Here is a 57,334-nt window from a genome sequence, read left to right as displayed (position 1 = left end):
TCGTTCGACGTCCCGGCGCGGGGCATGACCGCGTTCGTCGGGCCGTCCGGCGCGGGCAAGACGACGGTGTTCTCGCTCGTCGAGCGGTTCTACGACCCCGAGTCCGGCACGATCGCCCTCGACGGCCGTGATCTCGCCGACTGGGAGCTGTCCCTGCTGCGGTCCTCGATCGGTTACGTCGAGCAGGACGCGCCCGTGCTGTCGGGCTCGCTGCGCGACAACCTGCTCCTCGGCAACCCGGAGGCGGACGACGACGCGGTACAGCGCGTGCTGAAGACGACCCGGCTCGACGGTCTTGTGGCCCGGCTGCCGCAGGGTCTCGACACCCTGGTCGGGCATCGCGGGACCAAGCTGTCCGGGGGTGAGCGGCAGCGGGTGGCGATAGCCCGCGCCCTGCTGCGGCATCCCAGGCTGCTGCTGCTCGACGAGGCGACCTCGCAGCTGGACGCGGTGAACGAGGCGGCGCTGCGGGACACCGTGGCCGATGTCGCCCGGTCCACCACCGTGCTGGTCGTCGCGCACCGGCTGTCGACGGTCACGATGGCCGACCGGATCGTGGTCATGGACGGGGGCCGGGTCCGTGCGGTGGGCACGCACCGTGAGCTGGTGGCGGGCGATCCGCTCTACGCCGAGCTGGCGGCGACGCAGTTCCTGGCGACGGCGGAGTAGGACAGCGGAAAGGGCCGCCGTCCGGACGGTCCGTCCGGACGGCGGCCCCATGAGGGAGCGGCGCGCGCCTCAGGCCTGAACGGCCGGCAGCACCCCGGTGACGGGGGCGACGAGGTCGGTGAGCTGGTGCAGCTCGTTCAGCTGATCGAGCTGGGTCAGCTTGTTCAGTTCGCCCAACTGCCGGGAGACCGGCGGGAGTTCGTCACGGTGCTCTGCGGGAATCTCGCCCCCGACGAGGGTGTCCAGCGTGGTCATCGGGTTGAACTGGCCGGCGTTCGGGGCGTCGGCCGCGTTCGCCATGGGGGCGGCGAGGCCGGCGATCCCGGCGGCGAGAGCGGCTGCGGCGGCGATGCGTCGAGTGGAGATCATGACCTCAGCAACGGCTGCGCCGCCCCGGCGGACACGGGTCCGCTGCCGCGCTCACCCGTCAGGACGACGCTCCGGCTGCGCTTGCCGAGCCCCGTGCGGCGGAGGAGGCTCGAAGGTGAGGGTCCGGCGGCCGGTTCCGTTCGGTCCGCGGCCCTCCGAGGAGGTCACCATGGGCACCGCGGCACGCTCCGCCTTCGACACCGAGACCCTGCGCAGAGGCATAGAGGGAGAGACCCCGACGGCACTGCTGTCGCTCTACGCGGACGACGCGGAACTGCGCGTCGTCGACCACAACACGCAGCCGAGCCATCCCCGCGTCCTGCACGGACGCGACGAGATCGCCGCGCTTCTCGACGACGTCTACAGCCGGGACATGACCCACAAACTGGAGATGTGCGTCGTCCAGGGCGACCGGGTCGCCTTCAGCGAGTCCTGCCTGTACGCGGACGGCGTACGCGTCCTCGCCGACTCGATGATGACGCTGCGCGACGGCAAGATCGCCGAACAGACGATCATCCAGGCATGGGACGAGTAGGAAGCAAGTCCGGGCGGGTCCAGGTCACCTCCCGGCTGACCTGGACCTTTTCACTACGGGCGGGGCTCGGCCGGTCGCGTCGGCCGCGGCCCGTGCCGTCCGGGCCGGCTTTCGCGGCCGGTCGGCTGGTGTCCGTCGCCGTCCTGCGGAGGGCGCTGAGAACGGCGGCGCGACCTCGTGCGGTGCCGGCCGCACCGCGTGCCGTACGTACCCGGCGCGGCCGGCGTCGGTGAGCGTGCCTGTCGCGGGACCACACTTGGACCCCGCCTCCGTGACGTACGCCCGGACGAAGCGCGGTCGTTGCCGCAAGGCAGGGATCGACTCACGGCACATGCAGCTGCCCGCGGCGACGACCACCACCGAACTCGTCGGAACGCTCCGGGAGTTGTCCGCCGACCCGACCGTGCACGGGATCCTGCTCCAGCATCCGATGGGTGAGCACATCGACGAGCGGGCCGCGTTCGAGGCGATCGCCCCCCTGCGGGAGGCGGACATCGTGGTCGCCGCGGCCGGCCGCCCCCGGCCGGTCCAGGGAGAGGACATCAAGCCGGGGGCGGTGGTGGACGCGGGCTACAACGCGGGGAACGTGGGGGATGTCGACTTCGGCTCGGCCCTGGCGCGGGCCTCGCTGATCACCCCGGTGCCGGGCGGTGTCGGTCCGATGACCATCGCGGTGCTGCTGGAGCAGACGGTCGAAGCGGCCTCCCGGCAGCTCGGGGCGGGCTGAGCGACGGGCACGCTAGTTCAGCGTCCAGCTCTGGTTGTCGGCTCCGCCGCACGACCAGAGGACGAGCAGTGAGCGGTTGCCCGTGGCCGCGCCGTTGACGTCGAGGCAGAGACCCGCGTTGACGTTGGTGATCGTGCCGTCGCTGTTGACGTTCCACTTCTGGTTGTTCTGGCCGTTGCAGTCCCAGATGACGACCTTGGTGCCGTTGGTGGTGCCGAGGTTGTAGGCGTCCAGGCACTTGTTGCCGTAGACGACCAGCTCCTTGCGGGAGGTGTAGGTCCACGACTGGTTCTGGCCGCCGTTGCAGTCCCAGATCTCCGCCTGGGTGCCGTTGGTGATGGTGCTGTTGTAGAGGTCCAGGCAGCGGCTCGACTGCTTGCCGACGACCAGGTTGCCGTTGGCCCCGGGCAGGGGCTTCACCGTGATGTCGGCGAGGGTGGGGGCGCCCGTGAAGGTGAGCGTGTTGGCGGAGCCCTTGGAGAGGGCGGCCAGGACGCTGATCGTGCCCTGCGCGGAGCCGGTCGGCGGGAAGGAGACCGTCGTCGTGGTCTGGCCGTTGACCTTGAGGGTCGCGGTGCGGGCGGCGGAGGACGTGTTGGTGTAGGCGACGTCCACGACCTTCAGACCGGTGGCGCCGGCGACCACGCCGGAGAAGCTCGACGTGCCGGTGTACGTGCTGCCGGACGCCTCGGTGCCGCCGGTGACGGTGAGCATGACGGAACCGCCCGCCGGGACGCTCGCGGTGTAGCCCGTGCCGTACGAGCCGACGTCGGAGCGGGACCACAGGTCACGGACCGTCGCGGAGGCGTTCGTCAGGCCCAGGTCGGACCAGCGGACGGTGATGTTCGCGGCGGCGGAGGTGCGGTTGAGCAGCACCACGGCCCGCTTGCCGGTGCCGGAGAGGACCTTGCCGTACACCTGGAGTCCGGTGCTGTCCTCGGCGACCTCGACGCCCTGGAGGCCGCGCGGGTCCTGGTCGACGGCGATGACCTCGGGGTTCTTGAGGATGTTGGCCGTCTCCGTCGACATCGTGGTGAGGTCGTTACCGGCGAGGAGCGGGGCACCGGAGATGGCCCACAGGTTCATATGGGTGCGGTTCTGGGCGGCGGTGAAGCCGTCCATGCCGACCATCAGCATGTCCGGGTCGTTGTAGTAGCCGGTGTGCTGGGCGGTGGGGTGCAGGCCCTGGTCGAAGTTGGACAGCAGGTTCGTCATCGAAGGCGAGTTGCCGTAGTAGATGATGTCGGTGCTGGTCCGGAACATGGGGGCGAGTCCCGGCGCCCAGTTCCAGGTGTTCTGGTAGCCCCAGTTGCAGATGGAGAGGGTGAGCGGGCGGCCGGTGGCGGCCGTCGCCTTCGCCACCGCGGAGCTGATCGCGGTGTACGTCGTCGCCGCGTCGAGGCCCTCGGCGTCGCCGCCGCACCAGTCGACCTTCACGAAGTCGAAGCCCCACTCCGAGAACCGGAGCATGTCCTGGTCGTAGTGGCCCTCGCTGCCGCTGCCCGGGGCGGCGGGGCGCCCGGTCGGGTAGTAGTAGCCGCAGCCGTCCTTGCCGGCGTCCGTGTAGATGCCGGCCTTGAGGCCCTTGCTGTGGATGTAGTCGGCGATGGCGCTCATGCCGCCGGGCCACTCGGACTCGTCGACGGTGATGTTGCCGCCGCTGTCACGGGTGCCCTGCCACCAGCCCTCGTCGATGTTGACGTACTGGTATCCGGCCGCCGGCAGGCCCGCCGCCACGAACGCGTCGACCTGCTTCTTGATGACGCTGTAGTCGATCTTCGCGGCGAAGGTGTTCCAGGACGCCCAGCCCATGGGCGCGGTGGGCACCGAGATCTGACGGCTCGTCGCGGCCTGCGCCGGGCCGGGCGCTGCGAACAGCAGGGCGGCGGTCACGGTCAGCGCCAGGGCGAGCAGGCGTACGGCGGCGGATCTGCACCGCCTGAGGAAGGTCGGGCGCGAGGGGGGAAGCATGCGGCGGCTCCGGTATTCAGAACATGAGGGGATTCGAGATATCGAACAAAGGTCGATGATCCGAACATGTCAGCGGGCCGAAAGTAGAGCCGCCGGCGAGTGAAGTCAACGGCTGCGACAGAAGTGATGTGACCGGTCCCATGAGTCAAGTGGCGCCTGCATACTGTCCGTTGTGCGAGTGGCGATCATGACAGCGGGCTCCCGGGGCGACGTCGCCCCCTTCACCGGTCTGGGGCACGCCCTGGTGCGCGCCGGGCACGAGGTCACCCTGGTCACCCACGAGCGGTTCGCGCCGTTGGTGTCCGGTTCGGGGGTGGCCTTCCATCCCCTCCCGGTCGATCCCCGGGCCGAGCTGGAGTCGGCGCGCGGGCGCGGACTGCACGACAGCGCGACCGGGGCGGGCAAGCTGGCGCGGGTGGTCCGGATGGCGCGGGCGCTGGTCGGACGGATGACCGAGGACGTCGTGGCGGCCGCCCGGACCAGCGAGGTGCTGCTGCTGTCCGCGTCCATGGCGCCCCTCGGCCACACCGTCGCCGAGGGGCTCGGCCTCCCGGCCCTCGATCTCCCCCTCCAACCGATCGCCCCCACCCGGGAGTTCGCGCCGCCGATGCTCGGGGGCGGGTCCTTCGGCGCGCTCGGCAACCGCCTCGCGGGACACGGTGTGGAGTGGGCCGTGGAACGTGTCTTCGCCCCCGCCCTCCCGGAACTCCGCTCCCGGCTGGGCCTGGCGCCCGCCCGAACCCGGCGCAGGCCCGCCCGGCCGATACTGCACGGCTTCAGCCCCCTGGTGGTCCCCCGCCCCAGGGACTGGCGCCCGGGGCTGGACGTCACCGGCTACTGGTGGCCGTACGACGGCGACAGCCGCCTCCCGCCCGCCCTGGCCGACTTCCTCGCGGCGGGGCCGCCACCGGTCTTCGTGGGGCTGGGGAGTGCCACGGTGCCCGATCCGGCGCGGCTGAGCGCCGAAGTCGTACGGGCCCTGCGGCTGGCCGGGCTGCGCGGGGTGATCCAGCGCGGCTGGGCCGGCCTCGCTGCCGACGGCGACGACATCCTCACCGTCGACGACGTGCCGCACTCCCTCCTCTTCCCCGAGACCGCGGCGGTGGTCCACCACTGCGGCGCCGGCACGACGGCGGCCGGGGTCAGGGCCGGGGTTCCCGCCGTCCCCGTACCGATCCAGTTCGACGAGGGCTTCTGGGCGGACCGCCTGGTCACCCTCGGCGTGGCCCCGGCCCCGGTCCCCCTCCGCCGCCTCACCGCCGAAACCCTGGCCGCAGCCCTGGTACGGGCCACCCGTGAGCCCGGGTACCGCGAACGGGCGCGCGACCTGGGGGCACGCGTACGCGAGGAGGACGGGGCGGGGCGGGTGGTGACGGCGGTGGAACACCTGAGCCGGCGCTGACCTCCCGCCCCCTCCCGACGGAACACCTGAGCCGGCGCTGACCTCCCGCCCCCTCCCGACGGAACACCTGAGCCGGGGCTGACCTCCCGCCCCCTCCCGACGGGACACCTGAGCCGGTCCGGTGCTCCGGCGCCCCCCCGGCGGCACGCCCGGAGCGGGGCCGGTCCCCCGGCGCCCCCGGTGCCACCCCCTGAGCAGGGCCGATCCCCCGGCGCCCCCGGTGCCACCCCCTGAGCGAGGCCGATCCGCCGGCGCCCCCGTGCCACACCCGGAGCCGGGCCAGTCCCCCGGTGCCACGCCCGGGGCGGGGCCGGTCCCCCGGCGCTTCTCCGCTGGCGCGAACGTGTCGTCGTTTCGGAGTTCGGCGAACCGGGCGGTCCCGGTCCCCGTGCACAAGTGCGGGCCCGTGTCAGGGCCGTACCGTCGAGGGGAGACCACGTTGCAAGCCACGTTCCCGTTCCGGACGCCGGCGTGTCTCGACAACGATCCGGAGGCCGACGCCCTGCTCGCCCGGGGTCCCGTCGTACGGGCCATGATGGGCCCCACCGCCGTCTGGCTCGCCCTGAGCCATCGGGCGGTGCGCCAGGTCCTGGCCGACAGCAGGTTCAGCCGCGAGGCGGCCATCCGCCCCGGCGGCCGGCCCCGCATGTCGCCCTCGGGCACGGCCCGCACTACTGCCTGGGCGCTCAGCTGGCCCGGCTGGAGCTGCGGGTGGCGATCGGGACCACCGTCCAGAGGCTCCCCGGACCTGCGTCTGGCCGTGGACCCGGACGAGCTGACCTATGACACCGGCCATGTCGTACGCGCCCCGGAGGCGCTCCCGGTCGAGTGGTGACGCCGCGCCCTACCCTTCGCCCGGCGCACCGGGGCTCCACTCGGCCGGGCGGAGGATTCCCAGGAGCTGGCGGACCAGTTCGTCGACGACCTCCTCCAGGGTGGCGGAGACCCAGCCGGCGGTCCAGTCGTGGAGGAGGCCGTTGACGCTGCCGATGAAGGCCGTCGCGGCGAGGCTGTAGTCGCGGGGAGCCGCCTCGCCGCGTTCCGCGGCGGCCGTCGCCTCGGCGCAGATGAGGTCGATCCAGCGGGCCCGGCGGGCCAGGCGCTGCTCCTCCAGGGTGGGGCTGACGCCGACGATCTCGACGAAGGTGATGCGGATACGGCGGGGATCGGAGGTGACGTTGGCGGCGTACGCGCGGAAGATCGCCGTGACCCGCTCGGTCAGGGGCAGGCCCTCGGCCGCGGCGACGGCGGCCAGGACCGCCTCCTCCGCCCAGTCGTTGACCTGGAGGTGCAGGGCCGCCAGAAGGTCCTCCAGGGTGCGGAACTCCTCGTAGAACTGGCGGGTCGAGAGGCCGGCCGACTCGCTGAGCGCCGCGACCGTCGTCGCCCGGTAACCGGGGGTGCCCCCGAACAGCCGCAGCGCCGCGTCCAGGAATCTCCGGCGCCGGTCCGCCTGTCTCTCGGCGGCCGTCTTGCCGCCGTACCGGCCGGTGGGCGCCCTGAGCCTGCCCGTCACTGGCCCTCCCTCGTCGCTCGTGGCTCCCCCGTCGCCAATTTTGTCCTGCACGGAGTCTTGTGGCGAAGCGCACCCCTTCCTTACTTTCCAGTAAGTCCATTCTGAACGTGTCCATGTTCAGTTTGGGGGACGAGCCGCTCACCCCTGCCCCACCCCCCGCATGCCGGATTTCACGCCGGATCCACTCAGAGGAGAGAGCACTCATGGCTGCCTTCAGACCCAGGCACCTCTGCTCCATGGCCGCCGCCGTCATCCTGACCGTCACCGCTCCCGCAGGCGTCGCCGGCGCCGCGTCCGACGCCTCGGCCGCCGCCGCGCTGCGCGAGGTGATGTTCGTCGGCAACAACTGGGAGGGCACCTCGGACGTCGTCAGGTCCACCGGTGACTTCGCGAAGATCGGCCGGATCAACGTGATCCCGGACAAGGACGCCCGGATGGCGGAGATCAACGCCGATCCGATCAAGTGGATCTACTTCCAGGCCATCCGCAACGGCGTCGGCGAGGGCCACGACCAGTTCGTGGACGACATGTACTCGACGCCGGACGGCGCCTCGGTGGTCGTGTCCCGGCCGAGCTTCGCGGACGTCGTCTCGATCAACCTGGCCACCGGGGCGATCAACTGGCGCTTCCCCGTGTCCGGTTACCGCTCCGACCACATGGCCGTCTCCCCCGACGGCACCCGGGTCGCGGTCTCGGCGTCCATCTCGAACACCGTGCACGTGCTGGACATCAACACGGGCCAGCAGCTGGGCTCGTTCAAGACCGGCGACAAGCCGCACGAGAACATCTTCACCAAGGACGGCAAGTACATCTACAACATGTCGATCGGCGACGTGAACACCTCGCAGGACGCCCCGTGGCAGGACTTCACGAAGGGCGACCGGCGCATCACCGTCGTCGACGCGACCACGTACAAGCAGGTCAGGATCATCGACATGCGGCAGCGGCTGGACGCGATCGGCCTCACCGACTACTCGGACGCCGTGCGCCCGGCGGTGTTCTCACCGGACGAGTCCAAGCTGTACTTCCAGGTGTCGTTCTTCAACGGCTTCTTCGAGTACGACCTCGCCTCCGACCGCATCACCCGCACCAAGACGCTGCCGAAGAACCCGGCGACCAGTGACGACCGCACCACGTTCGTCAACGACTCCCGCCACCACGGCATCTCGATGAAGCCCGACGGCAGCAAGCTGTGCGTCGCGGGCACGATGGACGACTACGCGACCGTCGTCGACCGTGCCACGCTCCAGGAGGGGCCGCTGGTCCCGGCGTCCAAGCCCTACTGGGCCACGGTCAGTGGCGACGGCAAGGACTGCGTGATCTCCGAGAGCGGCGCCGACCAGATCACGGCCATCGACTTCGCGACCGGCCAGAAGGTGGTGTCGGTCCCGGTGGGCGACCACCCGCAGCGGGTCCGGATCGGCCATGTGGCAGCCGACTGGACCGGCGCCGGGAGCTGACGGCGGCGGCAGCCGAAAGGGTGGGTGGCGGACTTCGCCACCCACCCTTTCGCGGGCCCGGTCTATCCCACCTTCGACGCCACCCACGCCGCCAGCTCGCTGCGGGCCGCCGCCAGCAGGGTCGCGGACGGGGAGGTCGCGCCATTGGTGACGAGGGCGTAGTGCAGCACTCCGGAGTCGCTCGTCGACAGCAGCAGCCGGCGGCTGCCCGTGCCGCCCGGTTCCAGGGCCGCGGCGATCTTCGTGGTGGACGAGTAGGCCGGCGGGCCGTACACCGTGCCCAGGTCGGAGACGACCGTGGTGGACGCGGTCGGGAAGGACGCGGGCAGGTGGAGTTCGGTCGGCGCCGTGCCGCCGTTGGACCGCCACACGAGCACGCTGTACTGGCCGGAGCCGACGAGGGACGCCACGTTCGGCAGGCTGCTCGGCACCGGGTTCCAGGTGAGGGTGGTGGATCCGTCGCGGGAGCGGTCCTCGTAGGTGAAGGCGACGGTGGAGCCGGAGGTCGCGCTGGGGTAGATCCGGTCGAGGAGCCGGGCGTCCTGACGGAGCGTCACCGTGCCGCTGTCGTCGAGGCGTACGGCGGAGAGGTCCTCGTCGTTCCAGGCGTCGGCGGTGGTGAGCAGCTTGTCGGGGTTGCCGTTCATCAGCTCGTGGTGACGGCCGTTGTAGATGTCCCACTGCCACTGCGAACCGGACAGCACCGGGCCGGAGGTGGCCGGGGTGGTCCACCAGCTGGCGCCCTTCACCCGGGAGTCGAGGGCCTGGTACATCGCCTTCAGGACGGTCGGTGCCTTGCCGGCGGTACTGCCGTTCAGGGGATGGCCGAACTCGCTGACGATCGCCGTCGTTCCGAGCGCCGAGGCGCGGTCGCGGACCGTGCCGAAGTCGGTCACGTACTGGCCGTTCTCCGCGTTGCCCCACATCAGGATGCCGGAGATGGCCTTCTGGTCGTAGAAGTGGGTGTTGAAGACGTAGCGGGAGCCGAGGGTGCCCGCGTCGAGGAGGCCGCCCTCCTCCTTGCTGACGTTGCCGTTCCAGAAGAGGTTCGGCTCGACGAAGGCGGGCTTGTCGGTCCAGCCTGCCGCGTCCATCCGGGCCCGGAACTTCACGTAGAAGGGCCACAGCACGTCGCGTTCCCAGGTGCGGCTGGCCTGGCCGGAGTCGTAGGTGCCGGCGTAGGGCTCGTTGTAGGGGTCGAAGCCCAGGACGCCGGTGAACTCCTCGGTGGTGAGGTTCGCCTTGATGTACGCCATGGTCTTCTGGGCGGTGGCCAGGAAGTAGTCCTGGAGGCCGTGGTTGTTGTGCCAGAAGTCGTACTGGGCGGCCTTCACCGCGCCGTTGTTGGTGATGTTCTGGCCCCAGAGGAAGCAGATGCCGCAGGACTCGGCGGGGTAGCCGCCGAGTGCCACCGCCCACGCGGGGGCGCCGTCACCGGTGTACCAGCTGCCCGAGTTGAACAGGTAGCGGGAGTAGAGGTCCTGGTGGAAGTCGGGGTACACGCGGATGCCGGCGTCGAGGAAGGCGCGCATCTGCGCGGTGGCGGCGGCCAGGTAGGTGGTGTCGACCTGGCCCTTCACCGGTTCGGCGTAGGCCCAGGAGAGCAGGAAGCGCACGGAGTTGCCGCCGCCGAGGGCGCGCAGGGCGGTGGCGGACTTCTTGGCGTCGGCCACGGAGGCGAAGGGCAGTCCCTTGTTCTCGTCGAGCTTGGTCTCACCGGAGACGTTGTAGCCACGCAGCACGACCTCGCGCCCATTGGCGTCCACGAAGCGGCCGTTGGAAACCGTGAGCGCGGTGCCGTCGAAGGAGAGGGAGTCGGGGAGGGTGGAGGCGGCGGTGGCGGCCGGGGTGCCCGCCATCGTCAGGAAGCCACAGAGTCCGCAGAGGACGACGAGAACAGCGAGCAGACGTGCCCGGATTTTCGGCATGTCCACTACAGTCGGGTCATTTCCAGACACCGTCAATACCTTCTGACTCACGAGTAAGTTCGCTATCTGTCGCCCCTGAACCGGCTGTGTGTCACGGTCGCCGTGCGCAGGCGGCGCAGCAGCAGGAGAGCCACCGCCGCGGTGACGAGTTCGCCGGCGGCGAGGCCGATCCAGACCCCGTCGGTTCCGGTGCGGCCCAGGACGACGACGAGGGGTGCCTTGACGACGATCAGCGTGCCGATGGTCAGGACGTAGGCGGGGGTGGGGCGCCCCAGCGCCTGGAAGTAGGCGGCGGTCAGGGGCGCGACGCCGGCGACGATCTGGCCGAGGGCGAGGATGCGCAGGGCGTGCTCGGCCCCGGCCGCGGTGTCCGGGTCGTTGAGGAACAGGCCGACGAGCGGCCCGGCAGGCAGGGCGAGGAGAGCCCCTGCGGCCAGGCCGTAGAGCAGGGAGGCGCGCAGGGCCAGGGTGCGGGCGCGGGCAACCCGGTCGGCGAGGCCGCGTCCGGAGTTGTAGCCGACGATCGGCTGGAGTCCCTGGCCGATACCGACATGGGGCATCGTGGCGAAGGTCTGCAGTCGGGCGCAGACGGCGTAGGCGGCCAGGGCGGTGACCGCGCCGGTGGCCGCGAGAGTGGTGTTGACCAGGATCGCGAGCAGGGTGGCGCCCAGACCGGCGAGGAAGGACGGCAGGCCCAGGCCCAGCAGCGCCCGCAGGGTGGCGGCATGGGGCACCAGCGCGGCGGCGCCGACGCGGTAGGGACGGTCGCGCCGGGCGAGGAAGAACCACAGGCTCATCGCGGTGGAGACCGCCTGGCCGCCGACGGTGCCCAGGGCGGCCCCCCGCACACCGAGGTCCAGGCCGAAGATCAGCAGCGGGTCGAGGACGATCTGCACGGCGACCGCGACCAGCCACAGCAGGGTGGAGAAGCCCATCCTGCCCTCGGCGCGCACCAGGCTGGAGAACCCGGTGGACACCACCGCCCCGCACAGCAGGATCAGCGCGTACTGCCGCGCGTCCTCGTGCAGCGCGCCGCGTGCGCCCAGCACGTTCAGCAACGGGTCCAGGAACGCGAGCCCTGCCACGGTCGTGGCGACGGCGGTGGCGTAGAAGAGGACGAAGGCGTTCCCGGCGGCCCGGGCTGCGGCTCGCGGATCGCCGGCCCCCAGAGCGCGGGAGACCAGCGAGGCACCGCCCGCGCCGACGGTGGTGGACACCGCCCCCAGCAGAAGCAGGAGCGGGGCGGCGAGGTTGACCGCGGCCATCGCCCGGTCGCCGGCCCCGTGGCCGACGAACCAGGCGTTGGACAGCGCGTAGACGCCGTAGACGCCGACCGAGGCGGTGGTCTGGGCGCAGGTGCGCCACAGCAGCCCGCCGACCGGGCGCGTGGCCATCCGTGCCGCCGCGTCCGCCACCCCCGAAGACGCGGGGAAGGCCTTCACCGGCCGGCGCGGCCCAGCAGGGCCATGACCTCGCCCAGCTGCTCGCGCGCCCAGTCGTACTGTTCGGTGCCGCTGTATCCGCGGTACACGGTCTCGATCACCAGGATCAGCACCAGGTGCAGGCAGTACAGGCGCCGCCGCACCACCTCGGTCTCCGTCAGCGGACCCTGCCCGTAGCCCCGCATGAAGGGGGTGGGGTCGCCGAACGCGGCCAGTTGTGTGCCGGCGAACCCGACCTCGATGAGCGGGTCGCCGAAGAAGGCCCGCTCGTGGTCGATGACACAGGCGATCTTCCCGTCGCGGACCATGACGTTGCCGTCCCACAGGTCCCACTCCACCAGCCGCGGCTCACGCACCTCGTCCAGGCTCCCGGCGTGCTCGGCCAGCACCTCGCGCACCGTGTCGTACGGCCGGCCCAGGTCGACCCCGCGGCGTTCCCCGTCGGCCAGGACGTCCTCGACGATGCCGGTGAAGACCCGGCGCCAGCTGGTGTCGCCGGGTCCGGCCAGCGGGCCGAACGCCGTACCCCGGATGGAGTTGATCTCCTGGTTGGCCGCGCCGACCTGCTCCTTGTAGGCGGCCAGCTCCGCCGCGGGCAGGCCGGGGCCGACGATGCCGAGGTTGTCGGCGTCGACGAACGGCATGAAGAACCAGTCCGCGTCGCACAGTTCACGGCTTCGGTCGGCGAAGTCGACCCGGGGGACGGGCACGGTGGTGTTCCCGCCGATCAGGTCCAGCGCCGCCAGTTCGACGCCCATCGCGCCCCGCTCGTAGGCCATCACCTCCACCCCGGACGGAGGCGCGATCTTCAGCACCGCCTCATAGCCGTCGCGCAGCCGTATGCGGTAGGCGATGTTGAACCAGCCGTGCCCCAGCTCGCTCGCCCATCCCTCGCCCCCGGGCACCCGGCCCGGGCCGTAGGCCCGCTCCACCATGGCCCGCAGGACGTCCCGCGACTGCCGGTTCTTCGTGATGCTCTCCACGCCCACTCCCCCGCCTTGGAACAGCACAACCCGGGCCGGTCCCCGGACCGACAGGTTTCTACCCGGTGGCCGGCCCCGCTGTCACGGGAAACAGACACTGACGGTCAGGCCGCCCTGCCGGCCGGGTTCGGCCGTCGCCCTGGTTCCGTGGGCCTCCGCGATGGAGCGGACGATGGAGAGGCCGAGCCCGTGGCCCGTGGTGCCGACGCGGTCCTGGGCGAGCCGGCGGAACGGCTCGAACAGGTCCGGGACCCGGTCGGCGGGCACGGTGGGCCCGGTGTTGGTCACGGTCAGGGTGCGGTCTTCGAGCCGTACCCGGACCCGGCCGCCGGGGTGGTTGTACTGGACCGCGTTGCGGATGAGGTTGGTCAGCAGGTGGCGCAACAGCACCGGATCACCGAAGACGGTCAGCGGCCGGTCCGCCGTCACCGCCACCTCGACCCGCTCCTCCTCGGCCTGCGGGGCGAGTTCGGCCGCCACCAGCCGCGCCGTCGCCGACAGGTCGACGGTCCCGGTCTCCTCCAGCCCTCGGTCGCTGCGGGCGAGCAGCAGCAGTGCGGTGATCAGCCGCTCGGCCTCGCGGTTGGTCTCGAGCAGGTCCTCGCGTACTTGGACGAGGCCGTCGGGGAGGGGGTCGGCGAGGCCGACCTCCAGGCCGGCGCGCTGGGCCGCGAGAGGGGTCCGGAGTTCGTGGGAGGCGTTGGCGACGAAGCGCCGTTGGCTCTCGAACGACTTCTCCAGCCGGTCGAGCATGGTGTCGAAGGTGTCGGCGAGGCGGTGGAGTTCGTCGTCGGGGCCGGTGAGCGCCAGCCTCTGGTGCAGGTTCTGCTCGCTGATCCGACGGGTGGCCTCCGTCATCGCGGCGACCGGTCTGAGCGCCCGCCCGGCCAGCCACCAGCCGAGCAGTCCGGCCAGCAGCGCCATGAACAGCAGTCCGACGGCCGACCAGCGGACCATCTGCCGCAGCGCGGTGTCCTGCACGGCCCGCACGGTCCGGTCGATCTGCCGGATCATGGCGATGTCGTCGGCGGCGGTGACCCGCGACGGACGAGTCCCGTGCGGGTCCGTCGGCCGCGCCTCCCCCGTGGCGGACTCGCCGCTGCTCTGCGCGACACCCCTGGTGATCTCGATGCCTTTGACCTGCTGGGCCGTTCCGTGGCGCGCGAGCAGCACCACGAAGGCCAGCAGCGCCGCGCCCGCCAGCAGGAAGAGCGCGGAGAAGGCCGCCGCCAGCCGGGCACGGAACGGCATGCCCCGCAGCAGCGTGCGCGGGTTCAGTCGCACAGCCGGTATCCCTGTCCCTTGTCGGCGGTGATGATGCCGGGGTCGCCCAGTTTGCGGCGCAGCCTGCTGACGACGGCCCGTACGGCACTGGTGCGCGGGTCGAGGTTCTCGTCCCAGACCGTGCGCACGAGTTCGTCGTGCGGCACCGCCGCCCCCCGCGCCTCCATCAGCAGGTGCAGGACCGCGAACTCCTTGGGGGTCAGCTCCAGCGGCCGGCCGTCGGCGGACGCCTCGCGCCGCGCCCGGTCCAGGGTGATGCCCTCGTGGCGCAGGGCGGCCGGGGGCGAGGTGGGCGTGCGACGGCTGAGCGCCCGTACCCGCGCGACCAGTTCGGCGAAGTCGAAGGGCTTGGCCAGGTAGTCGTCGGCGCCGAGTGCCGTGAGCCCGTAGACCTTGTCGGAGATCTCGGCCGCCGCGGTCAGCATCAGGATCCGCGGCGGGTCGGTGCGCTCGCGCAGCCGTCGGCACACCTCGTCGCCGGTCATGACCGGCAGGTCCCGGTCGAGGATCAGCACGTCGTAGTCGGTGAGCAGGCACATCCGCTCGGCCTCGTCACCGGAGCCGGCGACATCGACGGCCATCGCCTGCCGACGCAGGCCGGTGGCGATCGTACGGGCGAGAACGCGATGGTCCTCGGCGACCAGAACTCTCATGATCCCCATGAAACCCGGCGTGCCATTGCAGCGGCATAAGGATGGCGTGCTGATCCCCGTGCAACGCGCTTATCCCGGTGTAACGCGCTTATCCCGCTGCACGGGTCGCCCTGCTTCTGTCCTGGCCATGAACTTCGTCAAGCGCGCCGGGCAGAGCCTGCGGGCCAGGAAAGCCGGGACCGCCGTCCTGCTGGCGATCTTCGTCGTCATCTGCACGCTGCTGCTGGGCGGCTTCCTGCTGCAAGGGGCCACCGCCCGCCAGGAGGCGGACGCGCAGCGGACGATCGGCGTCGATGTGACGGTGAGCGGCAAGGGCCTCACCCCGGCGGTGGCGGACCGGCTCGGCTCGTCCCCGCAGGTGCACCGCTACACCCCGCGGCTCCGGCTCGACGCCGAGGGCCGCGGTGTGCAGCCTGTCCGCTCCGACGCCCCGGGAAGCGCCGGAGCAAGGACACAGCCGCCCCTGGCACTGACCGGCGTGCGGGACTCGGGCCTGCTGCTGCCGTTCTCGTACGGCTCGAACAGGATCACGGCGGGGCGCGGCATCACCCCCGAGGACGCCGTCCGCGCGGTCGTCCTGGTCGAGCGACGGCTGGCCGACAGGAACGGCCTCGCGGTCGGCGACACCCTCCGCGCGCGGTCCGCCGACGGAAGCCGCACCGTGCCGCTCACGGTCGTCGGGATCTACCGGGACTCGACGCCGGACCCGTCGAGGTGGACACCGCCGCACCTGCTGCCCGGCAACATGCTCTACGTCCCCGTCGGCGCCGTCCGGCGGCTGGACCCCGGCGCGGCGGACCTCACCGAGGCGGTCTTCAGGATCGGCTCCCCGGAACAGGCCGAGCGGCTGCACGCCGAGGCCCGACGGCTGCTCGGCGCCGGGTCGTTCGACTTCCGCGTCAACGACAAGGCGTACCGGGACCAGGTCCGCCCGATCCAGCGGGTCGCCACCTTCGCCGGGCTGATCGTCCGGCTCATCGCCCTGGCCGGTGCGCTGGTTCTCGGGCTCGTCGTGATGCTCCAGATCCGCAACCGTCGCGACGAGCTGGGGGTGCTTCTGTCGCTGGGCGAGAAGAAGTGGAAGCTCATCGGCCAGCACACCGTGGAAGTGGCCGCCGTCGCCCTGCCCGCCGTGGCCGTCGCCGCCCTGGCCGGTCACATCGCCGCCGGGCAGGCGGGCGACACGCTGCTCGCCCCCTCCGCGAGGCCCGGCTCCCCGGACGCACCGGCCGCCCCGCCCGAGATGCGTGTCGAGCCCTCCGACCTCGGCAAGGTCGCCGGCATCGGCCTCGGGATCTCCCTGGTCTCGACCGTCGTCCCCGGCCTCGGAATTCTCCGCCTCCACCCCCGCTCCATCCTCACCGCCGACGAATAAGCACCCAGCAGAGAGCCGATCCATATGAACTTCGTCAAACGCGCGGGGCTCAGCCTGTGGTCCCGCAAGGGCAGAACCCTGATCACCCTGTGCACCTTTCTCATCATCTCCGTGATGGTGCTGGCCGGCGTGCTGATCGACGACGCCACCGCGCAGGCCAGGAACGCGGCCGAGCGTTCCGTGGGCGCCGAGGTCGACCTGGAGATGGACCTGACCGGCCAGAACGCCGCCGGTGGTCTCGTGGCCCCGCAGATCAGCGCCACGGTGGTGGACGAGCTGGGCGCCTCGCCGCTGGTCCAGAAGTACACCTACTCGATGTTCGACCGGGGCGTCGTCAAGGGCGGCACCAAGCTGGTCACCGGGGGTGTGGACGCCTCTGCCACGGGCATGGGGCAGGACGGCACCCCGACCATCGGCGTCCTCGACTCCGCGCTGCTGCCCGACTTCCGCAGCGGCAACTTCAAGCTGCTGTCCGGAAGGCACCTCACCGCCGCCGACAAGGACAAGCACCTGCTGCTGATCGAGGAGCGGCTGGCCCGCAAGAACGGCCTCAGGACCGGCGACAGGGTCACCCTGGGCGCCAACGGGGGCAAGGCCACGGCGGACTTCACCGTGGCGGGCGTCTTCCGGGACCCGCGCCCCAGTTCCGAGCCCGAGCCGGAGCACCTCGTCGACCCGGCCAACATGCTGTACGCGTCCATCGGCGGCTTCGCCCGGCTCAACGGCGCCGCGGACGGGCCCCCGCAGGTCAGAAAGGCGACCTTCCTCCTCCAGGACGCCGACGACCTGGGGAGGTTCAAGAAGGAGGCCGATCGGATCGCGGGGTCGGCGCTCGACGGGTTCCGGCTCGACGCCAACGACAAGGCGATCCGGCAGATGACGGGCCCGCTGGACAGCATCGGTTCCACCGCCGCCGTCGCGATGTGGCTGATCGGCATCGCGGGCGCCGCCGTCCTCGTCCTCCTCGTCAACCTCGCGGTCAAGCAGCGCCGCAAGGAGTACGGCGTGCTGCTGGCCATGGGTGAGAGGAAGTGGAAACTCATCGCCCAGCAGGCGCTGGAGATCGTCGCGGTCGCGGCCCTCGCCGTCGGCCTCAGCTCCCTGTTCACGCAGAGCCTGACCCAGAGCGCGAGCCGGTCGCTGCTCGGCAGGGAGGCCGCCGAGGCCCGGCACAGGCTCGACTCCTGGCAGCCGCCGGCTCCCGGCAGCACCGGCATCGACCAGGGCATCGACCCGGACGAGAAGCCGGTGGAGAACGCCGACCCCATCGACGAGATCACCGTACGGCTCGCCCCGGCGGCCCTCGCCACCGTGGGCGGTGTCGGCCTCGGCCTAGGCCTGCTGGCCACCGCCGTCCCGGCCGCCTCCGTACTGCGGCTCAGCCCCCGGACCATCCTCACGAAGGGCAAGTGACAGCCACCATGACCAGCGCCACCGGCACCCCGCCCGTCCTCCGGCTCGAGGGCGTCAGCCACACCTACGCCGGCCAACGTCGCCGGACCACCGTGCTCAAGGACATCGACCACAGTTTCGAACGCGGCACCTTCTACACCGTCCTGGGGCCCTCGGGCAGCGGCAAGACCACCCTGCTCAGCCTCGCCAGCGGCCTCGACGCGCCCACCCGGGGCACCGTCAGCTTCGACGGCCAGGACCTGACGACGCTCGGCCTCGGCCGCTACCGCAACCGGCACGCCGCCACGATCTTCCAGCACTACAACCTGCTCACCTACATGACCGCCGTCCAGAACGTCACCACCGCCATGGAGATCACCGGTGTGAAACCGGGCCCCGGCGGGCGCAGGGCCCGCGCCCTGGAACTCCTGGAGCGGATCGGCCTGGACAAGGACACGGCCACCCGCAACGTCATGCGGCTCTCCGGCGGCCAGCAGCAGCGGGTCGCCATCGCCCGCGCCCTGGCCTGCGACGTCGACATCCTCTTCGCCGACGAACCCACCGGAAACCTCGACGAGGACACCGCCCGGGGCATCATCGACACCTTCCGCGAACTGGCCCACGAACAGGACAAGTGCGTCATCGTCGTCACCCACTCCCAGCGGCTCGCGGCGCGGTCCGACCGCGTCCTCACCCTGCGCAGGGGCAGACTGACGGCGGGGAAGGGACCACGGTGACGAACGGCGGACACGGCCGTCTCGGATTAACGTGCAGACGTGCGCGAGATTCTCCCGGTGCTGAGCGGGTGGTACGCCGCCGGTCTGCCGTTCGGCCTGGCCACCGTGGTCGCCGTCAGCCGCAGCGCGCCGCGCGGGCCGGGGGCGGCGATGGCCGTCGGGCCCGGCGACGAGGTCGTGGGCAGTGTGTCCGGGGGCTGCGTGGAGGGCGCGGTGTTCGAGCTGGCCCAGGAGGTCGTGGCAAGCGGGGAAGCCCGTCTGGAGACCTTCGGATACAGCGACGACGACGCGTTCGCAGTAGGGCTGACCTGCGGCGGGGAGATCACCGTGCTGGTGCGGGCCGTCACGCCGGACCTCGATCCCTCCTTCGGCGCGGTCGCCGGTTCGGTCGCCGCCGGGAAGCCGGTGACGGTGGCCACGGTGACCGACGGACCGGCCGGACGCGGGGCCACGCTCGCGGTCTGGCCGGACCGCGCCCTCGGCACACTGGGCACGGCAGGACTGGACGCGGCGGTGACGGCGGACGCGCGCGGTGAACTCGCCGTCGGCGCCACGGTCGTACGGCACTACGGGCCGCGTGGGCAGCGGCGCGAAGGCCGGAGAAACACGGTTTCGGTGTTCCTGCACTCGTTCACGCCGCCGCCCCGGCTGCTGGTGTTCGGGGCCATCGACTACGCGGCGGCCGTGGCCCGCCTCGGCGACTTCCTCGGCTACCGGGTCACCGTCTGCGACGCACGGGCCGTGTTCGCCACCGCCAAGCGGTTCCCGCCGGGCGTCGAGGTCGTCGTGGACTGGCCGCACCGCTATCTGCGCGGCACGGACACGGATGGCCGCACCGTGATCTGTGTGCTCACCCACGACCCCAAGTTCGACGTCCCGCTCCTCGAGGAGGCGCTGCGCCGGCCGGCGGCGTACGTCGGGGCGATGGGCAGCCGCCGTACCCACGACGAGCGACGGCGCCGGCTGGTCGAGGCCGGGCTGACGGACCACGAGCTGTCCCGGCTGCGCTCGCCGATCGGGCTCGATCTGGGGGCCCGTACCCCGGAGGAGGTGGCGGTGTCGGTGGCTGCGGAGATCGTCGCGGTGCGGTGGGGTGGGAGCGGGGTTCCGCTTACCGGGGTGGCTGGGGCGATTCACCTGCGGTGAGCTCGCGCCGCGAGTGCCGCTGTGTGCCGTCGGGCGTGTGCGGCTGCGTCGTGGCTTGTCGCGCCCACGCGGCGGAGCCGCAAATCGATACAGCCCCGCGCCCCTTGGGGAACTGCCCCCAGCGGCGCTCACAGCAGCCGGTGCAGAGTCACGTCTGTGAGGGTGGCGTCTGATGCCGTCGCCGTCATGTATGTGTGGTGGGGCTGGCGGCGGCGGTCGGTCGGGGAGCCGGGGTTGAGGAGGCGCAGGCCGCCCGGGGTCGTCGTGTCCCAGGGGATGTGGCTGTGGCCGAAGACGAGTACGTCGAGGCCGGGGAAGCGGGCGGTGCAGCGGGCCTCGCGGCCCTGGGCGGGGCCCGTCTCGTGGACGACGCCGAAGCGCAGCCCGCCCAGCTCGGCGTACGCGGTCTCGGGCAGCCGGGCGCGCAGGCCGGGGCCGTCGTTGTTGCCGTACACCGCGACCAGTCTGCGGCTGCGGTCCTCCAGCAGGTCGAGGGTGTCCGTGTCGACCCAGTCCCCGGCGTGGATCACGACGTCGGCGCGCGGGATCTCGTCGAGCAGCGCGGCGGGGAGGACCTTGGCGCGCTTGGGGAGGTGGGTGTCGGACATCAGCAGCAGACGCACCCGGCCAGGCTACGTACGCGCGGGCCGACCGGCGACACGATCCCTCGGACGGCGGAACCGGACACCACCGTACGTGACCTGTAATTCACGGCAAAGAAGCGTGATCGACGCCCGGCAGGACAGGTGCGCCGCGGGCACCGGCGTTAGCATCGGGCCACGCGCACCCGCCCGTCGGCAAAGATCCAAAAGGGGGCCAGGAACCCGATGCCGGTCAAGGTCAGCGTCATCGTTCCGGTGTACAACCCCGGTCCTTACATCGAGGACTGCGTGGCCTCGCTGCTGCGGCAGTCGTTGCCGCCCGACGAGTACGAAGTGATCTTCGTGGACGACGGTTCGACCGACGCCACGCCGGCCCGGCTCGACGCGCTGGCCGCCGAGGACGCCCGGGTCCGGGTGTTCCACCAGGAGAACTCCGGCTGGTCCGGCCGGCCCCGCAACGTCGGGATCGACGCCGCCCGGGGCGAGTACGTGATGTTCGTCGACAACGACGACCACCTCGGCGACGAGGCCCTGGAGCGGATGTACGACTACGGCGTGGCCAACGGCGCCGACGTGGTCGTGGGGAAGATGGTCGGGCGGGGCCGCGGGGTGCCCGTGGAGCTGTTCCGCGTCAACCGGCCGCACGCGAGCGTGGAGAACGCGCCGCTGATCGACAGCCTCACCCCGCACAAGATGGTCCGCCGGGCGTTCCTGGAGCGCACCGGGCTGCGCTTCCCCGAGGGGCGGCGCCGTCTGGAGGACCACGTCTTCGTCACCGAGGCGTATCTGCGCGCGGACAACGTCTCCGTGCTCGGCGACTACGTCTGCTACTACCACGTGCGGCGCGACGACTCCTCGAACGCGGGCTTCCAGCGCTTCGACCCGGTCGGCTACTTCAAGAACCTCCGCGAGGCCCTCGACGTCGTCGAGCGCTACACCGAACCCGGCCCGCTGCGCGACCGGCTGTTCCGGCGCTGGCTGCGGGTGGAGATGGTGGAGCGGTTGCGCGGGAAGCGGTTCCTGGGCCTGCCGGAGGACTACCGCAAGCAGCTCTTCGAGGAGATCCACGGGGTCGTCGTGGAGCGGTTCGGGCCCGGCGTGGCGGCGCCGTTGCAGCCCACCCAGCGGGTGGTCGCCGCACTGGTCGCCGACGGGCGCTACGACGATGTCGTCGCGTTCGCCGAGTGGGAGGCCGGGGTCGCCCTCACCGTCGACCCGGAGGACGTCCGCTGGGTCGACGGCGTGCTGCGGATCGCGTTCGCCGCCGAGCTCACCCACGACGGCGGGCCGATGACGTTCCCGTCCGCCGGGGGCTCCCCGCGGTGGCCTCCGGCGGATGTGCGGGAGGCGGTGCGGTGGCTGGGCGAGGACACGGTCGGCCGGTTCGGCCGGGCCAAGCCGGATCTGCTGCTGCGCGACCGGGCCAGCTCGGCGCAGTACTTCCACCCGGTGGAGGTGGTCCGGGAGACCGTCCCGGCCGGGGACGGCAGCCGGGTGCGGCTGGTGCTGCGCGGGACGGCGACGGTGGACCCGGCGGTGCGGGAGGTACTGCCGGCCGACGGGCTGTGGGACGTGTACGTCCGGGTCGGTCTGGGCGGCTGGACCAAGGAGCTGCGGCTGGGCCCGGCGCCGCGGGGCGAGCGGCCCGCACCGCCCGCCGGGGTCGTCGCGGGCCGCGTGGTACTGCCGTACTGGACGGACCGGCACGCGGCGCTCGCGCTGGACGTGGGGCGGGCGGGGAAGCGGCTGGGGTTCGGCCGGCTCACGCCCGGCGACTTCGAGGTCGCCGGGGACCGGGTCGCCGTGCGGCTGGCGCTGTATGTGCCGGGGGCGACGGAGGTGCTGCTGCGGCTTTCCGCGGCGGGGGGTGTGTACGACGTGCCCGGTGTCGTGTCCCCCGGCGGGGAGCTGGCTGTGGTGCTGCCCACCGCGTCGCTGGTCGGGCGGGTCTGGCGGGCCGCGTTGTGTCTTACGCCGGGGGTGCAGGATCGGTTCCACCCGCTGGCGGTCGCTCTGCGGGTGGGGGCGGAGGGGGTGCGGGTTGTACCTGCGCCTCGGCCGGGGCCGGTGCGCAGGCTTGCTCGTCGGGTGCGGCGGTTGCTGCACAGGCTTTTCGGCTGACCCGCCGTCGGGGCCGGTCGCGCAGTTCCCCGCGCGCCCAAAAAAGGCTGCTCACCCTGCCCGGTACTGGGAGAGTGCCGCTCGTAGGGGTTCCCAGGCTCGGGTGCGGGAGACGCCGAGGTTGCGAGCCCTGACCAGGGGGCGCCAGAAGCCCGCTTTCAGGAGGGTCTCGGGCGGGACCGCCTGCACGCGGTCCAGGACCGACTCCGGGACCTTCTGGGGGTCGGGGACGTCGTACTCGGCCAGGATCTCGTCGTAGCGGTCGTGCAGGACCCGGTTGTGCGGGTCGGCTCCGAAGACGACGAGTTGGCCGGTGGGGTGGGTGTCGACGAGGACCGGGACCAGGTCGGGGCGGTGGTGGGTGAGGATCTGGGTGAGTTTGTAGACGTCGCCGGTCCAGGCGGTGGTGTGGCGGTCGCGGGCCGCCTCGTCCACGCTGCGCGGCAGCATGTCGTCGAACACGATGACGCTCGCCCAGCCGGAATGGCGTTCGACGTTCATGAAGTCGCGCAGGGCGTACTCGAACAGGTGCATGCCGTCGATGAAGGACAGGTCGAGGGTGGTGCGGCGCCAGTGGCCGAGGGGGTGGCGGCCCCGGCGCAGATTGCGCCAGGGGCGCCGGCCGCCCGCGAGGTGGGCGAGGGGGTTGCGGCGGGCGAAGAAGTCGTCGCTGGTGGCCTGCACCAGGTGGACGTCGCAGCGGATCTCCGAGGTCACCTTGAAGGCGGGGTCGACGGCGACGCTGGGGACGCGGGACAGCCGCAGGCTGCGGCCGTCGTTGACGCCGATCTCCAGGTAGTTGCGGTTGGCGGTGACCTTGTGCAGTTCCCGCAGGAACTCGTGGCGTTTCACGGGCGGACTCCTTCTCGGATCTCCTCGCGGATCAACGGCAGCGCGGTGTGCAGGGAGGTGCGCCAGTCGGGCAGGGGGCCAAGGCCCGTCTGTTGCCAGCGGGCGTGGCCGAGGACGCTGTACGCCGGACGGGGCGCGGGGCGGGGGAACGCGTCGGCCGGCACCGGACGGACGCGGTCGGGGTCGGCTCCGGTCAGCCGGAAGATCTCGCGGGCCAGGCCGTACCAGGTCGTCTCGCCGGTGGAGGTCGCGTGAAAGACGCCGGTACCGCCGCGGCGGCCCAGGTCGGCGACGCGGGTGGCGACGTCCGCGCTCCAGGTGGGCTGGCCGCGCTGGTCGTCGACGACGTCGAGGCGATCGCGGCGGGCCTCCAGCTCCAGCATCGTACGGACGAAGCTGCGGCCGTGGACGCCGTAGAGCCAGGCGGTGCGCAGGACGGCGGAGGCGCCCGGGAGTTCGGCGAGGACCGCCCGCTCGCCGGCGAGTTTGGTGCGGCCGTAGGCGGTGCGGGGGGACGGTGGGTGGTCCTCGGGGTAGGGGGCGGTGGCGTCGCCCGGGAAGACGTAGTCGGTGGAGACGTGGATCAGGCGGGCGCCGTGTGCGGCGCAGGCGCGGGCGAGGAGGCGGGGGCCGTCGCCGTTGACGCGCAGGGCGCGGGGTTCGTCTCTCTCGGCGTCGTCGACGGCCGTGTACGCGGCGCAGTTGACCACCAGACCGGGGCGGTGCGCCGTGAACGCGCGCTCGACGGAGGCCGGGTGGGTGATGTCGAGGGCGGTGTGGTCGAGGGCGGTCACGTCCTCGCCGCGCCGGGTCAGTTCCCGCACGGTGTCGCGGCCGAGCATGCCGCCGGCGCCGGTGACGAGCCATCTCATCGGGTCCCCGCTCCTCGCTTCAGGGGCTCCCACCAGTCGCGGTGGTCCCGGTACCAGGCGACGGTGTCGGCGAGGCCGGTGGCGAAGTCGTGGCGGGGGCGGTAGCCGAGTTCGGTGCGGGCCTTGGTCCAGTCGACGCTGTAGCGCAGGTCGTGGCCCTTGCGGTCCGGCACGTGGTCGACCCGGTCCCAGCCGGCCCCGCAGGCGTCGAGAAGCAGGCCGGTCAGCTCGCGGTTGGTGAGTTCCGTGCCGCCGCCGATGTTGTAGACCTCGCCGGGGCGGCCGTGCGTACGGACGAGGTCGAGGGCCTGGCAGTGGTCCTCGACGTGCAGCCAGTCGCGGACGTTGTGTCCGTCGCCGTAGAGGGGGACCTGTTCGCCGTCGAGGAGGTTCGTGACGAAGAGGGGGATGACCTTCTCGGGGTACTGGTGGGGGCCGTAGTTGTTGGAGCAGCGGGTGACGCGGACGTCCAGGCCGTGGGTGCGGTGGTAGGCGAGGGCGATCAGGTCGGAGGAGGCCTTCGACGCCGAGTAGGGGGAGTTGGGGCTGAGCGGGTGGTCCTCGGGCCAGGAGCCGGTGGCGATGGAGCCGTAGACCTCGTCGGTGGAGACGTGCACGAACGGTCCGACGCCGTGGCGGAGTGCCGCGTCCAGCAGGGTCTGGGTGCCGAGCACGTTGGTGCGTACGAACGTGCCGGCGCCGTCGATCGAGCGGTCCACGTGGGACTCGGCGGCGAAGTGCACGACCTGGTCGGCGTCGGCCGTCAGCTTGTCGACGAGTCCGGCGTCGCAGATGTCGCCCTGCACGAACTCCAGGCGGGGGTGCGCGGAGGGCAGGTTGGTGAGGGTGCCGGCGTAGGTCAGCCTGTCCAGGACGGTGATGTCCGGGGCGTCCGGCGCGGCGAGGAGACCGCGGACGTAGGCCGAGCCGATGAAGCCGGCGGCACCGGTGACGAGGAGGTTCATGTGTGGATCTGTACCTTGCTGTGGTCGCCGAGGACGAGCCGGTGGGCGCTCGGAACGCCGGGCGCCGGGGTGACTTCGACATGTCGGCCTATCAGGGAGTTCTCGATGCGGCCCACTCCGGCGATGGAGGAGTCGCGCAGCACGATGGAGAACTCCAGCTCGCTGTCGGTGATCCGGCAGTTCTCCGCGACGGAGGTGAAGGGGCCGACGTAGGAGTCGCGGACCTCGGTGCCCGCGCCGATGACGACGGGGCCGACCAGCCGGGAGTTCACCACCTTGGCGCCCGCCTCGACGACCACCCGGCCGACGGTCTCGGAGGCGTCGTCGACCTCGCCGTCGATCCGGCGGTCCAGGACCTCCAGGACGGTCCGGTTGACCTCCAGCATGTCGACGACGTTCCCGGTGTCCTTCCAGTACCCCTTGATGATGGTGGAGCGGACGTCGGCGCCCTCGTCGAGCAGGTGCTGGATGGCGTGGGTGATCTCCAGCTCGCCGCGCCGGGAGGGCCCGATCGCGCGTACGGCCGGGTGGATGGCCGGGGTGAACAGGTACACGCCGACCAGGGCAAGGTCGCTCTTGGGCCGTGCGGGTTTCTCCTCCAGGCCGACGACCTGCCCGGCGGCGTCGAGTTCGGCGACGCCGAAGGCGCGGGGGTCGGCGACGCGGGTGAGCAGGATCTGGGCGTCGGGGCGGGTGCGCCGGAACTCGTCGACGAGGTCGGTGATGCCGCCGACGATGAAGTTGTCGCCGAGGTACATCACGAAGTCGTCGTCGCCGAGCCAGTCGCGGGCAACGATGACCGCGTGGGCGAGGCCGAGGGGCCGTTCCTGGGGGATGTAGGTGATGTCGAGGCCGAAGCGGGAGCCGTCGCCGACGGCCTCCCGGATCTCCTCGGCGGTGTCGCCGACGATCATCCCGACCTCGGTGACCCCGGCTGCCGCGATGGACTCCAGGCCGTAGAACAGGACCGCCTTGTTGGCCACGGGGACCAGCTGCTTGGCCGAGGTGTGCGTGATCGGCCGCAGCCGGGTGCCGGCGCCGCCGGACAGCACGAGGGCTTTCATGGGGATCACCTGCCGTTCTGTGCTGCCGTTCCGTGCTCACCCCCGACGATGTTTCATCCCGGGGCGGAGCGCATCCCGGGCGGCGTCCGCCCGCGCAGCGGGATCTCGCTCCACACCTGCTTGCCGCCGCTGACCGGCAGCGTGCCCCAGGTGTCGGAGACGGCCTCGACGAGGATGATGCCGCGCCCGCCGGTGGCCTCCCAGCCCAGGCCGGTGGGTTTGACGGGGGTGCGGGGCGAGGCGTCGGTGACGGCGATGCGCAGCCGCTCGCCGAGCAGGGTGAAGTCGAGGCGGACCGGGCCGTCGGTGTGGGTCAGGGCGTTGGTGACGAGTTCGGAGACGACCAGCAGCGCGGTGTCCATATCGCCCGCGCCGCCCGTGCCGGCCCTGGCGTCCTCGGACACACCCCAGGAGCGCAGGGTGCGGCGGGTGAAGCGGCGGGCGTGCCGGGCGGCCTCGGGCACCCGCCACACGGTCCAGCCCTCGCGCAGCGGTTTGACGGCCATGCCGTCGTAGCGCAGGAGGAGCAGGGCCACGTCGTCGTCGCGGTGGGCGCCCGCGAGGAGCGTGTCGGCGACCGTGCCGAGGCGGGCGGGGTCGGAGCCGGACAGCGCCTGGGCGAGCCGGTCAAGACCGGTGTCGAGGTCCAGTTCGGCGGACTCCACCAGTCCGTCGGTGGTGAGGGCGAGCACCGTGCCGGGCAGCAGCCGCAGGGGAGTCATCGGGAACTCCGCACGGGTGACCACGCCGAGCGGCGGGCCTCCGTCGGCGTCGAGGATCTCGGTTGCGCCGTCCGGGTGGCGCAGCACGGGCGGCGGGTGTCCGGCGCGGACGTACCAGGCGGTGCCGCTCTCCATGTCGAGGTCGACGTAGCAGCAGGTGACGAAGAGGTCGGTCTCCAGTTCCATGAGCAGCCGGTTGGAGTGCGAGACGACCACGTCGGGCGGGTGGCCCTCGGCGGCGTAGGCGCGCAGGGCGGTGCGCATCTGGCCCATGAGGGTGGCGGCGGCGGTGCTGTGGCCCTGGACGTCGCCGATGACGAGGGCCACGTGGTGGTCGGGCAGCGGGATCACGTCGTACCAGTCGCCGCCGACCTCCAGGCCGGCGGTGGCGGGCAGATAGCGGGCGACGGCGAGGCCGCCGGGGAGGATGGGCAGCCGGCGTGGGAGGAGCTGGCGCTGGAGCATGCCGACGAGTTCGTGCTCGGCGTCGAAGGCGTGGGCGCGCATCAGGGCCTGTCCCGCGAGGCCGGCGGAGGCGGTGAGCAGGGCGCGTTCGTCGGGGCCGAATTCGTGCGGGCCGTCCCAGCCGATGACGCAGGCGCCCGCCATGCGTCCGACGGCGGGCAGCGGCAGCACGGCGAGGCCGCCGGGGCCGATCTCGGCGAGGGCGGGTTCGAGGTCGCCCGCTCCGGCCGGCCAGATCCGGGCGCGGCCCTCGCGCAGCGCGGCGGCGAGGGTGGGCATGGCGCGCACGGGCGCGTCCGGCCACTCGGTGCGCCACTCCCGCCGCCACAGTTCGGGCCAGGACTCGGGTTCGGGCGGGTCGAGCACGGTGACCACGAGCCGGTCGTTCTCCAGCTCGGCGAGGGCGATCCGGTCGGCCCGCAGCGGCTTGCGGAGCGCGGCGACGACGGCCTGGCCGACGTCCCGGACGGTCCCGGCGGTGGCGAGCGCGGCTGCGAGGCGCTGCACCCGGGCCACGTCGGTGACGTCGGCGCGCAGGGTGGAGGCGTCGGCGACGGTGCCGACGAGCCGGGCCGGGCGGCCGTCCCCGCCGGGCAGCAGCCGGCCGCGCAGCCGGAGCCACTTCGGTGTGCCGTCGGGGCGCAGCACCCGGAACTCCAGCTCGCGTTCGCCGATCGTCATGTGGTCGGGCTCGACGGCGGACATCAGGGCGGGCAGGTCCTCGGGGACGGTGCGGGCGAGCAGGGTCTCCACCCGTCCGTCGAACTCGGTGCGGTCCGTCCCGAACAGTTCCAGGATCTCGTCGCCGACCTCGGCGCGGCCGGTGTCCATGGCCAGGGCGAAGGCGTCGGGGCGCGGTGCCTCGCCCGCCGCGGGCCCGGCGGGGGCAGGGCCGACGAGGGACTCGGCGACCAGGCCGAGGGAGGTACGGTCGTCGCCGTCGAAGCCTCCGGGGCGTTCGGTGACGGCGAGCAGACAGCCGCCCCCGTCGTCGGACAGGGGCAGCACCGCCACATGGGCGTCCCGCACGGACGCCCGCCGCGCGTCCGGGCAGTCGGCGAGCTCGGCCGGTCCCAGCCACACCGGCCGTCCGGCGCGGTGGGCGTCGGCGATCGGGGAACTCCCCCGCACGGGGTAGGTCTCGCGCAGTCCGTACAGCGTCCTCGGCACACCGGCCGACTCGGCGAGGCAGAGCAGGTCCGCGTCGCCGGGGAGGTACAGGGCGGCGAGGGACGCCCGGCCGAAGACGAGCGCCTGTTCGAGTACGCGGTGCGTCCGGTCGGGGGATGCGGGATCGGCCATGATCGTCTTGAGGGCGATCTCGGCACGCGGGGGTCCCGTCCCGCTCCCCGACGCGCCCTCACTCGCCACGTCCGCCATTAGAGCGCCTGTGGGGCGGGTGCGCAGCCCCCTCTGTACCATTCCCGGACCGTTGGCCGGCCGGGGGCCCGGCTCGCCGTGCGCGTCGGGCTGCCAGGGGGCAGATTTGGACCCTGGGAACCCGTGCGGCCGGTGGGCGAGGAGGTGGTCGCCGTGTCCGACGGGCAGGACTCCGCTCAGGCGTCGGCGGCGGCCGTCCGGACACCGGTCGGCCGGCCCCTGCTGTCGCTGGCGCTGACCTCGCTGATGGACGCCGTCGGCGCGCACTCCGGCGCGGTGTACCTGCGCCCGGGCGACGAGCCGGTGCTGGAGATGGCGGTGGTGGCGGGGCTGCCCCGGGCGTTCGCGGCGCCCTGGGAGCGGGTGGGCCTGAGCGCGCCGATCCCGGTCGCGGAGGCGGTGCGGGAGCGGCGCCTGGTGTGGGTGGGCGGCGAGCAGGACATGGCCCGCCGCTATCCGCGGATCGCCGTGGTCCTGCCGTACCCCTTCGCGCTGGCGGCGCTGCCGGTGGCGACCGCGTCCCGGGTGTACGGCGCGGTGTATGTGACCTGGCCCGGTTCGCATCCGCCGGAGCTGTCGGAGCGCGAGCGCGAGCTGCTGACCTCGGCCTGCGGGCAGCTGGCGGAGCGCCTGGAGCGGGCGGCGGCCCGCAACCGTACGCTGGGCGCCGAGCCCGATGTGCTGGACGCCGGGCCGCTGGGCGGGGTCGCGGACCCCCTCGGCCCGGTGGAGGCGGCGCGGATGGTGGCGCGGCTGCCGTACGGGCTGTGTTCGCTGGATCTGAGCGGGCGGGTGGGGTTCGCCAACGCGGCGGCGGCGGATCTGCTCGGGGTGCCGGTGAGCGGGCTCCTCGGCACCCAGCTGTGGGCGTCGGTGCCCTGGCTCAACGACCCGGTCTACGAGGAGCGCTACCGGGCGGCGCTGATCAGCCAGGACGTCGTCTCGTTCGTGTCGCTGCGTCCGCCTGCGGACTGGCTGTCGTTCCGGCTGTATCCGAGCACCACCGGGCTGAGCGTGCGGATCGTCAGGGCGCGGGGCGTGGCGGAGGCCGGGCCGTCCGACGCGCGCTCGGAGGACGCGCCGGCCCGTCTGGTGTCGATGTCGCAGGCGCTGAGCATGGCGGGGGCGCTGACCGAGACGGTGAGTGTGCGGGACGTGGTGGGGCTGATCACGGACGAGATCGCGCCGGCCGTGGGCAGCGGGGCGCTGGCGCTGCTCGCGGCGCGGGCGGGGCGGCTGCGGGTGCTTGGGCATCACGGGTATCCGGACCCGCGGGTCGTGGAGCGGCTCGACGGGGTGCCGTTGTCCGCGCCGACGCCCGGGGCGCATGCCGCCGCCCACGGGGTACCGGCGTTCTTCGAGTCCCGGCAGCAGCTGGAGCGTCTCTATCCGCCGCTGCGGGCCGAGCCGGACGGCTTCGCCGCGTGGGCCTTCCTGCCGCTGATCGCCTCAGGTCGGCCGGTGGGCACGTGTGTTCTCGCCTACGCCGAGCCTCGTCCGTTCTCCCCGCACGAACGCGCCGTGCTGACCAGCCTCGCCGGACTGATCGCGCAGGCCCTGGACCGTGCCCTGCTCTACGACGTCAAGCACCAGCTCGCCCACGGGCTCCAGGCGGCGCTGCTCCCCCACTCGCTGCCGTCGCTGCCCGGCGTCGAGGCGACCGCCCGCTATCTGCCGGCGACCCGGGGCATGGAGATCGGCGGCGACTTCTACGACCTGGTGCCGTCCCGGCCGTTGCCCGCGGCGGTGATCGGGGACGTCCAGGGCCACAACGTCACCGCGGCCGGGCTGATGGGGCAGATCCGGACGGCCGTACGCGCGTACACGACGGTCGGGCAGGAGCCCGCGGAGGTCATGCGCAGCACCAACCGGCTGCTCATCGACCTGGGTTCGGAGCTGTTCGCCAGCTGTCTGTACCTGCGCCTCGACCCGAGGCGTGGACGGGCGGTCATGGCCCGGGCCGGGCATCCCCCGCCGCTGCTGCGCCGGGCCGACGGCCGGGTGCGCGTCCTGGATCTGGCGGGTGGTCCGCTGCTGGGCATCGACGGTTCGGCGACCTATCCGACGACGGAGGTGGAACTCACTCCCGGCGGTGTTCTCGCCCTCTACACGGACGGGCTGGTCGAGACACCCGGTGTGGACATCGAGGACGCCATCGCCGAACTCGGACGGCGGCTCGGGGAGAGCGGGGACCGTCCGCTGGAGGAGCTGGCGGACGACCTGGTGGGGCGGTACGCGACGGCCGAGGACCGGATCGACGACGTGGCGCTGCTGTTGCTGCGGGCGCGCGGGGACAGCTGATCCGCGCGGGACACGACGCGGCGGTGGTCCGACCCCCGCCGGAGGGTCGGACCACCGCCGTGGCTGTGCGTCAGTGGGACTCGGTCACGCCCGAGCCGCCCTCCAGGCCGTCACCGGCGTCCTGACCGTTGCCGGCGTCCTGACCGTTGCCGGCCGCCTCGTCACCGGCACCGGCTTCCTCGCCCGCGCCCGCTTCCTCGCCGGCCTGGTCTCCGGCACCGGCCTCTTCGCCGCCGCCCTGGATGGCCTCGCCCGTGTTGTCGTCGATGCCGTCACCGTTCTCGTCCACGGCACCGGCACCGGCTTCCTCACCCCCGGCCTCTTCGCCCGCACCGGCCTCTTCGCCGCCGCCCTGGATGGCCTCGCCCGTGTTGTCGTCGATGCCGTCACCGTTCTCGTCCACGGCACCGGCGCCCGCTTCCTCGCCGCCGACCTCGTCGCCGGCACCGAGGCCGCCGTCACCGAGGGTCGCGCCGGTCGCCTCCAGGGCGGTGGTCACCGGCTGGAAGAAGGTCTCGCCGCCGGCGGTGCAGTCACCGCTGCCGCCCGAGGTCAGGCCTATCGCGAGACCGTCCTGGGTGAACAGGGAGCCGCCGCTGTCGCCGGGCTCGGCGCAGACGTCGGTCTGGATGAGACCGGTGACGGTGCCCTCGGGGTAGTTGACCGTGGCGTCCAGGGCGAGCACGGTGCCGTCGTTGAGACCGGTGGTGCTGCCCATCCGGAAGACCTGGGTGCCGACGGTCGCGTCGGCGGCGGCCGAGATCGCGACCTTCTGGTCGCCGACGTTCACCTCGCTCGCCGCCTGCGTGGCCGGGTCGTCGTACTTCACAAGTGCGAAGTCACCTTCGCCCGGGAAGGTCGCCTGGTCGACCGTGGCGATGGGCTGACCGTCCTCGGAGTCGGCCCACTGCTCGGCCGCGACACCGCAGTGACCGGCCGTCAGGAAGGCCGGGGTGCCGTCGCTCGCGGTGACGTTGAAGCCGAGGGAGCAGCGCGCTCCGCCGCCGAAGATGGCGTCGCCGCCGTCGACCTTCGTGGAGAAGGTGCCGGCCGACTTCTGGATGCTCGCCATGTTCGTGCCGAGGCCCTTGACCGTGGACTCCAGCTGGTTCCACTTGGTGCCCGTGACCGTGGAGTCGGCGGTGACCAAGATCTGGTTCGTGCGGGGGTTCACGCCCCACGCGGTGCCCGGGATGGTCGCCTTGGCCTTGAGGGTCGCGGCGGCGGCGTCCAGCTCCTCGGTGCTGTTCTCCACCTCGCGGACCTTGGCACCGGCCTTCTTGGCCTGCACGATGACGTTGTTCTCGTCACCGTCGATGTTGATGTCGTCACCTTCGACGTTGATGACGTTGACCACCAGCTGCTGAAGCTCGGAGTCGTAGTACGAGCCCGCGAAAGCGTCGCCGAGCAGCTTCTCCAGCTGTGCGGCGAGATCGGAGGCGTCGCCCGCCTTGAGGGTCTTCACCGAGGCGGCGTCATTGGAGCCGTCCTGGGAGGCGTTGGCGTTGGGGAGAAGGAATGCCGCCGCACCGAGCGCAGCCACACCGCCTACCGCGATGATGGCCTTGCGCTTCGTTACTCGCTTGTGACTCAAAAAACTCGACCTCCTGGGGGACGGGGTCTGCTGCCGGTGTTCGGCAGCTCCGTACAGCGGCGCCTGGTTGGCCTTGAGTACGCGGCCGCTCACCGGTGCGTTCAATCGCGTTTGCCAACTTCCTTTGCGAAACATGGAATCGGCCATGACCTACGGCTGACTCGCCGCCGTGGGGAGCAATCGCCCATATGGCGATGACGGCCACCGAAGCCGACAAGATCCTTTCCGGCGGCTTCGCACGCTGTGCGTCCACCGGGGACCCGTCCACCGAGGGCCTGGGTGAGGGCGCGTTCCCCCTGGTCACGCACGGCGGAAAGCTGTCGGGGCGGGAGTCGGCGGCAGCCGCGGGCCCCGCCATCCTGATCGCCGGGCCGGCCGCCTTCGCCCCCGGGGCGACCGTGCGGCGATCCGCCTCCGTCCGGCGCTCGACGGCCCCTTCGGATGTCCTGATCGAATCGGTGCCTGACCGGATCTCGCCCGCCGGACGGACACCCGAAGTGAGCAGCCAGTAACTCTCCGTCTCTCATGGAGAGCGGAATCCTCGCTTCAATGAATCTGCACATCGACTGCCCAAGCGGGTCACCAGGAGCGGGGATTCTGCACAACTGGGCGGCGCCGCCCATGCCATTGGGCCGGGAGTGTCGGGTTTTCGCCGGAACAGCCCAGGACGCTCATCCGAGCGGATCCGGCCCGAGGTGTGAAGGAGTGCGCGACAACTCGTGCCCACACCTGCACCGTTTAACGCTCCTGTGACGCAACTTCCCAGGTGAGGGCCTTGGTTGAGTGGCTCCGCACGCCGCCGACCTGCTTTGATCCATCGCACCGCAGGGCCGCCGGGCCTCCTGGCTCATGAGTGTCCGGCGCTCGTGGTCGCGGCCGTCATCTGTCCCCAGAGGGGGCCGCTCCCCCCTTGAGAGATATCCATATGAAGGGAAGTTCCACCATGAACTCCACCCCCCAGGTTGAGACCGTCGAGATCTCGGACGCCGACCTCGACACCGTGTCCGGCGGCCTGTCCGTGAACGCGCTCAGCACCGTCACCGGCCTGGTGGACGGCATCGCTCCGGTCTCCGGCCTGGTCAACACGGCCGTGGGCACCGTCGAGGGCGTCACCGGTCTGAGCACCGCCCCGGTCACCAACCTGGTCGCCGGTCTCTGATCGCACCGCTTGTGACCCCTTGAGTCCCGGAGCCGGCAACCGGCTCCGGGACTCATCGGCGTCCCCGTACCCCTTCAGGAAGTCACGTGCAGTTCCGCCAACAGGCCCTCACCAAGCTCCAGTCGCCGGAGGAGCTCGACCTGCCGGTGCGTTTCGCGCGCCCGCAGGGCTGGCTGGTGCTGTCCGTGACCGTGGCCGTCATGGCGGCCGCCTCCGTGTGGGCGGTGACCGGTTCGGTCGCCTCCACGGTGAGCGCACCCGCCGTCCTCACCCATGGCGAGGGCAGCTACATCCTGCAGAGCCCGGCCGCCGGCCAGGTCACCGCGGTCCTCGTGAAGGAGGGCGAGCGACTGCCCGCCGACGCTCCGGTGCTGAAGGTCCGTACGGCCGACGGGGACGCCGTGGTGCGGACGGTCGCCGCGGGCCGGATCACCGCGCTCGCCGCCACCATCGGGCAGATCATCTCCACCGGCGCGAACGTCGCCGCCGTCGAGAAGGTCGCGGACGCCGACGACCCGCTGTACGCGACGGTGTACGTCCCGGCGGAGAACGCCGCCTCCGTCCCGGCGGACGCGGCCGTCGACCTGACCGTGCAGACCGTGCCCTCGCAGGAGTACGGCGTGCTGCGCGGCCATGTGAAGTCGGTGGACCGTACGGCCCAGTCGGCGCAGCAGATCTCCGCGTTCCTCGGCGACAGCCAGCTGGGCGAGCAGTTCACCAAGGGCGGCCGTCCCGTGGCGGTCCTCGTGAGGCTGGACAAGTCGGCCGGCACGAAGAGCGGTTACCGGTGGTCGTCCACCGACGGGCCGCCGTACCGGCTCACCTCCATGACCATGGCCTCGGGTTCGATCCGGCTGGCCGACCAGCGCCCCGTCGATTGGCTGCTCCCGTGACGACCACCGAGCGCGCCCGCGGCCGCCGCCGGGCCGCGCCGCCCCGGCGCACGGTCCCCAAGAGCCGTACCGGGACGGTCCGTACGCCCACCGTGCTCCAGATGGAGGCCGTGGAGTGCGGCGCCGCCTCCCTCGCGATGGTCCTCGGCCACTACGGCCGGCATGTTCCGCTGGAGGAGCTGCGGATCGCCTGCGGCGTCTCCCGCGACGGCTCGCGCGCCAGCAACCTCCTCAAGGCGGCCCGCAGTTACGGCCTGACGGCCAAGGGCATGCAGATGGACCTGGCGGCCCTCGCCGAGGTGAAGGCACCGGCGATCCTCTTCTGGGAGTTCAACCACTACGTCGTCTACGACGGCATGGGCCGCCGCTTCGGCAGGCGCGGGGTGTTCGTCAACGACCCCGGCAAGGGCCGGCGTTTCGTGCCGATGGAGGACTTCGACGGCAGCTTCACCGGTGTCGTGCTGGTCCTCGAACCCGGCGAGGACTTCGAGCGGGGCGGGCGCAGGCCGGGGGTGCTGGGCGCGATGCCGGCCCGGCTGCGCGGCACCGCGGGCACCATGCCTGCGGCGGTGCTGGCGAGCCTGCTCCTGGTCCTGGTGGGCGCGGCGGTCCCGGCGCTGAGCCGGACCTACATCGACATGTTCCTGATCGGCGGTCAGACCTCGCTGCTCGAGGTGCTGTTCGCCTCCATGGGCACCTGTGTGCTGCTGACCGTCGCGCTGACCTGGCTGCAGCAGGCCAACCTCCACCACGGCCGCATCATCTCCTCGACCCTCTCCAGCGCCCGCTTCCTGCGCCATCTGCTGCGGCTGCCGGTGACGTTCTTCGCCCAGCGCAGCCCGGCCGACCTGGTGCAGCGTCTCCAGTCCAACGACGCCGTCGCCGAGACCCTGGCCCGTGATCTCGCGTCGGCGGGCGTGGACGCGGTGGTCGTCGTCCTGTACGCCGCCCTCCTCTACACCTACGACCCCCAGCTCACCTTCGTCGGTATCGGCGTGGCCCTGCTGAACATCGTCGCGATGCGGGTCGTCATACGGATGCGGGCGACACGTACGGCGAAGCTGCGCGCGGACAACGCGCGGCTGACCAACACGGCGTACAGCGGGCTGCAGTTGATCGAGACGATGAAGGCGACCGGCGGTGAGGACGGCTACTTCCGCAAGTGGGCGGGGCAGCACGCCACCACGCTGGAGGAGCAGCAGCGGCTCGGGGTGCCGAGCGCCTGGCTGGGTGTGGTCGCCCCGACGCTCGCCTCGCTCAACAGCGCGCTGATCCTGTGGATCGGCGGGATGCGGGCGATCGAGGGGCATGTCTCGGTGGGGCTGCTGGTCGCCTTCCAGTCCCTGGTCGCCCGTTTCACGGCCCCGCTGACCCGGCTGAACGGCGTGGCGGGCCGGATCCAGGACTTCGCGGCGGACGTGGCCCGGCTGAAGGACGTGGAGAACTTCCGCGCCGACCCGCTGTACGACCGCCGCGCCGGCGGCGATACCGACTCGACGCGTCGGCTGCACGGTCATGTCGAGCTGGAGAACATCGCCTTCGGCTACAGCCCGCTGGACAAGCCGCTGCTGAGCGGCTTCGACCTGACCGTCGGCCCGGGGCGGCAGGTTGCCCTGGTGGGCGGCTCCGGCAGCGGCAAGTCCACGGTGTCCAGGCTGATTTCGGGCCTGTACGCGCCCTGGGAGGGGGTGATCCGTATCGACGGCCGGCGGCTGGAGGACATCCCGCGCGGCGCGCTCGCCTCGTCCGTCTCCTTCGTCGACCAGGAGGTCTTCCTGTTCGAGGGGACCGTCCGCGACAACGTGGCGCTGTGGGATCCGTCCGTCCCGGACGACGCCGTGGTGGAGGCGCTGCGGGACGCGGCGCTGTACGACGTCGTCGTGCGGCGGCCGGGCGGCATCCACAGCAGGGTGGAGCAGGACGGCCGCAACTTCTCCGGCGGGCAGCGCCAACGCCTGGAGATCGCCCGGGCGTTGGTGCGTGGTCCCAGCATCCTGGTGCTCGACGAGGTGACCAGCGCGCTGGACGCGGAGACCGAGCTGGTGGTGATGGACAACCTGCGCCGGCGTGGCTGCGCCTGTGTGGTGATCGCCCACCGGCTCAGCACGGTCCGCGACAGCGACGAGATCGTCGTCCTGGAGCACGGCACGGTCGTCGAACGCGGACGGCACGAGGATCTCGTGGCGCGCGGCGGGGCGTACGCGGCGCTGGTCAGGGAGCGGTGACCCCGGTGCACGACGGTGATGTGGTCCTCGGCGCGCTGGGGGGGATGGGCACGCGCGTCGACTGCGCGGGCTCGGCCCGGCTGGACCTGGAAGGTCCGCAGGTGCTGTGGCTGGTCGCGTCCGGCGCCCTCGACCTGTTCGCGGTCGACGCCGAACAGCAGGGCCACTGGCACCACTTGGGCCGACTGGAGGCGGGCTCGCTGCTGCTCGGTCCGGTCGCGGGGCCGCAACACACGCTCGTCGCCCGCCCGTTGCGGGACTGCGTGGTGCACCGCGTCGGCCTGCGCGAGCTGTACCAGCCCGCGAGCACCCAGACCTGGTCCTACGACGAGTACGGCAACCCCCAGTACGTTCCGCCGACTTCGAGCCCTCTGGAGTACGCCCTCGCGCTCGGCGTCGGCCGCGGTCTTTCCGTGCTCTTCCAGGCACCGATGACCCCGGCCGAGCGTCCTGCGGAGGTGACCGACGACGATGTGTTCTGGATGCAGGTCCCGCCGGGGAGTGTCCAGTACGGCTCGCTGTACGGCGCGGAGGCGGCGGCCGACCTGCTGATGGACCCTGCGCTGTGGCAGTCGATGGTCGACCAGCAGTACCGGCTGCTGACCGCCCTCGACCGCTGGATCGAGCAGCTGGAGCGCACCCACGAGACACGGACGGCCGCCGGGATCAAGGCCGGTGAGACGGCCCGCGCCCAGGCCGACCGGACCCTGCTGGCGTCGATCGGCCGGAAGTCCGGGCAGCGCACGACGTCCGCCGACGCGGACGCCACCTTCGCGGCCTGCGGGCTGGTGGCGCGGGCGGCCGGGATCGCGCTGGTGGAGCCCACCCGGATGGGCGCGGGCAACGACCGTCTCGACCCGGTCGAGCAGGTCGCCCTCGCCTCCCGGGTGCGCACCCGCGCGGTGCGCCTCGACGGGCGCTGGTGGCGGGAGAACGTGGGCCCGCTGGTGGGGCACCGGGCGCTGTCCGGGGCGCCGGTCGCGCTGCTGTGGCGACGCGGCGGCTATGTCGCCGTACACCCGGCGACCGGGCGGGAGACCCCGGTCGAGAAGGCGAACGCGGAGGAGTTCGAGCCGCGGGCGGTGATGTTCTACCGTCCGCTGCCGGAAGGGAAGCTGGGTCCGCTGGGCCTGCTGCGCTTCAGCATGCGCGGCACCGGCGGAGACCTCACGAACCTGTTGCTGAGCGGGCTGGTCACGGTGGCGATCGGCGCGCTGGTGCCGATCGCCACGGGCAGGGTGCTCGGCGAGTACGTGCCGAAGGCCCAGCAGGGGCTGATCGTTCAGGTCTGTCTGGCGGTCATGGTGAGCAGTGTGGTCGCGGCGGCGTTCATGCTGCTGCAGAACCTCACCATCCTCCGGCTCGAGGGCCGGATCGAGTCGTCGCTCCAACCGGCCGTGTGGGACCGGCTGTTGCGGCTGCCGACCAGGTTCTTCGCCGAGCGCTCGACGGGCGAACTGGCGAGCGCGGCCATGGGCATCAGCGCGATCCGCCGGCTGCTGGCGGGCCTCGGTCCCTCGGTGGCCCAGTCCGTCACCGTCGGCGCGATGAACCTGGGGCTGCTGCTCTGGTACAGCGTCCCGATGGCGCTGGCCGCGATCGGCATGCTGGTGGTCATCGCGGCGGTGTTCCTGGGGCTCGGGCTGTGGCAGGTGCGCTGGCAGCGACGGCTGGTGACGCTCTCCAACAAGCTGAACAACCAGGCGTTCCAGACCCTGCGGGGGCTGCCCAAGCTGCGGGTGGCGGCGGCCGAGAACTACGCGTACGCGGCCTGGGCCGAGCAGTTCGCGCGCAGCCGGGAGCTCCAGCAGCGGCTCGGCCGGATCAAGAACCTCAACACGGTGCTGGGCGCGGTGTATCTGCCGCTGTGCTCCCTGGCGATGTTCATGCTCCTTGCGGGACCGGCGCGGGGCACGCTGTCGGCGGCGGACTTCCTCACCTTCAACACGTCGATGACGATGCTGCTGACCTCGGTCACCTCGCTGACCGGCGCGTTCGTGTCGGCGGTGGCCGCGCTGCCGCTGTTCGAGGAGATCCGTCCGGTGCTGGAGGCGGCCCCTGAGGTGCGCGGCGCGAGCACCCGCCCGGGCCCGCTGTCCGGCGCGCTGGAGGCCCGCCGGCTGTCGTTCCGCTACTCCGACGACGGTCCCCTCGTCCTGGACGACGTCTCCTTCGCGGTGCGGCCCGGCGAGTTCGTGGCGGTCGTCGGCCCCAGCGGCTGCGGCAAGTCCACCCTGCTGCGGCTCCTCATCGGCTTCGACCCGCCGCTCTCCGGCAGTGTGCTCTACGACGGCCAGGACCTGGCCGCCCTCGACCAGTCCGCCGTACGCCGGCAGTGCGGGGTGGTGCTCCAGCACGCCCAGCCGTTCAACGGGTCGATCCTCGACGTCATCTGCGGCACCGAGTCCTACACGCCGGAGGAGGCGATGGCGGCGGCCGAGCTGGCGGGGCTGGCGGAGGACATCCGGCGGATGCCGATGGGGCTGCACACCATCGTCGCCGGCAGCGGGTCGGTCTCCGGCGGTCAGCGGCAGCGGCTGATGATCGCCCAGGCGCTGATCCGCCGGCCGCGGGTCCTCTTCTTCGACGAGGCGACCAGCGCCCTGGACAACGAGACACAGCGGACGGTCATCGACAGCACCCGCAAGCTGAACGCCACCCGGATCGTCATCGCCCACCGGCTGTCCACGGTGCTGGACGCCGACCGCGTGATCGTCATGGAGAACGGCAGGATCGCCCAGCAGGGCCCGCCCGCGCAGCTCCTCGCGGACACGGGCGGGCGGCTGCACGAACTGGTGCGGCGGCAGCTGACGTAACACTCACTGCCATCGGTCCGGCGGGCACATCTGGGTCGCCGCCACCCGCAGGGCCGCCGCGAAGCGGGGCGGGTCGCGCAGGAACTCCATGTGGATGCCGGGGAACTCCGCCCAGGGCGCCCCGATCCGGCGGGCGATCTCGATCGAGGGGCGGGCGTAGTACGTGCCCCGGTCCTCGGCACCGGCCGCCAGGAGGAGGGGGAAGGGGGCGGCCCGCAGCGCGTCCCAGTCGGGGCGGAAGGCGGCGAAGGCCTGCCATTCGTCGGCGAAGAGGTGGTCCTGGTTGCCCAGGAACCGCCGCCAGACGTCGGTGGGCCAGCGGTAGGTGCCCTCGCCGCGGGTCGTCTCCGCGAACCGGCGGCCCGCCGCGGACGCGCCGCCGCTCGCGTACAGCGCCGCGAGTTCGGGGAAGAAGCCGCGCGCCGGGTCGCCGTCCGGGAGGACGTTCACGGCGGGCGGCTCATGGGCGACGAGACCCACCAGCGTCTCGGGATGGAGTACGGCCAGCGTGAGCCCGATGATCGCGCCGCCGCTGTTGCCGAAGACCAGCGCCCGCCCGCCGGCCAGTCCGTCGACGAGAGCGCGGGCGTCCGCCGCCTGCCGGGCCAGCCGGGCCGGCCCGGCGTCCCGGCCGTCGCTGCGGGAGTTGCCCCGCCGGTCGTAGGTGATCACGGTGAAGGCGTCGGCGAGGTCGTCGGCCACGGCCGTGTAGTAGCCGGCGTCTCCCCCGGCCCCGCTGATCATCAGCAGCGCGGGACCGCTGCCGCGCACCTCGAAATACAGCCCCGTCCCGGCGACGTCGAACAAGCCGCTGCGCATGTCTGAGCTCCCTCACTAACGAAACTTTGCCGTTTCGCTGAAAGTGGTCTAGCCTCGGCCCCAGCCTCAATGTGTACGAAACAGTTTCGTTTACGTGCTCTTTGCCTTCTCGTCCACTCCTTCCGCACCGATCTCCCTGGAGTGCATCCCCATGCCCTCGAAGACCCTGACGGACGGCACCCGCACGGGCGCCGGACCGGAGCCTTCGGCCTCGTCCACCAAGAAGTGGTGGATCCTCGCGGTCGTCGCCCTGGCCCAGCTGATGGTGGTCCTGGACGCCACCATCGTGAACATCGCGCTGCCCTCGGCCCAGGCCGACCTCGGCTTCTCCGACGGCAACCGGCAGTGGATCGTCACCGCTTACGCGCTCGCGTTCGCCTCGCTGCTGCTGCTCGGCGGCCGGATCGCCGACCTCTTCGGCCGCAAGACGGCCTTCCTCGTCGGCGTCGTCGGCTTCGCCGCCGTCTCCGCGCTGGGCGGCGCGGCGGCCAACTTCGAGATGCTGGTCACCGCCCGCGCGCTCCAGGGCGCCTTCGGCGCGCTCCTCGCGCCGGCCGCGCTGTCCCTGCTCAACACCACGTTCACCGACGCCCGGGAGCGGGCCAGGGCGTTCAGCGTCTACGGCGCCATCGCCGGCGCGGGCGGCGCGGTGGGTCTGCTGCTCGGCGGCATCCTGACCGACGCGCTCGACTGGCGCTGGACGCTCTACGTCAACGTGGCCATCGCCGTGCTCGCCTTCGCGGGCGGCTGGATCCTGCTGACCAACCACCGCGACGCGGGGAACTCCAAGCTGGACGTGCCGGGCACCGTGCTGGTCGCCGCCGGTCTGTTCGCCCTGGTGTACGGCTTCTCCAACGCCGAGACGCACGACTGGGACTCCCCGCTGACCTGGGGCTTCCTGATCGCGGGCGGGGTGCTCGTGGCGGCCTTCGCCTGGTGGCAGACCCGGGCCGCGCACCCGCTGCTGCCGCTGCGCATCCTGCTCGACCGGGGCCGCGGCGCCTCGTTCCTGGCCGTCCTGGTCTCCGGTGCGGGCATGTTCGGCGTGTTCCTCTTCCTCACCTACTACCTGCAGCTGAACCTGGGCTTCAGCCCGACCAAGACCGGCGTGGCGTTCCTGCCGATGGTCGCGGCCCTGATGGTGGCCGCACAGCTCGGTACGACACTGCTGGTGCCGCGGCTCGGTCCGAAGGTGGTCGTCCCGCTGGGCTTCGCCGTCGCCGCGGCCGGTATGGCCTGGCTGACCGGGATCGGCGTCGGCTCCGACTATGTGAGCGCGGTCCTGCCGCAGCTGGTCATCACCGGTATCGGCCTCGGCCTGGTCATGCCGGTCTCCATGCAGATGGCCACCGGCGGGGTCGCCGCCGAGGACGCGGGCGTGGCGTCCGCGTCGGTCAACGCGATGCAGCAGGTGGGCGGCTCGATCGGTACGGCGCTGCTGAACACCCTCGCTGCGGGCGCCGCGACCGACTACCTGGCCGGCCGGGACGCCACCAGCAAAGCGGTGCAGGCGCAGGCGACGATCGAGAGCTACACCACCGCGTTCTGGTGGTCCGCCGGCCTCTTCGCGGCGGGCGCGCTGGCCACCTTCCTGCTCTTCCGCCGCGGGGTGCCGGAGCAGGACCCCGAGAACGCGGACGCGGCTCCCGTCGTCCATATGTGACGGAGAAATCGGCACGATGTGCCGGAGAAATCGGCACGCCAATGTCAATCCACCTCAGGAAAGTTCACCAGTTTGGGTGAACCAGATCTTGCGCGCGGCGTGGCAGGGATGGTGCGCGTCCCAGCGGGGTACTACCGCCTTCCAACGCACCCCCTGCCGAGGTGGAACGGACATGACTCCGCCGGCCAATCCCCACGCACGTACTCGTGTCAGCGGCCCGTTCACCGTGGTCGAGGTGTCGGGCGAGATCGACCTGGCGACGGCGCCGCTCGTCGCGGACCATCTGGACGCGGCGACGGCCGGCCGGACGCCGGACGTCCTGGTCGATCTGCGCCGCGTCGAGTTCTTCGACTGCTCGGGGCTGCGGATCCTGTGCCGGGCGCAGGAGCGGGCTGGGCGGCAGGGCGGACGGGTGCGGGTCGTCTCGGACGATCCGCGGCTACGTCGGCTGCTCGGCGCCACCGGCCTGCTGGGCCGCTTCCCTCCGCTCGCCGCGTTGCCGGCGCTGCCCGCCCCGCCCCCGCTGCAGACCGCTCACCCGGAAACCGAGTGATCCCAGGGACCGGCGGGCGGCCCCACTCCGCCCGTCCGGTCCCTGGGTGGCGAGATCGCGGTGGTCCCGCGCCAGTGGCCCGTACTCCCCACGTCACGAGCCTGTCGCGGCGTCCACGGGAACCACGCGACCCCGGTCTCAGAAGGTGAAGAGGCTGCTCTCGGCGGCGTTCCTCACACACTCGTTGGCGAAGACGTGCTCGTAGGCGACGCGCCTGCCCTGCCACACGCCGTCGACGGTGACGACGACCGGGTCGTACCGCTTGGTGCACACCGCGCCGCCCGGGACGGCGAGGGCGGCCGGGTCACCGCCGGCGGCGCGCAGTTCGGCGCAGGCCGGGGCGGCGGCGGGGTGGGTGCCGGAGGGACCCGGCGCACAGCTCAGGGTGACCGCCCGGGCCGCGTTCACGGTGGCGGCGCTCTCGCCGTGGCCCATGGTGAGGACCAGGGCGGACGGGGCGTACAGCGAGGCCGGTGCGGCGGCCGGGGCGGCGAGCGCGGGCCCGGTGAGGGGTGCGCAGAGAGTGGCGGCCGTCAGGCCGAGGGTCGCTGCCCAGCGCGCGGTGTTCCGCATTGTGTGCATCCTTCCGCTCGATTCGGGGGTGTGCCGGTCCGGCGCGATCGGTGCCGGACGCGGCGAGCGCGAGTCTGCCGAGTCCGCCGTCGGAAATCACCTCGACCCCACGGGTTTCAGTAACCTTGCGTATTGAATCAGTGGCGTGAAGTCACGGAACTCGAACGTTCCAACGCCGAAAGCAAGCGCTTCATGATCCCTTTCTGATCCCTTCCGCCGGCCGGGTGGCCGGTTTCCATGGGTTCGTTAATCGGCCTGAAACATTCCGCTCTCGGCTGACCTCTCTGCGGTCCCTTGCGTTCAGGGACCGGCGGAGTAATTGTGATTACATGATTACAAGCGAGCAGAGAGACAAGTTGAGGGGCTGGTTCGCCGGCCGGTTGCCCGACGACCTGTTCGAGGAACTCACCGAGGTCACGGTCGACCGCGAGGAGATCACCGTGGTCGGGCGCGTCCCCGCGCCCCGGCTGGCCGAGGACGCGCCGGCCGCCGAGCGGAAGGCCGCGGTGACAGCCCGGATCCAGGAGTTCCGTGAGCGCACCCGGGAGGCCCGGATGGCGGTGGCCCGGGACGCGGAGCACCGGTTCGGGCGCAAGGTGTCGTGGGGGGTGGTGTGCGACGGCGAGCGCGCCCTGTTCACCCATGTGGCCGCCCCTGTCATGACCCGGCTGCGGCAGCCCGAACGCCAGGTGCTCGACACGCTGATCGCCGGGGGCGTGGCCCGCAGCCGCAGCGAGGCGCTCGCCTGGTGCGTCCGGCTGGTGCAGCGGCACACCGACGACTGGCTCACCGAACTGCGGGACTCCCTGGAGCACGTCGAACGCGTGCGGGCACAGGGGCCGGACGCGGATGCGGACGCGGAGGGGGCGGCGGACGCGCCGGACGGTTCCCCCGGAGAGTGACGAAGGGCGTTGTCAGACCCCTCGGCTACGTTGCGAGCATGACGCAATTCGTGTTGGTCGCGGGCACCTGGCTGGGTGCGTGGGCGTGGGACGAGGTGGCAGCGGAGCTGCGCGCCGCCGGGGACGACGCCCATCCCCTGACACTGTCCGGACTCGCCGAGAAGAGAGCCCTGCCGGCGGGGCAGCAGACGCACGTCCAGGACATCGTCGACGAGGTGGAGCGCCTCGACCTGCGGGACGTGGTGCTGGTCGGGCACAGCTACTCCGGGGTCCCGGTCGGACAGGCGGCGGAGCGGATCGGTGACCGGCTCAGGAGGGTGGTGTACGTCGACGCGAACGTCCCCTTCGACGGGCAGTCCTTCCTGTCGGGCTGGCCCAGCGACGACGTACGCGCGTCGATCGACGCGCACGGCGGTCACTGGCCGCCGCTCGACGCGGACGACTACGCGGGGCAGGAGCTGACCGACGAGCAGATCGCCCGCGTCCGCTCCGAGGGCACCCCGCACCCCGGGGCCACGCTCACCGAACCGGCGGTGCTGAAGGGCTCAGCGGGCGAGCTGCCCTCGGTCTACGTCAAGTGCCTGCTCGACGGGGACGCACCGCCGCCCGCGGTGGCCGGGCTGCTGAAGGGCGACCGCTGGAAGCTGGTCGAGATGGACACCGGTCACTGGCCGATGTTCTCCCGCCCGCGCGAACTGGCCCACATCCTGCGGGAGTCGGCCGCCGGACGCTGAAGCCACCCGCCTACCGGCCGGTATCGTCGCCGTGCGCACGGGCTCGACGACGAGAGGCGGTACGGGCGGATGGCCAGGCACTGGGCGGACTTCCAGTTCGAGATCTACCTCAACGGGATGACGGGGGCGGTCCCCCGGCTGCCCACCGACCTCACCCGGCTCGAGGAACTCACCGAGCGGCGTCTCGGTCCGGGCCCGGTCGGCTATGTGGCGGGCGGCGCGGGGGACGGCAGTACGGTGCGGGCGAACCGTGCCGCCCTGGAGCGCCGCCGGATCGTGCCGCGCATGCTGCGGGACGTGCACGAGCGGGATCTGGCGGTGGAGATCCTGGGCCGCGCCCTGCCGGCGCCGCTGGCCCTCGCGCCGGTCGGCGTGCTGTCGATCGTGCACCCGGAGGCGGAGACGGCGGCGGCCCGGGCGGCCGCCGCGCACGGGGTGCCGTACATCCTCTCCTCGGCGTCGAGCACGCCGATCGAGCAGGTGGCCGAGGCGATGGGGGACGCCGAGCGCTGGTTCCAGCTGTACTGGTCCAAGGACCGCGAGGTGACCCGGAGTTTCCTGGGCAGGGCGCGGGCGAGCGGCTTCACGGTGCTGGTCGTCACCCTCGACACCCCGATGCTGGCCTGGCGCCCGCGCGATCTCGACCAGGCGTATCTGCCGTTCCTGCACGGCGTGGGCACGGCCAACTACTTCTCGGACCCGGCGTTCCGGGCGGGCCTCGCCAAGCCGCCGCACGAGGACCCGAACGCGGCCGTCCTGCACTTCGTGAGCCTGTTCGCGGACCCCGGCAAGACCTGGCCGGACCTGGCGTTCCTGCGCGAGAACTGGGACGGCCCGATCGTCCTCAAGGGCGTTCTGCACCCGGACGACGCGCGGCTGGCCGCCGACGCCGGGATGGACGGTGTGGTGGTCTCCAACCACGGGGGCCGCCAGGTGGCCGGTTCGGTCGCGGCTGCCGACGCCCTGCCCCGGATCGCGGCGGCGGTCGGCGAGCGGCTGACCGTCCTGTTCGACAGCGGGATCCGCACCGGCGACGACGTCTTCAAGGCCCTCGCCCTGGGCGCCCGGGCGGTCCTCCTCGGCCGCCCCTACGTCTACGGCCTCGCCCTGGACGGACAGCCCGGGGTCGAGCACGTGATCCGCTGCCTGCTGGCCGAGTTCGACCTCACCCTGGCCCTCTCCGGCCACGCCACACCGACGACGGTCGGCGCGGCGGACCTCACGGGGGCCGACTGAGCCCGCGGCGGCTCAGGCCGTGTCGTCCGACAGGGCCACCGGGCGGGCCGACGGGGGTGCGCCGGTGACGGCGAGGGAGCCGGGGGTGGCGGGGGCCGCCTCGGGGAGCCAGCGCTGGTCGGCGGAGTCGTCGCGGACCTTCACCACGATGTCGTCGCCCGCCTCGGTCCCGGCGGTGGCCAGGGCGAGGGAGTCGTCCCAGCGGGGCAGCAGCTCACCCTGGACCGTGAAGTCGTAGCGCACGTCGTCGGCGCGGGAGCCCCCGGTGTCCGCGCAGGTGTCGAGGATGACGACACCGGCGTCCTCGTGGGAGTCCGCGCACAGCTCGGTGTCGGCCGCACTGCGCAGCCGGCCGTCGTCGTCGTACGACCACAGCTGGGTCTCGTCGGAGGAGCACTCGGCGAGCTGGAGGCCGGCGCCGGCCTTGACCGCTCCCTGGATGTCCAGGCACAGGCCGACGTCGGCGTTGCGCAGCCGGGTCCGCTGCGGTGCGTCGGGGAGCTGGGCGGTGCCGGGGGCCGTCGGGGTGGCGGTGGCGGCCTGGGAGTCGGTGCCGGGGACGGCGCCGCTGGTGGAGGCGGCCGGGTCGGCGCCGCCGCCGTCCGCCCACATCCCGGCGGCGAGCAGCGTGCCCAGCAGACCGGCGGAGGCCAGGCCGACGCCGGTGAAGAGCGCGCGCTGCGACCGCGCTTCCCCGGACGCCTTGCGGCGCGGCGAGGGGATGCGGGAGAGCAGGGTGGAGCGCCGGCCGTGCGAGCCGCCGCCGCCGCGCCGTCGGGCGGAGCCCTTGAGGCGTACGGACTGCTGCCCCGCGCGGCCGGGACGCGAGTCGTGGTAGCGGACGGCACCCCAGCCGAGCACCGCCTCGGCGAGCAGCAGGCCGAGGCTCCCCTCGAAGTGGCCGAGCTGTTCGGCGGCGGCCCGGCAGTAACGGCACTCGTCCAGGTGCTTGCGGACGTCCGGGAGCAGTTCGCCGCCCCGCCGGATCGGCCCGTCGAGGAGGCGGTTGTGGAACCGGCACTCCTTGCTGGGGGCGAGTTCCCCATGGGCGCGGACCAGGCCCTGGCGCAGCCTGTCCCGGGCCTGTTCATGGATGCCGGACACGGTATCGGTGTCCATGCCGAGCAGCCCGGCGGCGGCGGTGACCGGTTCGGCCTCGACCTCCATGTGCCACAGCACACAGCGGGCCGCGGCGGGCAGGCCCTGGAAGGAGCGCTCGGTCAGCACCCGGTTTTCGGGCGTCATGGTCTTCGAGGTCCGCAGCCCCCTGGCCCCGGCCGGCTTCCTCAGCACCGGCAGGGCCTCGGATATGTTCTCGTCCGAGGCCCACAGACGCGCCATGTCCCGCACGGTCACCAGGAGCCGGGGGCGCAGCGCGGTGCCCGGCTCGCCCAGCTTCAGCCGGTCGAAGACCTGGTGGAAGGCGGCGGCGGTGAGCATGTTGGAGACGTTGCCGGACGAGGCGAGGCAGATCGCCGCGTACTCGTGCACCGGCCGCCAGTGCCGGGCGATCAGCAGCGCGGTGGACTGCGCGACCTCGCTGTCCGCACCGCCACGGGTGCCGGCGGCGAGGGACTCGTCGGATTCCCCCGGGCCACCGCCGGGCGGGGGGTAGGCAGGACGAGGAGGCTGGGCGGTGGGCACTGAGTGGTCCTTTGGTACGTACCTGTCGGCTGCAGCAGGGAGCGGGCGTCCGCTTTCTCGGCGGACACACAGGCCCCGGCCGTCACCCCCCGCTCGGGTAGTTCACCATTGCACAACTAAGTCGTGCGCAACAAGGCGCATGGACAACCTGACCCCTATTGAAAGAAAGTCGACAAGCTGCCCGTGCCGTACGGGACTTGTCGCACCTTTCCTCCGCTCTTGCGCCCCGTGTGAATCACACGCACGTGCCGGGGCGACGCGCACCTTCCCGCCCGTCGCGCCCCGTAGTGGACTGAGCACCGGCCACTTCCTCGGAGGCCCCGCGCAGGACGGCGGCTCTCCTGCGCGAAACGGCCGCCGGCCTTGCTCCTCCCGCCCTCGGCCGGCGGCCCACAAGTCCCGCTCCCGAACAAGCGGCCGTATGGCTATATCTGCCAGGACCGCAGCCGGTCCGCCGCGCCGTAGGCGTCGGTCTTGCCGTCGATGAGGTCCCGGGCGAGATCGACGAGGGCGCCGTACGGCGGATCGATGCCGACGCCGCTGACGAACATGTAGGCCACCGCCGTCGCGCACGCGAAGCGGGCGTTGGCCGCGGGCAGCGGCTTGAGCAGGGCCAGCGTGTGCAGCAGGGCGGCGGCCCGCCAGGCCGGGTCGGAGTCCGCGCCGAGCCGGGGCGGGTCGACCCGGTGCCGCGCGACGGCGGCGACCAGTGCGGAGAAGTCGTCGATGGTGGGCTGCTCGGGGAGCACCTCTTCATGGCGCTGGAGCAGCCAGGGCACGTCGATGTGGATGACGGGTGTCATCGGTCAGACGACCCGCCCCGCGCCCTTGACGGACGGTTCGTCGTCGGGGAAGGCCTCCGCGAACTCGGCCGCGTGGGCCGAGAAGAAGGTACGGAAGGCCTCGGCGCCCTCCTGGAGCGCCCGGTGCCGCGCGATGTCGGCGGCGGCGGCCTCCCGCACGAGTGCCTTCATCGACGTACCGCGTTCCTTGGCGATCTGCCGCAGGTCCTCCAGCTCGCGATCGCTGAATTCCACATTGAGGGCTGGCATGCCCTTCACGGTACCGCGCGGGTACTTACTCGTAAATATCCCCAGGTCACACTTGTGAAAGTCCGGTACCGGACGGTCACGGGCCACCCCCGTGACCGTCCGGCCCCGGACGGCTCCTACGCCTCCAGCGCGCTGATCCGCACCGCCCCCCGGACCGCTCCGGGCGCGCTGCTGGTCAGCGTCAGCCGCAGCCGGGAGCCCCGCGCGGGGGCGAAGGTGACGACGGTCGGCGCGTCGGAGGCCGTCGCCCAGTCCACGGTGGCTCCGGTGACCGCCGTCCACCGTTTCCCGTCCCCCACCTCGACGGCCATGGCCACGGGCAGGCTGTGGGTGGCGTCGACGGTGAAGGTGACCGCGACCCGGTCGAAGTCCCGGGTCCGGCCCCAGTCCACCGACACCCAGTCCTCGGCCCGTGCCCCGCTGAAGGCGGGCAGCAGGGCGGTGGCGGACTTGACGAAGGCGTTGGACCAGCCGGTGGCCGGGTCCCCGTCCAGAATCGCGGCGGGCAGGGTGTCGGCCCGGCCGGAGTAACTCGCGTCCGCGTAGGGGTAGTCGGGCGGCACCGGGTGGTCGGGGGCGAAGACGGGCGCCGGAGTCGCCGCCGTCGGGCGGGCGTGGGTGGTGCGCACCGTGGCGGTGCCCCGGCGCAGCCCGTCCACGCTCGCGGTCACCTTCAGGGACCCCGCCTCGACACCGGAGCGCACGATGGCAAGTGCCTTGCCGTGGAAGGCGGTTCGGGTGCTGGCCTGGTAGCGCTCGGCGCTCTCCTCCCGTCCGTTGTCGAGCCCGGCGAGGGAACCGCCCTTCACCTCGAAGGAGATGAGGTGCTCGGCGTCCGGCACCACGACCCCGCGCGCGTCGACCACGTCGGCGGTGACGAAGACCAGCGAACGGCCGTCCGCCGGGAGCGACTTGCGGTCCGGAGTGAGACGTACGGCGTGCGGGGCGCCGGCCGTGCGCAGCACATCGGTGGCGACGGTCCTGCCGCCGCGCCGGGCCACCGCCTTCAACACGCCCGGCTCATAGGCGACCTGCCACGTCAGGTGCAGCTTGCCGGCACTGCCGTTGGGGCTGGTGTAACTGCCCGGGTAGGGGCCGTCGGTGAAGGTCTTGTCGTCGCCGGTGGCCTCGGTGGTCTCCAGGTAGGTGCGGCCGTCGACGGTCTTCTTCGTGTCGAACTTCCGTATGCCCAGGGACTTTCCGTTGAGGAACAGCTCGACGGTGTCGACGTTGGCGAACGCCCACACCTCGACGGTGTCGCCCTCCTCGTGGTTCCAGGTCATGGGCAGCAGGTGGACCATCGGCTCGGCCACCCACTGGCTGCGGAAGAGGTGGTACATGTCCTTGGGGAAGCCGGCCGTGTCGACCGCGCCGAAGAAGGACGCCTTCACCGGGAAGACGTTGTACGGCGTCGGTTCGCCGATGTAGTCGATGCCGGACCAGAGGAACTGCCCGGTGAACCACTTCCGGTCACGGTCCTTCTTGTGGCCGTACTCGCCGCTCATGGTCCAGGAGGCGAGGTTGTTGTCGTAGGAGGAGACGGCCCGTTTGCCGGGGGTGTGGTTCTCCCCGGTGTTGAGGTGTTCCGGCTCCTGGTACGTGCCGCGGGTGGAGGTCTCCGACGAGGACTCGGACTCGAAGAGGAACAGGTGCGGGTAGGCGGCGTGCAGGACGTCCACCGACTTCGCGGTGTTGTAGTTGAGGCCGAGGCCGTCCAGCTTGGCCAGCATCAGGTCGGCCGCGGAGCCCTTGGCGGGCGGGGTGCGGTACTTGTCGGAGCCGATGACCAGCGGGCGGGTGTCGTCGGCGGCCCTGATCGCGCCGATGATCCGGTCGGCCATGGCGAGGCCGGCGGTCTGGGTCGAGTCGGTGATCTCGTTGCCGATGGACCACAGCACGACGGCGGGCGAGTTGCGGGCGGCTAGGACCATCTCGGTGGCGTCCCGCTCGCACCACTCGTCGAAGAACCGGCCGTAGTCGTAGCGGGTCTTGCCGGTCTTCCAGCAGTCGAAGGCCTCCACCATCATCACGATGCCCAGGTCCTCGCAGATCTCGACGATCTCCCGCGAGGGCGGGTTGTGGGAGGTGCGGAAGGCGTTGACGCCCATCGACTTCATGATGGTCATCTGGCGGCGGATCGCGTCGTAGCTGACCGCCGCCCCGAGGGCGCCCAGGTCGTGGTGGAGGTCGACGCCCTTGATCTTGGCGTGTCGGCCGTTGAGGAAGAAGCCCTCGTCGGGGTCGAAGCGGAAGGTGCGGACGCCGAAGGGCGTGCGGTGGGTGTCGACGCGCCTGCCGCCGACACGCAGTTCGGTCTCCAGGGTGTAGCGGTGGTGAGGTGTGGTGAAGTCCCACAACTGCGGTTCGTCGACCGTGAGTTCATGGATCTCGGTGGCCCGGTCGGCGACGGCGGCGGTGGAGGCCGTACGGGCCACCGTGCGACCGTTCGGGGCGAGGATCCGGGAGATCACCTCGACGTCCGCGCCCGCGCCGGAGGCGTTGACGACCTCGGTCGCGACCCGGACCGCGGCGCGTTCCTCCGTCACGGACGGGGTGGTGACGTACGTCCCCCAGCGGGCGACGTGCACCGGTTCCGTGATCACCAGGCGGGCCTCGCGGTAGATGCCGCTGCCGGAGTACCAGCGGCTGCTGGGCAGCCGGTTCTGCACCTTGACCGCGATCACGTTCTCGGTGGCGCCGTCGGTGTGCACCAGATCGGTGAGGTCGTAGGCGAAGCCGGTGTAGCCGTAGGGGTGCCGGCCGAGTTCGGTGCCGTTGCAGTAGACGTACGAGTCCATGTAGACACCGTCGAACTCCACCGAGATCCGCTTGCCGGCGTGGGCGGGCGGCAGGGTGAAGGTGAGGCGGTACCAGCCGAGACCGCCGGGGAAGAAGCCGGTGCCGCTGGTGGTGCCGTTCTGGGTGGTGGGGGTCTGCTCGATGCTCCAGTCGTGGGGGACGGCCACCTCGCGCCAGGCGGAGTCGTCGTGGCCGGGGGCGGCGGCGTCGGCGTACTGGCCGGTGGGGTCGGTGATCCCGCCCGGATTGACCAGCGCGAAACGCCAGCCGTCGCGCAGCGGAACCGTACGGCGGCCCGCGACGGCCGAGGCGGACTCGGCGGCCTCGGCCGCCGTGGTACTCAGGATTGCTCCGGCGGCCGGGGCGGCCGTGGAGGCGATCAAGACGGATCTGCGAGTGACGGTCACTGGCGGCTCTCCCTCATCGGGCCCAGAAGTACTCACAACTGATCTGACAACTGATCGTTACCAAACAGAATCTGACGACGTGCCACTCCCGCCCGTCAAGGGGACGTGCTGTCCTCACATCCCACGGGTGGACGGGACGCACTACGCTGGTACGGATGTGACGCCGTCTGTTCACTGTGAGTGTCCGCGATGGAGTGGCGCCGATGAGCCCGGAGTATCCGTTCGACGAGGCCGCGACGGCCCGGGTGGTCGTCGACGACACCGGCACGGTCGTCGAGTGGAACGAGGGCGCCAGGTCCCTGCTGGGGTGGCTCCCGGCCGAGGTCGTGGGCAGGCCCGCCGAGGATCTGCTCGCCGACGGGCGCGCGCCCGTGCCGTCCGGCTCCCGCTGGGACGGCGTGGTCACTCTGCGCCACCGCGACGGCCGTACCGTACGGGTGTGGCTGCTCGCCCACCGCCGGCCGCCCCGGCCGGACGCGCCGGGCCGCTGGCTCGTGGTCACCCCGCTGAACGGGAGCGACGCCCACTCCTCCGACGACACGCTGGCCGCGGCAGCCCTGCTCCAGTCGCCGTGCGCGGTCGCGGTCTACGACGACCGGCTGCGGCTGGTCCGGGTCAACAACGCGATGGCCGAGGTCATCGGGCTGCCCGAGGAACGCATCAAGGGGCTCAGGATCTCCGAGATCGGCAGCCAACCGCAGAGCGCGGAGCTGGAGGAGCACATGGTGCGGGTGCTCGCCGGCGGCCGGCCCCGGGACGTCCAGACGTACACCCGCACCGGCGGCGAGGACCACGCGCACGCCTGGCTGGCCCGGATGGCCCCGGTCACCGACGCCGAGGGCCGGGTGCGGGGCGTGTGCCTGTCCGCCCACGACTTCACCGACAACTACCTCGCCCGGGAGCGGCTGCAACTGGTCAACGAGGCCAGCGTACGGATCGGCACCACCCTCGACGTCATCCGGACGGCCCAGGAGCTGGCCGAGGTCTGTGTGCCCGCGCTCGCCGACTTCGTCAGCGTCGACCTGCTGGACCCGCAGGACGGCGCGGATCCCCCGGCGCGGTTCACCACCCCGCTGCGGCTGCGCCGGGCCGCCCATCACTCGGTCCTCACCGGCGACCCGATCGCGGTGGCCAAGCCCGGGGAGGTCCAGGACTATCCGACCGGCTCCCCGCAGGCCGACTCGCTCGTCGCGGGCCGCACCATCGTCGCCACCCTGCGCGGAGGCTCCCTGGACGCATGGCTGACCTGGGACAAGCTGCGCGCCGCGCGGGTACGCGAGTACGGCATCCACTCCACGATGTCCGTGCCGATCCGGGCCCGGGGCACCACCCTCGGGGTCGCGGTCCTCACCCGGTTCCGCCGCCCGGACCCCTTCACCCCGGACGACGTGCTGCTCGCCGAGGAGATCACCGCGCGGGCCGCGGTCTGCGTGGACAACGCCCGCCGCTACTCCCGCGAGCGCGAGACCGCCCTCGCCCTCCAGCGCAGCCTGCTCCCCCGCTCCCTCCCCCGGACGGCCGCCGTCGACGCCGCCTCCCGCTATCTGCCGGCCGCCCGCGCCGGGGTGGGCGGCGACTGGTTCGACGTGATCCCGCTGTCCGGGATGCGGGTCGCCCTCGTCGTCGGGGACGTCCTCGGGCACGGCATCCAGGCCTCGGCCACCATGGGCCGGCTGCGCACCGCCGTGCGCACTCTCGCCGACATCGACCTGGCCCCCGACGAACTGCTCACCCACCTCGACGACCTCGTCGTACGGCTGTCCGAGGAGGCCGGCGGCGAGGGCAGCCCCGGCGAGGTCGGCGCGAGCTGTCTGTACGCGGTCTACGACCCGGTGTCCCGGCGCTGCGCGCTCGCCCGGGCCGGGCACCCCCCGCCGGTGCTGCTGCGGCCCGGCCGCCCCGCGAGCCCTGTCGACCTGCCCGCCGGTCCCCCGCTGGGCCTGGGCGGGCTGCCCTTCGAGTCCGCCGAGCTGGAACTGCCCGAGGGCAGCCTGCTCGCGTTCTACACGGACGGTCTGATCGGGTCCAGCGAACCGGACGCGGACTCCGGTCACCGGCTGCTGAGCGAGGCGCTCACCGCGTACTCGGACTCCCTCGACGAGACCTGCGACCGGGTGCTGCACACGCTGCTGCCGCCCACCGGCGCCGCCGACGACGTGGCGCTGCTGCTGGCCCGCACCCGGGGGCTGCCCGCCGCGCAGGTCGCGACCTGGACCATCCCCGCCGACCCGGCGCTCGTCGGACCGGTCCGCAAGCAGGTCGTCGACCAGCTCGGGCGCTGGGAGCTCAGCGCGGCGTCGTTCACGACCGAGCTGGTGGTGAGCGAACTGGTCACCAACGCCATCCGCTACGGCACCCATCCGATCCGGCTGCGGCTGATCCACGACGAGACGACGCTGATCTGCGAGGTGTCCGACACCAGCCACACCGCGCCGCACCTGCGCCGGGCGAAGACCTGGGACGAGGGCGGGCGCGGACTGCTGCTGGTCGCCCAGCTCACCCAGCGCTGGGGCAGCCGGCACACGGCCGACGGCAAGACGATCTGGGCGGAGCTGGGGCTGTTCGAGGAGGAGTGAGAGGAGGAGTGAGAGGAGGAGTGAGGGGAGGGATGAGGGGACCGGTGGCACACGAGGAGTCCGCAGTGCGCGTTCTGGTCGTCGGTGAGCGATTCGTTCTGCCGGGTAACTCGTCGGCGCGCCTGGGGCGGGGGTGAGCGGTGGTGCGTGAACTGGTGCTCGGGGTCGACGCGGGACACACGGTGACCAAGGCCGTGCTGTTCGACGCCACAGGCCGGGCCGTGGCGCGCGGGAGCGGCACGGTGCCGTTGGACACCCCTCGGCCGCACTGGGTCGAGCGGGACATGGACGACGTGTGGCGGACGGCGCACCAGGCCATCGCCGCCTGTCTCGCCGAGGCGGGACCGGACGCGGGGCGGGCCGTCGCCGCGGTGGGACTGGCCGGGCACGGCGACGGGCTGTACGCCGTCGACGAGCGGGGCCGGCCGGTGCGGGCCGCGATCGTGGCGATGGACACGCGCGCCGAACCGGTGCTGGAGGAGTGGCGGGGCACTCACATCCCCTCCCGATCCCTGGAGTTGTCGGGCACGGTGCCCTTCGCGGGTTCCCCGGCCGCCCTGCTGGCCTGGCTCGCCCGCCACGAGCCCGGGGTACTACGGCAGGCCCGCTGGCTGCTGTCCTGCAAGGACTGGCTGCGTCTGCGGCTGACGGGCGCGGTGGCCACCGATCCCACGGACGCCGGCGCCTCGTTCACCGACATGCGGCGGGGCGGCTACTCCCCGGAACTGCTCGACCTGTACGGCCTCGGCGCCCTCGCCGGTCTGCTGCCGCCGGTCCTGGCCTGTGACGCGGTGAGCGGAACCGTGACCGGCGAGGCAGCGGCGCTCACCGGGCTCTCCCCCGGCACGCCCGTCGTCACGGGCGCCCACGACGTCGACGCCGCCGCGCTCGGCGTCGGCGCCACGACGCCGGGCGAACTGTGTCTGATCGCCGGGTCGTTCAGCATCAACCAGGTGGTCAGTGAGCGCCCCGTCGTCGATCCGCGCTGGCAGGTCCGCCCCTTCGTCCGCCCGGGGCAGTGGATGACGATGTCCACCTCACCGGCGTCGGTGGCGAACCTGGAGTGGTTCCTGCGGGTGACGGGCGCACCGGCCGAGCACCGGGACGGTATCCACAAGGCGATCGGCCACGAGGTCGAGGCGCACCTGGACGGTCCGTCGGAGGTGCTGTTCCACCCCTTCGTCTACGGCTCCCCGTACCCGCATCCCACGTCCGGGACGTTTGTCGGTCTGCGCGGCTGGCACGGCCGCGGCCATCTGCTGCGGGCCCTGATGGAGGGTGTCGTCCTCAATCACCGCTGGCACGTCGACGCGCTCTGCTCGAGGCTGCCGGTCGGCGCGGCGCCGGCCCGGCTGACCGGCGGCGCGGCGCACAGCGAGGTGTGGAGCCAGATGTTCGCCGACGCCCTGCGCCGGCCGGTCGAGGTGACCGAGGTGAAGGAGAGCGCCGCCCGGGGAGCGGCCCTGCTCGCCGCCACCGCCGTCGGGCTGCTCGACGACGTGACGGACCCGCGTGCCGGCGCCGCCGTACTCAGACGTCACGAACCCCGCCCCGACCGGGTCGCCGTACTCGACGAGGCGTACGAGGTGTACCGGGAGGCGCTGGACGCCCTCGGACCGGTCTGGGCCCGCCTCGACCCGCCAGGGACCCCGAAGTGACTTAGCAGCACGGGGCCACGGCGTCGCTGCTACGCCGGAGCCGGCACGCCGTCGCTTCGGTACGGGGGCTGGGCGCCCGCGCGGGTGCAGGTGTCGGCCGCGATCTCCACGGCGTACGAGAGCAGCCGGGCGATCTCGCCTCCGTCGAGACCGTCGACGCCTTCGCGGCCGAGCCGGCCGGTGCGGTGCAGATGGGCCAGCGTCGCGGCGGTGAAGGCGTCACCGGCTCCGTGCAGTGCCGCGCCCGGAGGCAGGGCGCCGCCGTCCGGCAGGGCCGCGAGGTGTTCGGGCCGCAGGCCGCGCGGCGGCACCTCCCGCGTGGAAGGAGTAGGCGGCCGACCCGTCCTCGCGCAGGTGCACGGCGGCGAGGGTGGTGGGGTCGGAGGTCGGCAGCACATGGGTCAGGCGGGTGCCGGATGCCGTGAGGTGCGCGCGGAGCAGGTCGCCGAAGTGGTCGTCGGAGAGACGGGCGAGCAGTGCCGTGGGGACGCCGAGGCGGCCGAGACCGGCGGCGACGTTCAGGCGGGAGCCGCCCGGGAGCGGCTGGAAGGCCGCGGCGACGTTCAGGCGGGAGCCGCCCGGGAGCGGCTGGAAGGCCGCGGCGCCGTCGGCGGTGCGGGTGGGGGTGAGGTCCACCATCGCGTCTCCGGCGACGACGACCGCGGGCTGCTCTGCGGTTTCCGGTCCGGCACTCATGCGGGTTCCTCGGGGACGGAGGGCGGCACGGCGGGGGCGGGGCCGTTCGGTGGTGCACCGTAGCCCCCGCAAGACGGGTTCACGTTAAGTCCGAAGAAGTTTTCTCGCAAGATGTGTTAACAACGGCGCAGTCTCCTGCTAATAATTCCGCCATCGAAGCGCGCCCTACTCCGTCAAGGTCTCGCCGAACCCGCACGAGAGGTCCCCCGTCACATGCGATCCACCAGATACGCCGTCATCGCCGGCGCCGCCGCCACCGCCCTCCTCGCCACCGCCTGTTCCGGAGCCGGAGCCGGTGGGTCCTCGGGAGGCGGCAAGAGCATCAACGTGCTGATGGTCGGCAACCCGCAGATGGAGGACATCGCGAAGCTGACCAAGAGCACGTTCACGAAGGACACCGGC

The 57,334-nt window shown here is 72.3% G+C and carries 47 protein-coding genes and 1 pseudogene (1 of these 48 cut by a window edge); 25 read left to right on the top strand and 23 right to left on the bottom strand.

The features are described 5' to 3' along the window. Positions 1-669, top strand: the 3' end of a protein-coding gene (locus ACFPIH_RS18430) for an ABC transporter ATP-binding protein (protein WP_381163782.1). The gene continues 1,086 nt to the left of window position 1, outside the view; 669 of the gene's 1,755 nt are visible here — the last part of the coding sequence; the start codon falls outside the window, past its left edge; its stop codon occupies positions 667-669. 69 nt (positions 670-738) lie between these two features. Here the strand turns inward: ACFPIH_RS18430 and ACFPIH_RS18425 are convergent, their stop codons facing one another. Then, positions 739-1,038 (bottom strand): hypothetical protein, encoded by a 300-nt coding sequence (locus tag ACFPIH_RS18425; RefSeq protein WP_381163785.1) that lies wholly within the window; start codon positions 1,036-1,038, stop codon positions 739-741. Positions 1,039-1,207: 169 nt separating this feature from the next. Between ACFPIH_RS18425 and ACFPIH_RS18420 the strand changes: the two genes are divergently transcribed. Then, positions 1,208-1,573, top strand: coding sequence for a nuclear transport factor 2 family protein (locus tag ACFPIH_RS18420; RefSeq protein WP_381163788.1), 366 nt, complete (start codon positions 1,208-1,210; stop codon positions 1,571-1,573). A gap of 40 nt (positions 1,574-1,613) precedes the next feature. Beyond that, positions 1,614-2,300, top strand: coding sequence for a tetrahydrofolate dehydrogenase/cyclohydrolase catalytic domain-containing protein (locus ACFPIH_RS18415; RefSeq protein WP_381164617.1), 687 nt, complete (start codon positions 1,614-1,616; stop codon positions 2,298-2,300). A 12-nt stretch (positions 2,301-2,312) separates the two neighbouring features. Here ACFPIH_RS18415 and ACFPIH_RS18410 read toward each other — a convergent pair whose 3' ends face one another. Then, positions 2,313-4,271 carry a ricin-type beta-trefoil lectin domain protein gene (locus ACFPIH_RS18410; protein ID WP_381163791.1) on the bottom strand — a complete coding sequence of 653 codons (1,959 nt, stop codon included), beginning with the start codon at positions 4,269-4,271 and terminating at the stop codon, positions 2,313-2,315. 187 nt (positions 4,272-4,458) lie between these two features. Between ACFPIH_RS18410 and ACFPIH_RS18405 the strand changes: the two genes are divergently transcribed. Continuing rightward, entirely contained in the window at positions 4,459-5,673 is a 1,215-nt protein-coding gene (locus ACFPIH_RS18405; RefSeq protein WP_381164620.1) for a glycosyltransferase, read from the top strand. A gap of 439 nt (positions 5,674-6,112) precedes the next feature. Then, a complete protein-coding gene (locus ACFPIH_RS18400; protein ID WP_381163794.1) occupies positions 6,113-6,508 on the top strand; it encodes a hypothetical protein in 396 nt (131 codons plus the stop codon). Between the two features lie 9 nt (positions 6,509-6,517). On the opposite strand, the gene ACFPIH_RS18395 is transcribed toward ACFPIH_RS18400, so the two are convergent. Beyond that, entirely contained in the window at positions 6,518-7,189 is a 672-nt protein-coding gene (locus ACFPIH_RS18395) for a TetR/AcrR family transcriptional regulator (RefSeq protein ID WP_381163801.1), read from the bottom strand. A 203-nt stretch (positions 7,190-7,392) separates the two neighbouring features. Here ACFPIH_RS18395 and ACFPIH_RS18390 point away from each other — a divergent pair, with 203 nt between their 5' ends. Continuing rightward, complete coding sequence (locus tag ACFPIH_RS18390) at positions 7,393-8,649, top strand: YncE family protein (protein ID WP_381163805.1); 1,257 nt, start codon at positions 7,393-7,395, stop codon at positions 8,647-8,649. A 62-nt stretch (positions 8,650-8,711) separates the two neighbouring features. On the opposite strand, the gene ACFPIH_RS18385 is transcribed toward ACFPIH_RS18390, so the two are convergent. The 5 genes from ACFPIH_RS18385 to ACFPIH_RS18365 form a co-directional block, all read right to left on the bottom strand. Then, the gene (locus ACFPIH_RS18385) at positions 8,712-10,577 is read right to left on the bottom strand and encodes a glycoside hydrolase family 5 protein (protein ID WP_381163808.1); all 1,866 of its coding nucleotides are present in this window, start codon (positions 10,575-10,577) and stop codon (positions 8,712-8,714) included. 62 nt (positions 10,578-10,639) lie between these two features. Further along, positions 10,640-11,971 (bottom strand): MATE family efflux transporter, encoded by a 1,332-nt coding sequence (locus ACFPIH_RS18380; protein WP_381163811.1) that lies wholly within the window; start codon positions 11,969-11,971, stop codon positions 10,640-10,642. Positions 11,972-12,015: 44 nt separating this feature from the next. After that, positions 12,016-13,002, bottom strand: a complete 987-nt coding sequence (locus ACFPIH_RS18375) for a phosphotransferase family protein (protein WP_381163814.1) — start codon at positions 13,000-13,002, stop codon at positions 12,016-12,018. Positions 13,003-13,083: 81 nt separating this feature from the next. Beyond that, positions 13,084-14,286 carry a sensor histidine kinase gene (locus tag ACFPIH_RS18370; protein ID WP_381163816.1) on the bottom strand — a complete coding sequence of 401 codons (1,203 nt, stop codon included), beginning with the start codon at positions 14,284-14,286 and terminating at the stop codon, positions 13,084-13,086. Next, positions 14,277-14,939: a response regulator transcription factor gene (locus tag ACFPIH_RS18365; RefSeq protein WP_381163818.1), complete on the bottom strand. Its 663-nt coding sequence runs from the start codon at positions 14,937-14,939 to the stop codon at positions 14,277-14,279. Before ACFPIH_RS18365 ends, ACFPIH_RS18370 begins: the two co-directional genes overlap by 10 nt. A 127-nt stretch (positions 14,940-15,066) precedes the next feature. Between ACFPIH_RS18365 and ACFPIH_RS18360 the strand changes: the two genes are divergently transcribed. The 4 genes from ACFPIH_RS18360 to ACFPIH_RS18345 are packed head-to-tail and all read left to right on the top strand — an operon-like array spanning position 15,067 to position 19,589. Further along, positions 15,067-16,314 (top strand): FtsX-like permease family protein, encoded by a 1,248-nt coding sequence (locus tag ACFPIH_RS18360; RefSeq protein ID WP_381163821.1) that lies wholly within the window; start codon positions 15,067-15,069, stop codon positions 16,312-16,314. Between the two features lie 24 nt (positions 16,315-16,338). After that, complete coding sequence (locus tag ACFPIH_RS18355; RefSeq protein ID WP_381163823.1) at positions 16,339-17,727, top strand: ABC transporter permease; 1,389 nt, start codon at positions 16,339-16,341, stop codon at positions 17,725-17,727. Continuing rightward, on the top strand, positions 17,724-18,443 hold the full coding sequence (locus ACFPIH_RS18350) for an ABC transporter ATP-binding protein (RefSeq protein WP_465270374.1): 720 nt from the start codon (positions 17,724-17,726) through the stop codon (positions 18,441-18,443). Before ACFPIH_RS18355 ends, ACFPIH_RS18350 begins: the two co-directional genes overlap by 4 nt. Positions 18,444-18,482: 39 nt before the next feature. After that, positions 18,483-19,589, top strand: a complete 1,107-nt coding sequence (locus ACFPIH_RS18345) for an XdhC family protein (RefSeq protein ID WP_381163825.1) — start codon at positions 18,483-18,485, stop codon at positions 19,587-19,589. 128 nt (positions 19,590-19,717) lie between these two features. Here the strand turns inward: ACFPIH_RS18345 and ACFPIH_RS18340 are convergent, their stop codons facing one another. Then, entirely contained in the window at positions 19,718-20,212 is a 495-nt protein-coding gene (locus ACFPIH_RS18340; RefSeq protein WP_381163827.1) for a metallophosphoesterase family protein, read from the bottom strand. 204 nt (positions 20,213-20,416) lie between these two features. On the opposite strand from ACFPIH_RS18340, the gene ACFPIH_RS18335 reads away from it, so the two are divergent. Beyond that, positions 20,417-22,312 (top strand): glycosyltransferase family 2 protein, encoded by a 1,896-nt coding sequence (locus ACFPIH_RS18335; protein WP_381163830.1) that lies wholly within the window; start codon positions 20,417-20,419, stop codon positions 22,310-22,312. A gap of 51 nt (positions 22,313-22,363) precedes the next feature. Here ACFPIH_RS18335 and ACFPIH_RS18330 read toward each other — a convergent pair whose 3' ends face one another. Genes ACFPIH_RS18330 through ACFPIH_RS18310 form a run of 5 tightly spaced genes read right to left on the bottom strand, consistent with a single transcriptional unit; the run spans position 22,364 to position 28,632 of the window. Continuing rightward, positions 22,364-23,164, bottom strand: a complete 801-nt coding sequence (locus ACFPIH_RS18330; protein ID WP_381163833.1) for a class I SAM-dependent methyltransferase — start codon at positions 23,162-23,164, stop codon at positions 22,364-22,366. After that, positions 23,161-24,036, bottom strand: a complete 876-nt coding sequence (gene rfbD, locus ACFPIH_RS18325) for a dTDP-4-dehydrorhamnose reductase (RefSeq protein WP_381163836.1) — start codon at positions 24,034-24,036, stop codon at positions 23,161-23,163. Before rfbD ends, ACFPIH_RS18330 begins: the two co-directional genes overlap by 4 nt. Next, positions 24,033-25,001 (bottom strand): dTDP-glucose 4,6-dehydratase, encoded by a 969-nt coding sequence (gene rfbB / locus ACFPIH_RS18320; protein ID WP_381163839.1) that lies wholly within the window; start codon positions 24,999-25,001, stop codon positions 24,033-24,035. The genes rfbD and rfbB overlap by 4 nt, the downstream gene beginning before the upstream one ends. After that, positions 24,998-26,065, bottom strand: a complete 1,068-nt coding sequence (locus ACFPIH_RS18315) for a glucose-1-phosphate thymidylyltransferase (protein WP_381163842.1) — start codon at positions 26,063-26,065, stop codon at positions 24,998-25,000. Before ACFPIH_RS18315 ends, rfbB begins: the two co-directional genes overlap by 4 nt. A 53-nt stretch (positions 26,066-26,118) precedes the next feature. Then, complete coding sequence (locus tag ACFPIH_RS18310) at positions 26,119-28,632, bottom strand: SpoIIE family protein phosphatase (protein WP_381163845.1); 2,514 nt, start codon at positions 28,630-28,632, stop codon at positions 26,119-26,121. Positions 28,633-28,776: 144 nt separating this feature from the next. On the opposite strand from ACFPIH_RS18310, the gene ACFPIH_RS18305 reads away from it, so the two are divergent. Then, positions 28,777-30,933, top strand: a complete 2,157-nt coding sequence (locus ACFPIH_RS18305; RefSeq protein WP_381164626.1) for a SpoIIE family protein phosphatase — start codon at positions 28,777-28,779, stop codon at positions 30,931-30,933. A gap of 70 nt (positions 30,934-31,003) precedes the next feature. Here the strand turns inward: ACFPIH_RS18305 and ACFPIH_RS18300 are convergent, their stop codons facing one another. Then, positions 31,004-32,527, bottom strand: a complete 1,524-nt coding sequence (locus tag ACFPIH_RS18300) for a S1 family peptidase (RefSeq protein ID WP_381163848.1) — start codon at positions 32,525-32,527, stop codon at positions 31,004-31,006. Between the two features lie 194 nt (positions 32,528-32,721). On the opposite strand from ACFPIH_RS18300, the gene ACFPIH_RS18295 reads away from it, so the two are divergent. The 5 genes from ACFPIH_RS18295 to ACFPIH_RS18275 all read left to right on the top strand — a co-directional run bounded on the left by ACFPIH_RS18295 (position 32,722) and on the right by ACFPIH_RS18275 (position 39,620). After that, a complete protein-coding gene (locus tag ACFPIH_RS18295; RefSeq protein WP_381163851.1) occupies positions 32,722-33,039 on the top strand; it encodes a hypothetical protein in 318 nt (105 codons plus the stop codon). 431 nt (positions 33,040-33,470) lie between these two features. Then, complete coding sequence (locus tag ACFPIH_RS18290; RefSeq protein WP_381163854.1) at positions 33,471-33,686, top strand: type A2 lantipeptide; 216 nt, start codon at positions 33,471-33,473, stop codon at positions 33,684-33,686. Between the two features lie 86 nt (positions 33,687-33,772). Beyond that, positions 33,773-34,579: an HlyD family efflux transporter periplasmic adaptor subunit gene (locus ACFPIH_RS18285; RefSeq protein ID WP_381163857.1), complete on the top strand. Its 807-nt coding sequence runs from the start codon at positions 33,773-33,775 to the stop codon at positions 34,577-34,579. Further along, the gene (locus ACFPIH_RS18280) at positions 34,576-36,804 is read left to right on the top strand and encodes an NHLP family bacteriocin export ABC transporter peptidase/permease/ATPase subunit (protein ID WP_381163860.1); all 2,229 of its coding nucleotides are present in this window, start codon (positions 34,576-34,578) and stop codon (positions 36,802-36,804) included. The genes ACFPIH_RS18285 and ACFPIH_RS18280 overlap by 4 nt, the downstream gene beginning before the upstream one ends. Beyond that, positions 36,801-39,620, top strand: coding sequence for an NHLP bacteriocin export ABC transporter permease/ATPase subunit (locus ACFPIH_RS18275; protein ID WP_381163863.1), 2,820 nt, complete (start codon positions 36,801-36,803; stop codon positions 39,618-39,620). Before ACFPIH_RS18280 ends, ACFPIH_RS18275 begins: the two co-directional genes overlap by 4 nt. Positions 39,621-39,623: 3 nt before the next feature. Here the strand turns inward: ACFPIH_RS18275 and ACFPIH_RS18270 are convergent, their stop codons facing one another. After that, the gene (locus ACFPIH_RS18270) at positions 39,624-40,439 is read right to left on the bottom strand and encodes an alpha/beta fold hydrolase (protein ID WP_381163866.1); all 816 of its coding nucleotides are present in this window, start codon (positions 40,437-40,439) and stop codon (positions 39,624-39,626) included. Positions 40,440-40,590: 151 nt separating this feature from the next. On the opposite strand from ACFPIH_RS18270, the gene ACFPIH_RS18265 reads away from it, so the two are divergent. Beyond that, entirely contained in the window at positions 40,591-42,102 is a 1,512-nt protein-coding gene (locus tag ACFPIH_RS18265) for an MFS transporter (protein WP_381163869.1), read from the top strand. A gap of 172 nt (positions 42,103-42,274) precedes the next feature. Further along, entirely contained in the window at positions 42,275-42,655 is a 381-nt protein-coding gene (locus ACFPIH_RS18260; protein ID WP_381163872.1) for an STAS domain-containing protein, read from the top strand. A 138-nt stretch (positions 42,656-42,793) separates the two neighbouring features. Here the strand turns inward: ACFPIH_RS18260 and ACFPIH_RS18255 are convergent, their stop codons facing one another. Next, on the bottom strand, positions 42,794-43,228 hold the full coding sequence (locus ACFPIH_RS18255) for a subtilase-type protease inhibitor (RefSeq protein WP_381163875.1): 435 nt from the start codon (positions 43,226-43,228) through the stop codon (positions 42,794-42,796). Between the two features lie 329 nt (positions 43,229-43,557). Here ACFPIH_RS18255 and ACFPIH_RS18250 point away from each other — a divergent pair, with 329 nt between their 5' ends. From ACFPIH_RS18250 to ACFPIH_RS18240, 3 genes are all read left to right on the top strand, one after another. Beyond that, entirely contained in the window at positions 43,558-44,130 is a 573-nt protein-coding gene (locus ACFPIH_RS18250; RefSeq protein ID WP_381163877.1) for a hypothetical protein, read from the top strand. A 38-nt stretch (positions 44,131-44,168) separates the two neighbouring features. After that, positions 44,169-44,864, top strand: a complete 696-nt coding sequence (locus ACFPIH_RS18245) for an alpha/beta fold hydrolase (protein ID WP_381163880.1) — start codon at positions 44,169-44,171, stop codon at positions 44,862-44,864. A 69-nt stretch (positions 44,865-44,933) separates the two neighbouring features. Further along, entirely contained in the window at positions 44,934-46,100 is a 1,167-nt protein-coding gene (locus ACFPIH_RS18240; protein WP_381163883.1) for a lactate 2-monooxygenase, read from the top strand. 12 nt (positions 46,101-46,112) lie between these two features. On the opposite strand, the gene ACFPIH_RS18235 is transcribed toward ACFPIH_RS18240, so the two are convergent. From ACFPIH_RS18235 to ACFPIH_RS18220, 4 genes are all read right to left on the bottom strand, one after another. Beyond that, positions 46,113-47,744, bottom strand: a complete 1,632-nt coding sequence (locus ACFPIH_RS18235) for a ricin-type beta-trefoil lectin domain protein (RefSeq protein ID WP_381163885.1) — start codon at positions 47,742-47,744, stop codon at positions 46,113-46,115. A gap of 425 nt (positions 47,745-48,169) precedes the next feature. Further along, positions 48,170-48,547, bottom strand: a complete 378-nt coding sequence (locus ACFPIH_RS18230) for a toxin Doc (RefSeq protein WP_381163888.1) — start codon at positions 48,545-48,547, stop codon at positions 48,170-48,172. Positions 48,548-48,550: 3 nt separating this feature from the next. Further along, positions 48,551-48,796, bottom strand: a complete 246-nt coding sequence (locus ACFPIH_RS18225) for a hypothetical protein (RefSeq protein WP_381163891.1) — start codon at positions 48,794-48,796, stop codon at positions 48,551-48,553. 116 nt (positions 48,797-48,912) lie between these two features. After that, positions 48,913-52,002 carry a glycoside hydrolase family 2 TIM barrel-domain containing protein gene (locus ACFPIH_RS18220; RefSeq protein WP_381163894.1) on the bottom strand — a complete coding sequence of 1,030 codons (3,090 nt, stop codon included), beginning with the start codon at positions 52,000-52,002 and terminating at the stop codon, positions 48,913-48,915. Between the two features lie 203 nt (positions 52,003-52,205). Here ACFPIH_RS18220 and ACFPIH_RS18215 point away from each other — a divergent pair, with 203 nt between their 5' ends. Both ACFPIH_RS18215 and ACFPIH_RS18210 read left to right on the top strand, forming a co-directional pair. Then, entirely contained in the window at positions 52,206-54,578 is a 2,373-nt protein-coding gene (locus ACFPIH_RS18215; protein WP_381163897.1) for a SpoIIE family protein phosphatase, read from the top strand. Positions 54,579-54,721: 143 nt separating this feature from the next. Further along, positions 54,722-56,236, top strand: coding sequence for an FGGY-family carbohydrate kinase (locus ACFPIH_RS18210; protein ID WP_381163900.1), 1,515 nt, complete (start codon positions 54,722-54,724; stop codon positions 56,234-56,236). Between the two features lie 29 nt (positions 56,237-56,265). Here ACFPIH_RS18210 and ACFPIH_RS18205 read toward each other — a convergent pair whose 3' ends face one another. Continuing rightward, a complete protein-coding gene (locus tag ACFPIH_RS18205; protein WP_381163903.1) occupies positions 56,266-56,547 on the bottom strand; it encodes a hypothetical protein in 282 nt (93 codons plus the stop codon). Further along, entirely contained in the window at positions 56,456-56,932 is a 477-nt protein-coding gene (locus ACFPIH_RS18200) for a PfkB family carbohydrate kinase (RefSeq protein WP_381163906.1), read from the bottom strand. The genes ACFPIH_RS18205 and ACFPIH_RS18200 overlap by 92 nt, the downstream gene beginning before the upstream one ends. A 213-nt stretch (positions 56,933-57,145) precedes the next feature. On the opposite strand from ACFPIH_RS18200, the pseudogene ACFPIH_RS18195 reads away from it, so the two are divergent. After that, positions 57,146-57,334, top strand: a pseudogene (locus ACFPIH_RS18195) (sugar ABC transporter substrate-binding protein); the annotation flags it as partial.

Source organism: Streptomyces vulcanius (assembly GCF_042653945.1).
Taxonomy (GTDB): domain Bacteria; phylum Actinomycetota; class Actinomycetes; order Streptomycetales; family Streptomycetaceae; genus Streptomyces; species Streptomyces mangrovi.
Note: the sequence above shows the minus strand (reverse complement) of the source record. Positions and strands in the feature narration are given on the sequence as shown.

Coding starts and splice junctions, on each gene's coding strand:
- ACFPIH_RS18425 (WP_381163785.1), bottom strand. CDS start 1,038: ATGATCTCCACTCGACGCATCGCCGCCGCAGCCGCTCTCGCCGCCGGG.
- ACFPIH_RS18420 (WP_381163788.1), top strand. CDS start 1,208: ATGGGCACCGCGGCACGCTCCGCCTTCGACACCGAGACCCTGCGCAGA.
- ACFPIH_RS18410 (WP_381163791.1), bottom strand. CDS start 4,271: ATGCTTCCCCCCTCGCGCCCGACCTTCCTCAGGCGGTGCAGATCCGCC.
- ACFPIH_RS18405 (WP_381164620.1), top strand. CDS start 4,459: ATGACAGCGGGCTCCCGGGGCGACGTCGCCCCCTTCACCGGTCTGGGG.
- ACFPIH_RS18390 (WP_381163805.1), top strand. CDS start 7,393: ATGGCTGCCTTCAGACCCAGGCACCTCTGCTCCATGGCCGCCGCCGTC.
- ACFPIH_RS18385 (WP_381163808.1), bottom strand. CDS start 10,577: ATGCCGAAAATCCGGGCACGTCTGCTCGCTGTTCTCGTCGTCCTCTGC.
- ACFPIH_RS18380 (WP_381163811.1), bottom strand. CDS start 11,971: ATGGCCACGCGCCCGGTCGGCGGGCTGCTGTGGCGCACCTGCGCCCAG.
- ACFPIH_RS18365 (WP_381163818.1), bottom strand. CDS start 14,939: ATGAGAGTTCTGGTCGCCGAGGACCATCGCGTTCTCGCCCGTACGATC.
- ACFPIH_RS18360 (WP_381163821.1), top strand. CDS start 15,067: ATGAACTTCGTCAAGCGCGCCGGGCAGAGCCTGCGGGCCAGGAAAGCC.
- ACFPIH_RS18355 (WP_381163823.1), top strand. CDS start 16,339: ATGAACTTCGTCAAACGCGCGGGGCTCAGCCTGTGGTCCCGCAAGGGC.
- ACFPIH_RS18335 (WP_381163830.1), top strand. CDS start 20,417: ATGCCGGTCAAGGTCAGCGTCATCGTTCCGGTGTACAACCCCGGTCCT.
- rfbD (WP_381163836.1), bottom strand. CDS start 24,036: ATGAGATGGCTCGTCACCGGCGCCGGCGGCATGCTCGGCCGCGACACC.
- rfbB (WP_381163839.1), bottom strand. CDS start 25,001: ATGAACCTCCTCGTCACCGGTGCCGCCGGCTTCATCGGCTCGGCCTAC.
- ACFPIH_RS18315 (WP_381163842.1), bottom strand. CDS start 26,065: ATGAAAGCCCTCGTGCTGTCCGGCGGCGCCGGCACCCGGCTGCGGCCG.
- ACFPIH_RS18310 (WP_381163845.1), bottom strand. CDS start 28,632: ATGGCGGACGTGGCGAGTGAGGGCGCGTCGGGGAGCGGGACGGGACCC.
- ACFPIH_RS18295 (WP_381163851.1), top strand. CDS start 32,722: ATGACGGCCACCGAAGCCGACAAGATCCTTTCCGGCGGCTTCGCACGC.
- ACFPIH_RS18290 (WP_381163854.1), top strand. CDS start 33,471: ATGAACTCCACCCCCCAGGTTGAGACCGTCGAGATCTCGGACGCCGAC.
- ACFPIH_RS18270 (WP_381163866.1), bottom strand. CDS start 40,439: ATGCGCAGCGGCTTGTTCGACGTCGCCGGGACGGGGCTGTATTTCGAG.
- ACFPIH_RS18265 (WP_381163869.1), top strand. CDS start 40,591: ATGCCCTCGAAGACCCTGACGGACGGCACCCGCACGGGCGCCGGACCG.
- ACFPIH_RS18260 (WP_381163872.1), top strand. CDS start 42,275: ATGACTCCGCCGGCCAATCCCCACGCACGTACTCGTGTCAGCGGCCCG.
- ACFPIH_RS18255 (WP_381163875.1), bottom strand. CDS start 43,228: ATGCGGAACACCGCGCGCTGGGCAGCGACCCTCGGCCTGACGGCCGCC.
- ACFPIH_RS18250 (WP_381163877.1), top strand. CDS start 43,558: ATGATTACAAGCGAGCAGAGAGACAAGTTGAGGGGCTGGTTCGCCGGC.
- ACFPIH_RS18245 (WP_381163880.1), top strand. CDS start 44,169: ATGACGCAATTCGTGTTGGTCGCGGGCACCTGGCTGGGTGCGTGGGCG.
- ACFPIH_RS18240 (WP_381163883.1), top strand. CDS start 44,934: ATGGCCAGGCACTGGGCGGACTTCCAGTTCGAGATCTACCTCAACGGG.
- ACFPIH_RS18230 (WP_381163888.1), bottom strand. CDS start 48,547: ATGACACCCGTCATCCACATCGACGTGCCCTGGCTGCTCCAGCGCCAT.
- ACFPIH_RS18225 (WP_381163891.1), bottom strand. CDS start 48,796: ATGCCAGCCCTCAATGTGGAATTCAGCGATCGCGAGCTGGAGGACCTG.
- ACFPIH_RS18215 (WP_381163897.1), top strand. CDS start 52,206: ATGAGCCCGGAGTATCCGTTCGACGAGGCCGCGACGGCCCGGGTGGTC.
- ACFPIH_RS18200 (WP_381163906.1), bottom strand. CDS start 56,932: ATGAGTGCCGGACCGGAAACCGCAGAGCAGCCCGCGGTCGTCGTCGCC.